Annotated in this window: 46 protein-coding genes (1 of these 46 only partly in view); 16 read left to right on the top strand and 30 right to left on the bottom strand. The window is 66.7% G+C overall.

What is annotated here, in order from left to right:
* From D6M19_RS02240 to D6M19_RS02270, 7 genes are all read right to left on the bottom strand, one after another.
* Positions 1-1,543, bottom strand: partial view of a S9 family peptidase gene (locus D6M19_RS02240; protein WP_123023498.1) — the 5' portion only. 281 nt of this gene lie to the left of the window's left edge; 1,543 of the gene's 1,824 nt are visible here — the first part of the coding sequence; the start codon lies at positions 1,541-1,543; the stop codon falls past the left edge of the window.
* Between the two features lie 42 nt (positions 1,544-1,585).
* Positions 1,586-3,001, bottom strand: a complete 1,416-nt coding sequence (locus tag D6M19_RS02245) for an MDR family MFS transporter (protein ID WP_234834652.1) — start codon at positions 2,999-3,001, stop codon at positions 1,586-1,588.
* A 71-nt stretch (positions 3,002-3,072) separates the two neighbouring features.
* Entirely contained in the window at positions 3,073-5,220 is a 2,148-nt protein-coding gene (locus D6M19_RS02250) for a 3-hydroxyacyl-CoA dehydrogenase NAD-binding domain-containing protein (protein ID WP_123023499.1), read from the bottom strand.
* 4 nt (positions 5,221-5,224) lie between these two features.
* Positions 5,225-6,436, bottom strand: coding sequence for an acetyl-CoA C-acetyltransferase (locus tag D6M19_RS02255; RefSeq protein ID WP_123023500.1), 1,212 nt, complete (start codon positions 6,434-6,436; stop codon positions 5,225-5,227).
* Between the two features lie 183 nt (positions 6,437-6,619).
* Positions 6,620-7,717: an alkene reductase gene (locus tag D6M19_RS02260; RefSeq protein WP_123023501.1), complete on the bottom strand. Its 1,098-nt coding sequence runs from the start codon at positions 7,715-7,717 to the stop codon at positions 6,620-6,622.
* 62 nt (positions 7,718-7,779) lie between these two features.
* Complete coding sequence (locus D6M19_RS02265; RefSeq protein ID WP_123023502.1) at positions 7,780-8,997, bottom strand: dihydrolipoamide acetyltransferase family protein; 1,218 nt, start codon at positions 8,995-8,997, stop codon at positions 7,780-7,782.
* Positions 8,997-11,183: an alpha-ketoacid dehydrogenase subunit alpha/beta gene (locus D6M19_RS02270; RefSeq protein ID WP_123023503.1), complete on the bottom strand. Its 2,187-nt coding sequence runs from the start codon at positions 11,181-11,183 to the stop codon at positions 8,997-8,999. The genes D6M19_RS02265 and D6M19_RS02270 overlap by 1 nt, the downstream gene beginning before the upstream one ends.
* Before the next feature lie 152 nt (positions 11,184-11,335).
* Between D6M19_RS02270 and D6M19_RS02275 the strand changes: the two genes are divergently transcribed.
* From D6M19_RS02275 to D6M19_RS02285, 3 genes are read left to right on the top strand one after another with little or no spacing between them, the layout of a single operon-like run.
* A complete protein-coding gene (locus D6M19_RS02275; RefSeq protein WP_123023504.1) occupies positions 11,336-11,860 on the top strand; it encodes a VOC family protein in 525 nt (174 codons plus the stop codon).
* Positions 11,861-11,874: 14 nt separating this feature from the next.
* Positions 11,875-12,534, top strand: coding sequence for a GntR family transcriptional regulator (locus D6M19_RS02280; protein ID WP_123023505.1), 660 nt, complete (start codon positions 11,875-11,877; stop codon positions 12,532-12,534).
* A gap of 26 nt (positions 12,535-12,560) precedes the next feature.
* Positions 12,561-13,937: an NADP-dependent succinic semialdehyde dehydrogenase gene (locus tag D6M19_RS02285; protein WP_123023506.1), complete on the top strand. Its 1,377-nt coding sequence runs from the start codon at positions 12,561-12,563 to the stop codon at positions 13,935-13,937.
* 90 nt (positions 13,938-14,027) lie between these two features.
* On the opposite strand, the gene D6M19_RS02290 is transcribed toward D6M19_RS02285, so the two are convergent.
* From D6M19_RS02290 to D6M19_RS02315, 6 genes are read right to left on the bottom strand one after another with little or no spacing between them, the layout of a single operon-like run.
* Positions 14,028-15,272: a M24 family metallopeptidase gene (locus D6M19_RS02290; RefSeq protein WP_123023507.1), complete on the bottom strand. Its 1,245-nt coding sequence runs from the start codon at positions 15,270-15,272 to the stop codon at positions 14,028-14,030.
* Entirely contained in the window at positions 15,269-16,210 is a 942-nt protein-coding gene (locus D6M19_RS02295) for an NAD(P)-dependent oxidoreductase (RefSeq protein ID WP_123023508.1), read from the bottom strand. Before D6M19_RS02295 ends, D6M19_RS02290 begins: the two co-directional genes overlap by 4 nt.
* Before the next feature lie 20 nt (positions 16,211-16,230).
* Complete coding sequence (locus tag D6M19_RS02300) at positions 16,231-16,971, bottom strand: ABC transporter ATP-binding protein (protein WP_123023509.1); 741 nt, start codon at positions 16,969-16,971, stop codon at positions 16,231-16,233.
* Complete coding sequence (locus D6M19_RS02305; protein ID WP_123023510.1) at positions 16,968-18,833, bottom strand: branched-chain amino acid ABC transporter ATP-binding protein/permease; 1,866 nt, start codon at positions 18,831-18,833, stop codon at positions 16,968-16,970. The genes D6M19_RS02300 and D6M19_RS02305 overlap by 4 nt, the downstream gene beginning before the upstream one ends.
* A complete protein-coding gene (locus D6M19_RS02310) occupies positions 18,833-19,714 on the bottom strand; it encodes a branched-chain amino acid ABC transporter permease (protein WP_123023511.1) in 882 nt (293 codons plus the stop codon). Before D6M19_RS02310 ends, D6M19_RS02305 begins: the two co-directional genes overlap by 1 nt.
* Before the next feature lie 28 nt (positions 19,715-19,742).
* Positions 19,743-20,954: an amino acid ABC transporter substrate-binding protein gene (locus D6M19_RS02315; RefSeq protein WP_164478292.1), complete on the bottom strand. Its 1,212-nt coding sequence runs from the start codon at positions 20,952-20,954 to the stop codon at positions 19,743-19,745.
* Between the two features lie 275 nt (positions 20,955-21,229).
* Between D6M19_RS02315 and D6M19_RS02320 the strand changes: the two genes are divergently transcribed.
* On the top strand, positions 21,230-22,357 hold the full coding sequence (locus tag D6M19_RS02320) for an MFS transporter (protein WP_164478293.1): 1,128 nt from the start codon (positions 21,230-21,232) through the stop codon (positions 22,355-22,357).
* Position 22,358: 1 nt separating this feature from the next.
* On the opposite strand, the gene D6M19_RS02325 is transcribed toward D6M19_RS02320, so the two are convergent.
* The gene (locus D6M19_RS02325; protein WP_123023513.1) at positions 22,359-23,261 is read right to left on the bottom strand and encodes an ABC transporter substrate-binding protein; all 903 of its coding nucleotides are present in this window, start codon (positions 23,259-23,261) and stop codon (positions 22,359-22,361) included.
* Positions 23,262-23,321: 60 nt separating this feature from the next.
* Between D6M19_RS02325 and D6M19_RS02330 the strand changes: the two genes are divergently transcribed.
* From D6M19_RS02330 to D6M19_RS02345, 4 genes are read left to right on the top strand one after another with little or no spacing between them, the layout of a single operon-like run.
* Entirely contained in the window at positions 23,322-24,254 is a 933-nt protein-coding gene (locus D6M19_RS02330) for an alpha/beta hydrolase family protein (RefSeq protein ID WP_123023514.1), read from the top strand.
* Positions 24,255-24,313: 59 nt separating this feature from the next.
* Positions 24,314-24,958 carry a carboxymuconolactone decarboxylase family protein gene (locus D6M19_RS02335; protein WP_123023515.1) on the top strand — a complete coding sequence of 215 codons (645 nt, stop codon included), beginning with the start codon at positions 24,314-24,316 and terminating at the stop codon, positions 24,956-24,958.
* A gap of 7 nt (positions 24,959-24,965) precedes the next feature.
* Positions 24,966-25,466, top strand: coding sequence for a (2Fe-2S)-binding protein (locus D6M19_RS02340; RefSeq protein WP_234834653.1), 501 nt, complete (start codon positions 24,966-24,968; stop codon positions 25,464-25,466).
* Positions 25,463-27,574 carry a xanthine dehydrogenase family protein molybdopterin-binding subunit gene (locus tag D6M19_RS02345; RefSeq protein WP_123023516.1) on the top strand — a complete coding sequence of 704 codons (2,112 nt, stop codon included), beginning with the start codon at positions 25,463-25,465 and terminating at the stop codon, positions 27,572-27,574. The genes D6M19_RS02340 and D6M19_RS02345 overlap by 4 nt, the downstream gene beginning before the upstream one ends.
* On the opposite strand, the gene D6M19_RS02350 is transcribed toward D6M19_RS02345, so the two are convergent.
* Positions 27,558-28,619, bottom strand: coding sequence for an alpha/beta hydrolase family protein (locus D6M19_RS02350; RefSeq protein WP_206428419.1), 1,062 nt, complete (start codon positions 28,617-28,619; stop codon positions 27,558-27,560). The two genes, D6M19_RS02345 and D6M19_RS02350, sit on opposite strands and share 17 nt — an antisense overlap.
* An 85-nt stretch (positions 28,620-28,704) precedes the next feature.
* Between D6M19_RS02350 and D6M19_RS02355 the strand changes: the two genes are divergently transcribed.
* Positions 28,705-30,258: a phytoene desaturase family protein gene (locus D6M19_RS02355; protein WP_123023517.1), complete on the top strand. Its 1,554-nt coding sequence runs from the start codon at positions 28,705-28,707 to the stop codon at positions 30,256-30,258.
* On the opposite strand, the gene D6M19_RS02360 is transcribed toward D6M19_RS02355, so the two are convergent.
* Genes D6M19_RS02360 through D6M19_RS02380 form a run of 5 tightly spaced genes read right to left on the bottom strand, consistent with a single transcriptional unit; the run spans position 30,255 to position 35,520 of the window.
* The gene (locus D6M19_RS02360; protein ID WP_123023518.1) at positions 30,255-31,463 is read right to left on the bottom strand and encodes an LVIVD repeat-containing protein; all 1,209 of its coding nucleotides are present in this window, start codon (positions 31,461-31,463) and stop codon (positions 30,255-30,257) included. The genes D6M19_RS02355 and D6M19_RS02360 overlap by 4 nt on opposite strands.
* A complete protein-coding gene (locus D6M19_RS02365) occupies positions 31,463-32,647 on the bottom strand; it encodes an LVIVD repeat-containing protein (protein ID WP_164478294.1) in 1,185 nt (394 codons plus the stop codon). The genes D6M19_RS02360 and D6M19_RS02365 overlap by 1 nt, the downstream gene beginning before the upstream one ends.
* Complete coding sequence (locus D6M19_RS02370; RefSeq protein WP_123023520.1) at positions 32,644-33,741, bottom strand: ABC transporter substrate-binding protein; 1,098 nt, start codon at positions 33,739-33,741, stop codon at positions 32,644-32,646. Before D6M19_RS02370 ends, D6M19_RS02365 begins: the two co-directional genes overlap by 4 nt.
* Before the next feature lie 46 nt (positions 33,742-33,787).
* Positions 33,788-34,645: an ABC transporter permease gene (locus D6M19_RS02375; protein WP_123023521.1), complete on the bottom strand. Its 858-nt coding sequence runs from the start codon at positions 34,643-34,645 to the stop codon at positions 33,788-33,790.
* Entirely contained in the window at positions 34,642-35,520 is an 879-nt protein-coding gene (locus tag D6M19_RS02380; RefSeq protein ID WP_123023522.1) for an ABC transporter ATP-binding protein, read from the bottom strand. Before D6M19_RS02380 ends, D6M19_RS02375 begins: the two co-directional genes overlap by 4 nt.
* 289 nt (positions 35,521-35,809) lie before the next feature.
* Here D6M19_RS02380 and D6M19_RS02385 point away from each other — a divergent pair, with 289 nt between their 5' ends.
* Together D6M19_RS02385 and D6M19_RS02390 are read left to right on the top strand one after the other, a co-directional pair.
* Entirely contained in the window at positions 35,810-36,844 is a 1,035-nt protein-coding gene (locus D6M19_RS02385; RefSeq protein WP_123023523.1) for a LacI family DNA-binding transcriptional regulator, read from the top strand.
* Positions 36,845-36,965: 121 nt separating this feature from the next.
* Complete coding sequence (locus D6M19_RS02390) at positions 36,966-38,129, top strand: pyridoxal phosphate-dependent aminotransferase (protein ID WP_123023524.1); 1,164 nt, start codon at positions 36,966-36,968, stop codon at positions 38,127-38,129.
* 11 nt (positions 38,130-38,140) lie between these two features.
* On the opposite strand, the gene D6M19_RS02395 is transcribed toward D6M19_RS02390, so the two are convergent.
* The 3 genes from D6M19_RS02395 to D6M19_RS02405 all read right to left on the bottom strand — a co-directional run bounded on the left by D6M19_RS02395 (position 38,141) and on the right by D6M19_RS02405 (position 41,839).
* Complete coding sequence (locus tag D6M19_RS02395; protein WP_123023525.1) at positions 38,141-39,190, bottom strand: substrate-binding domain-containing protein; 1,050 nt, start codon at positions 39,188-39,190, stop codon at positions 38,141-38,143.
* A gap of 52 nt (positions 39,191-39,242) precedes the next feature.
* Entirely contained in the window at positions 39,243-40,166 is a 924-nt protein-coding gene (locus tag D6M19_RS02400; RefSeq protein WP_123023659.1) for an ABC transporter permease, read from the bottom strand.
* 107 nt (positions 40,167-40,273) lie between these two features.
* Positions 40,274-41,839, bottom strand: coding sequence for a sugar ABC transporter ATP-binding protein (locus D6M19_RS02405; RefSeq protein WP_123023526.1), 1,566 nt, complete (start codon positions 41,837-41,839; stop codon positions 40,274-40,276).
* A gap of 216 nt (positions 41,840-42,055) precedes the next feature.
* Between D6M19_RS02405 and D6M19_RS02410 the strand changes: the two genes are divergently transcribed.
* The 3 genes from D6M19_RS02410 (at position 42,056) to puuE (ending at position 44,744) form a co-directional block, all read left to right on the top strand.
* Positions 42,056-42,781 (top strand): GolD/DthD family dehydrogenase, encoded by a 726-nt coding sequence (locus D6M19_RS02410; protein ID WP_123023660.1) that lies wholly within the window; start codon positions 42,056-42,058, stop codon positions 42,779-42,781.
* A gap of 98 nt (positions 42,782-42,879) precedes the next feature.
* On the top strand, positions 42,880-43,842 hold the full coding sequence (gene alc / locus D6M19_RS02415; RefSeq protein ID WP_123023661.1) for an allantoicase: 963 nt from the start codon (positions 42,880-42,882) through the stop codon (positions 43,840-43,842).
* Positions 43,839-44,744 carry an allantoinase PuuE gene (puuE, locus tag D6M19_RS02420; protein WP_123023527.1) on the top strand — a complete coding sequence of 302 codons (906 nt, stop codon included), beginning with the start codon at positions 43,839-43,841 and terminating at the stop codon, positions 44,742-44,744. The genes alc and puuE overlap by 4 nt, the downstream gene beginning before the upstream one ends.
* Here puuE and D6M19_RS02425 read toward each other — a convergent pair.
* The 6 genes from D6M19_RS02425 to D6M19_RS02450 form a co-directional block, all read right to left on the bottom strand.
* Complete coding sequence (locus tag D6M19_RS02425) at positions 44,726-45,442, bottom strand: aspartate/glutamate racemase family protein (RefSeq protein ID WP_123023528.1); 717 nt, start codon at positions 45,440-45,442, stop codon at positions 44,726-44,728. The genes puuE and D6M19_RS02425 overlap by 19 nt on opposite strands.
* Positions 45,439-46,992, bottom strand: a complete 1,554-nt coding sequence (locus D6M19_RS02430) for an NCS1 family nucleobase:cation symporter-1 (protein WP_123023529.1) — start codon at positions 46,990-46,992, stop codon at positions 45,439-45,441. Before D6M19_RS02430 ends, D6M19_RS02425 begins: the two co-directional genes overlap by 4 nt.
* 53 nt (positions 46,993-47,045) lie before the next feature.
* Positions 47,046-47,771: a GntR family transcriptional regulator gene (locus D6M19_RS02435; protein ID WP_123023530.1), complete on the bottom strand. Its 726-nt coding sequence runs from the start codon at positions 47,769-47,771 to the stop codon at positions 47,046-47,048.
* 37 nt (positions 47,772-47,808) lie between these two features.
* Positions 47,809-48,726: an LLM class F420-dependent oxidoreductase gene (locus D6M19_RS02440; protein ID WP_123023531.1), complete on the bottom strand. Its 918-nt coding sequence runs from the start codon at positions 48,724-48,726 to the stop codon at positions 47,809-47,811.
* Positions 48,727-48,834: 108 nt separating this feature from the next.
* Positions 48,835-49,278 (bottom strand): SRPBCC family protein, encoded by a 444-nt coding sequence (locus D6M19_RS02445; RefSeq protein ID WP_123023532.1) that lies wholly within the window; start codon positions 49,276-49,278, stop codon positions 48,835-48,837.
* 50 nt (positions 49,279-49,328) lie between these two features.
* Positions 49,329-50,408, bottom strand: a complete 1,080-nt coding sequence (locus tag D6M19_RS02450) for a CaiB/BaiF CoA transferase family protein (RefSeq protein WP_123023533.1) — start codon at positions 50,406-50,408, stop codon at positions 49,329-49,331.
* 163 nt (positions 50,409-50,571) lie between these two features.
* Here D6M19_RS02450 and D6M19_RS02455 point away from each other — a divergent pair, with 163 nt between their 5' ends.
* Positions 50,572-53,751 carry an ATP-binding protein gene (locus D6M19_RS02455; RefSeq protein WP_123023534.1) on the top strand — a complete coding sequence of 1,060 codons (3,180 nt, stop codon included), beginning with the start codon at positions 50,572-50,574 and terminating at the stop codon, positions 53,749-53,751.
* Entirely contained in the window at positions 53,748-56,921 is a 3,174-nt protein-coding gene (locus tag D6M19_RS02460) for an AAA family ATPase (RefSeq protein ID WP_123023535.1), read from the top strand. The genes D6M19_RS02455 and D6M19_RS02460 overlap by 4 nt, the downstream gene beginning before the upstream one ends.
* Before the next feature lie 4 nt (positions 56,922-56,925).
* On the opposite strand, the gene D6M19_RS02465 is transcribed toward D6M19_RS02460, so the two are convergent.
* On the bottom strand, positions 56,926-57,627 hold the full coding sequence (locus D6M19_RS02465; protein WP_123023536.1) for an acyltransferase domain-containing protein: 702 nt from the start codon (positions 57,625-57,627) through the stop codon (positions 56,926-56,928).
* Between the last annotated feature and the right edge of the window lie 44 nt (positions 57,628-57,671).

Raw genomic sequence — 57,671 nt, forward strand, 5'->3', positions numbered from 1 at the left:
GCTTGTGCCACGTCACCAGCATCGGCTTCCAGTACTCGGGGAACGACTCCATGAGCGTGTTGAGATTGGACGGGCCGACCATCGAGATCGCGCACTTGAACACGTCGGGGGTGAACGTCGCACCGACGAGGGCGGCGTAGCCACCGTAGGAGCCGCCATAGATCGCCACCCGCTCGCGATCGACAATGCCCTGGGCGACAAGGTGATCGATGGCGTCGAGCAGGTCGTCGTGCATTTTTGCGCCCCACTCGCGATTGCCCGCGTTGAGGAATTCCTTGCCGTACCCGCTCGAGCCCCGGAAGTTCACGTGCACGCAGAGGTAACCGCGGTTGGCCAGCCACTGCGCCTCGGTGTCGAGTCCCCACCCATCGCGGGTCCACGGACCGCCGTGCACCACAAGGACCGCGGGCAGATCGGTGCGTTCGACGTCGGCGGGAAAGGTGAGGTACCCGTGAATCGTCAGCCCGTCGCGCGCGGTGAAGGCGAACGGTTCCATCGGCACCAGCGGGTAGTCGTTGAGTTCGGGCCGGTGGTCGAACAGAAACGTCGCGCTCTTGGCTGCGCGGTTCCACGTGTAGAACTTGACCGGGCCCGAGTCGCTGTCGAACGCGACCAGCCAGGTCGTGTCGTCGTGATCGCGGTCGCTGATCCCCAAATCGCCGTTGTTGAGCTGCTGAAGCGCTTCGATGTCGGCGCGCATCGACTCGTCGAAGATGCGGTACTCCACCCGGTCGCCGTACACCATCACGCCGTCGATCTCGCGGGTGTCGGGGTTCATGATCGCGCCGGTAATGTCGTAGTTCGGGTCCTCGGCGATCACCTCGACGGCGCCGCTCGCGATGTCCATCTTCACCAACCGGCCGGTGTTCGAGTCGATCGAGGTCTGCAGGTACATTCCCGTGCCGTCCTTCGTGAAGCCAAGCGGCCCAGTCGTTTCCGCATCCTCAGGCGGAACCTCGACCAGTGGGCGCCAATCGGACGTCTCGTCATCACGCACGAGTATCAGCATCCCGCCGTCCTCGGTCGGCGTCACCGCACCGCGTACCTTCAAATCGTCGTCGACCACCCAGCCGAGAAATCCTGGATTCTCGACAACCTTCTCCAACGCCCCGCTCGTCAGGTCGAGGTGGTACACGTCGTGCAGTTGCGGGTTGTCCTTGTTCAAGCCGAGCAGCACATCGTTCGGGAACCGCTTGCGGTGCGCGATCAGCCGGCATTGCACACCGTCGAGTGGAGTGAGGTCGCGCTCGGCGCCGGTCTCCAGGTCGACGTCGTACAGGCGGTAGTTTTCGCTGCCGTCCCTGTCGCGCACATACATGATGTGGCGGTTGTCATGCGCCCACGTGTACCCCTCGATGCCGCGACCGGCGTCGTGGGTCACCGGCCGCTCATTGCCCGCACCCACGTCGCCGACGAACACGTTGAGCACCCCGTCGAGCGGCGCCAGGTACGACAGCCGCTTACCGTCTGGCGAGATCTGCGCCGACGCGCGTTCTGGATTGCCGAGCAGCACCTCGAGCGGGATGAGCTTCACATCGGCCATGGCGGGCCTCCCTTGTCGGCGTCGAGGTCAGATCCTAGGTTGCTAGGGATTGTCCGGCGGCGTCGGTGGCATCGCCACCACCGCAAGCGCTGCGACCACCGCAACCGCGAGCACTCCAAGGAAGACTGCAGCGGTACCGGATTGGATGGCGGCGGCACCGATGGTGTGCACATCGCCCTCGCCGAAGAAGGAGTTTGCGACGGCCCCGAACACCGCGACCCCCACCGCGCTGCCGAGCGACCGGGCGAACATGTGCGCGCCGGTGACGACCCCGCGCTCGTCCCAGTCCACGCTCGACTGCGCGGCGATCAGGCTGGGCAGGGCCAAAAGGCCGAGACCGCAACCGGTCACGAAGCACAACGCCGCAACCACCAGGATGTTCGGCCGGTGCGCAACCGTGAGAAGCCCGCAGGCACCGAGCAGCACGAGCGCCGCACCGATGAGTGCCGTCTTCTTGAAGCCGATCCGAAGATAGATCCGGCCGGCCAGACCGGCGGTCAACGGCCAACCGATGGTGAGTGTGGTCAGCGCAAGGCCGGCCTGCACCGGCGATACGCCCAGTGACCCTTCCAGGTAGGTCGGCACATAGGAGGTCAGCCCGATCAGAATGGCCCCGACGCCCAGGCCCACCACGGTGGTCGTCGAGAGCAGCCGCCGCGTCACGACGAAGCCCGGCAGTATCGGCTCGGCTGTTCGTCGAGCGGCGAGGCCGAACGCCGCAAGCAACACCACACCCGCACCGAACGCGCCGACGCTGGCCGCCGAGTCCCATTCCCACGCCTGCCCACCGCCCAGGATGGCCAGCACCAGCAACGTCAGCCCCGCGGTGAGCAGCACCGCCCCGCGATAGTCCACAGACTTCTCGCCGCGCTCCGCGTCCTCGTGAAAGCGCCTTGTCATCATCCACGCGGCCAGCAGGCACAACGGCACGTTCAGCGCGAACACCCAGCGCCAGATCCCGAGCTCGGCGAACAGCCCGCCCAGGGTCGGGCCGATCACCGATGCGACGGCCCACACGCTTGCGAAGTAGCCCTGCACTCGCGCCCGTTCGGCGAGCGAGTAGATATCGCCGACGATGGTCACCGACATCGGTTGCACCGCACCGGCTCCAACGCCCTGCACGACGCGCGCGACGATCAGCGCAGGCATCGACCACGCGAGCGCGCACAGGATCGAGCCGACGAGGAAAAGCCCGATGCCAACGAGGATCACCGGCTTGCGGCCGAACACGTCGGACAGCTTCGCGTACAGCGGCGTCGTGACCGCCTGCGCGAGCAGGTATCCGGAGAACAGCCATGGGAACAGCGCGAAATCGCCCAGTTCGCCGACGATCGTCGGCACCGCGGTGGCCAGCACGGTGGCGTCGAGAGCCACCAGGCTGAGCGAGAGCATGATCGAGACGAGGACCGGGCCCCGCTGCGACCGAAACCCGACTCCGTCGACGGCTTCGGCACTCACTTACACGACGATACGAAAAGCCCCCGACGGCACTATCAGTGCCCCGGGGGCTTTCGCGTCTCCTGGATGGACTAGGAGGTCAGCGACGCGGGCGGGTTGAAGCGGTCGCCGTAGCGGGCGGCCAGTTCCCTGGCCCGCGCGACGAAGGCTTCCTTGCCTCTGCCGCCCGCGCCTTCGTAGCCGACGATGAACTGCGCGCTTCCGCCGGTGTAGGGCGGGAACCCGATGCCCATGATCGAGCCGATGTTGGCGTCGGCGGTCGACGTCAGCACTCCCTCGTCGAGGCACTTCTGGGTCTCAAGCGCCTCGGCGAACAGCATGCGGTCGATCATGTCCTGCAGCGGCGGTTCCGACGCTCCTGACTTGAACGCCTCCCGCAGGCCGGGCCACAGGCCGGTGCGCTTGCCATCGACATATTCGTAGAAGCCCGCGCCCTTCAGCCGCGACGGCCTCTCGAGCTCGATCATCTTCTCGACGACCGCCTCGGCCGGGTGCGGCGTATAGGTGCCGCCCTCGTCCTCGACGCCCTTGCGGGAGGCGACGGCGATCTTGTGCATCAGCTCGAGGTTGAGCTCGTCGGACAGCTGCAGCGGCGGCGCCGGGTAGCCGGCCTGGCTGCCCGCCTGCTCGATCGACGCGGGCGCGACGCCCTCGCCGAGCATGGCCAGCGCCTCGTTGACGAAGGTGCCGATGACGCGGCTGGTGAAGAAGCCGCGGCTGTCGTTGACCACGATCGGGGTCTTGCCGATGGCCAGCGTGTAGTCGAACACCCGGGCAAGCGCTTCGTCAGACGTCTTCTCGCCCTTGATGATCTCGACCAGAGGCATCTTGTCGACCGGCGAGAAGAAGTGGATCCCGATGAAGTCCTCCTGGCGCTTCACGCCGGCCGCAAGACCGGTGATCGGCAGCGTGGAGGTGTTCGAACCCAGCAGCGCGTTCGGCTCGACGATGTCCTCGATCTCCTGAAACACCTTGTGCTTCAGCTCGACCGACTCGAACACGGCCTCGATGACGAAGTCGACGCCCTTGAAATCGGCGGCGTCGGCGGTCGGCGTGATGCGGGCCAGCAGCTTCTCGGATTTCTCCTGCGTGGTCTTGCCCCGCTCGAGCGCCTTGGCTTCCAGCTTCTCCGAGTAGCCCTTGCCCTTGTCGGCGGCTTCCTGGGACACGTCCTTGAGCACGACGTCGTAACCGGCCTTGGCCGAGACGTAGGCGATGCCTGCGCCCATCATGCCCGCACCGAGCACGCCGATCTTCCTGATCTCCTGCTTGGCGATTCCGTCGGGGCGCGATCCGCCGCCGTTGATGTGCTGCAGGTCGAAGAAGAACGCCTGGATCATGTTCTTGGCGACCTGGCCGGTGACGAGATGCGTGAAGTAGCGGCTCTCGATCCGCGACGCGGTGTCGAAGTCCACCTGTGCGCCCTCGACGGCCGCGTCCAGGATGGCGCGCGGCGCGGGCATCGGCGCGCCCTTGAGTTGCTTCTTCAGCAGCGCAGGGAACGAGGGCAGGATGCCTGCCAGCCCGGGGCTGCTCGGTGTGCCGCCAGGCATCTTGTAGCCCTTGACATCCCACGGCTGCGTGTGCGATTCGGGGTTTGCCTTGATCCACGCCTTGGCGGCGGGCACCAACTCGTCGACGGTCGGCACCACCTCGTCGACGAGGCCGATGTCCTTCGCCTTGCCGGGCTTGAATCGGGTGCCCTGGCTGAGCACCTCCATGAACGCCTTCTGGATGCCGAACATCCGGACGCTGCGCGTCACACCGCCGCCACCCGGCAACAGGCCGAGCGTCACCTCGGGGAAGCCGACGACCGAACCAGGTACGTCGGCGATGATCCGGTGGTGACAGGCCAGGGTGATCTCCAGGCCGCCGCCGAGTGCCGCGCCGTTGATGGCGGCGACGACCGGCTTGCCGAGGGTCTCGAGCTTGCGCAGGTCGGCCTTGATGCCCTCGACCGTGCTGAAGAACTCGCCCGCGTCCTCGGGCTGGGCCTTCACCATCGCGGTGAGGTCACCGCCCGCGAAGAACGTCTTCTTCGCGCTGGTGATGACGACGCCAGTGATCGAATCCTTCTCGGCGACAAGGCGTTCTACGGCGTTGTGCATCGACTCCTGGTAGTGCTCGTTCATCACGTTGGCCGAGCCGTTGGGGTCGTCCAGGGTCAGGGTGACGATGCCGTCGGCATCCTTGTCCCACTGAATGGTGTTGTCTGCCATTGCCTTACACCCTCTCGATGATGGTCGCGACACCCATGCCGCCGCCGATGCACAGCGTGATCAGCGCGCGGCGCGCGTTGCGGCGCTCGAGCTCGTCGACCATGGTGCCGGTGATCATGGCGCCGGTGGCGCCCAGCGGGTGGCCCATCGCGATGGCACCACCGTTGACGTTGAGCTTCTCGTCGGGGATGTTGAGGTCCTTCTGGAACTTCAACACCACTGAGGCGAACGCCTCGTTGAGCTCGAACAGGTCGATGTCGTCGACCGTCAGCCCGGCGCGGTCCAGCACCTTCTTGGTGGCGGGCGTCGGGCCGGTGAGCATGATGACGGGGTCGGCGCCGCTGGTGGCGGTGGCGACGATGCGGGCGCGGGGGGTGAGGCCCTGCGACTGGCCTGCCTTCTCCGAGCCGACGAGCACCAGCGCGGCGCCGTCGACGATGCCGGAGCTGTTGCCGCCGGTGTGGACGTGGTTGATCTTCTCCACGTAGTGGTACTTCTGCAGCGCCACATCGTCGAAGCCGCCCATCGCGCCAACACCGTCGAACGCGGTCTTCAGCTTGCCGAGGCCCTCGAGGCTGGTGTCGGCGCGCATGTGCTCGTCGTGGTCGAGGATGACCAGACCGTTCTGGTCCTTGACCGGAACGACGGACTTGGCGAAGTATCCGCCCGACCATGCGGCGGCGGCCTTCTCCTGGCTGCGCAGCGCATAGCGGTCGACGTCCTCGCGGGAGAAGCCCTCGATGGTGGCGATCAGGTCGGCGCCGATGCCCTGCGGGACGAAGCCGATGCGGTAGTTGGTCTCGGGATCGGTGGCCCACGCGCCGCCGTCGGAGCCCATCGGGACGCGGCTCATCGACTCGACGCCGCCTGCCAGCACCAGGTCGTCCCAGCCGGAGCGGACCTTCTGTGCTGCGGTGTTGACCGCTTCGAGGCCCGATGCGCAGAACCGGTTCAGCTGGAAGCCGCCGGTGGTCTCGGGCAGCTTGGCCACAAGAGCGGCGGTGCGGGCGATGTCGCCGCCCTGGTCGCCGACGGGCGACACGACGCCGAGGATGACGTCGCTGATCAGATTCTCGTCGAGGTCGGGAAAGCGGACGCGCAACTCGTCGATCAGGCCGACGACCAGGTTGACCGGCTTGACCTCGTTGAGGGCACCGTTCTTGTTCTTGCCGCGAGGCGTGCGAATGGCCTCGTAGATGAAGGCTTCTTCAGACATGAAGATGTTCCTGTTCAGGTGGGGTTGTTTGGGAGACCTGCCCACATGGGCGGTTGTCCTCTACGCGCCAGCCTAACAGCGTCTCCCAACTCGTTGGTTGGGAGGTTCGTCACCCTCGCGAGCAGACGCAAACTCGCACGAATCCGGGCACAAGGATGCGAGTTTGTGTCTGCTCGCGGAGAACTAAGCGACCTCGAGCTCCATGAGCGTCGGGTAGTCGGTGTAGCCGGCCGGTCCAGACGAATAGAACGTCGCGGCGTCGGGCTCGTTCAGTTCGGCGCCCAGGAGCAGACGGTCGATGAGGTCAGGGTTGGCGAGGTAGGCGCGGCCGACGGCGGCCGCACCGACGACGCCCCACTCCACGAGGTTCTCCAGTTCGCAGAAGTTCGACTCGACGCCGCGCGGGGTGTTGAGCACCAGCGTGCCGTCCCACGCCGAGCGGATGACCGCGAACGCTGGTTGTGTCGGCTCGATGACCAGGTGCAGGTACGCCAGCCCGAGCGGCCCGATCCGATTCAGGAGCGCCTCATAGGCGCCCACCTCGTCGACCTCACGCATGTCACCGGCGCTGTTTCCGGGCGAGATTCGCAGCCCGACCCGTCCAGCCCCGATCTCGTCCGCGACGGCTTCGACGACTTCGGCCGTCAACCGGGCGCGGTTGGCCGGCGAGCCGCCGTAGCCGTCGTCGCGACGGTTGGTCACGTCGGAGAGGAACTCGTGCAGCAGATAGCCGTTGGCCGAATGGATTTCGACGCCGTCCATTCCGGCGTCCACGCCGCGGCGCGCCGCGGCGCGGAAGTCGGCGATGATCGCGGGGATCTCGTCGGTGCGAAGAGGGCGCGGAACAGGTAGCGGTTTCTTACCGGTGGGGGTGTGCGTTGTCATGTCGGCGGCGATGGCCGACGGCGCGACGGTCTCTGCGCCGCTGGTCTCGGGATGGCCCATTCGCCCGACGTGCCACAGCTGGACGAACATCCGGCCGCCTCCGGCGTGCACGGCGTCCGCGATCTCGGCCCACGCCTGCTGGTGCCGGTCGGTGTACATCCCCGGTGTGTTGGGGTAGGCGCCATTGGCCGCCCGCGAGATCGCCGTCGCCTCGCTGACGATCAGGCCCGCCGAGACGCGCTGCGCGTAATAGGTGACGGCCAATTCCGACGGTGTCGCATCAGCCTCCGCGCGCGAGCGCGTCAGCGGGGCCATGAAGAGCCGGTTGGTCGTCGACACGTCGCCGATCTGCAACGGTTTGAGCAAAGCGGAGTCGTCGTCGAGTTCGAACGTCATGTTGTGATGGAGCGCCGCCCCGGCGTCGTTAATTCCCACGCCGGTGTTTGTTCTCCTCGGTATCAGATCAGAATGGTCAACGGATTCTCGATGCGGCGGACGAATGCGGCCATCCATTGCGCGGCGACCGCGCCGTCGATGACGCGATGGTCCGCCGACAGGGCGACGGTCATGACGCTGCCCACCGCGAGTTCTCCGTCGTCCACCACGGGTTTGCGCACCGCTCTCCCGACGGCGAGGATGCCCGACTGCGGCGGGTTGAGGATCGCGGAGAACTCCGTCACCCCGTGCATTCCGAGGTTCGACACCGAGAAGCTGCCACCCTCGAGTTCCTTCTGCTGGATCTTCCCCGCGCGGGCACGGCCGGCCAGGTCGGAGACCTGGGTCGCGATCGCCGAGATCGGCAGCCGGTCCACTCCGCGTAGCACCGGTGTGAGCAACCCGCCGTCGACGGCGATGGCGACGGTGATGTCGGCGGTTTCGAAGCGCCTGATCGAGTCGCCGTTCCAGATCGCGTTCGCTTCCGGCACCTCGATCAGCGCCAGGGCGACGGCCTTGAGCACGAAGTCGTTGACCGAGACCTTGCTGACGCCAGCCTCGTTGACGGTGCGCCGCAGGTCCATCAGGGCGTCGACGCGGCAGTCGGCGGTCAGGTAGAAGTGCGGGACCGTCGTCTTGCTCTCGGTGAGCCGACGCGCGATAGCCTTACGCATACCGGTCAACGGAATGTCGACGTAACCCGTTGCGGGCGAATCCTGTTCGCGCACCGGTTGAGCTGCCTTCGCGGGCGCCGCCTGCGAGGGTGTCGGCAGCCGGTCCACGTCGCGGCGCACGATCCGCCCGCCTGGGCCGGTCCCGCTTACCGACGAGAGGTCGATCCCTCTCTCCTTGGCCAGTTTCCGTACCAGCGGAGTGGCGAACAACCGGCGTCCGTTGGCCTGCGGCTGCGCCGGTGCAGGCGTCTCCACCACCTTCTCGACGACCGGGGCGCCGGATTCGGGGTCGCGCACCTCGGGGGCGACGTCGACCTCGGCGCTCTCCCCCGGCGCTGTCACCAGCGCGATCGGTTCACCAACGGCGATCGTCGCCCCGGGTTCGGCGATCAGCTGCGCCAGGATGCCGTCCACCTCGGCGGCGTATTCGACAACAGCTTTGTCCGTTTCGATCTCGGCGATCGGGTCGCCGACGCTGATCTGCTGCCCGACGGTGACCAGCCAAGTCTGGATGACCGCTTCGCCGGCGTTGGCCAGCACCTCGGGCATGCGCACCACGGTCGCCATCAGAGTTGTCCCATGTTCCGCCGCACGTTCTCCAGACCGGCCACGATCTCCTCGACGCCCGCGATCGCGGCCCGCTCGAGCACCCGGGAGATACTGGGGGCGGCCTCGCCGCCTGAGACCCGCTCCACAGGTTGATCCAGCCAGTCGAAGAGTCGCCGCGCAATCTCGTCGGCCAGCCAACCACCGTAGGAGGTTCCGCGGGCGCCCTGCTCGACGATCAGCACGGCGTTGGTCTTGCGGACGCTGGCCTCGATGGTGTTCCAGTCGACAGACGCCCGGTCGAGCCAGCGGAGGTCGATGAGCTCGGCGTCGATGCCCGTCTGCTCGATGGCCTCCGCGCAGCGTGCCACCATCGACAGATAGCTGATGACGGTCACGTCATCGCCGGATCGCCGGACCGCGGCCCGGCCGGGCGGGATGATGTAGTCGAGATCGCCTTCGGGCACCTCTCCGGCGGTGCCGTAAAGGTCGACGTGTTCGATCACCAGCACCGGATCCTGCAGCGCGAGCGCGGCATTCATCAACCCGACGTAGTCGGCGGCGGTGGACGGCGCCACGATCCGCCAGCCGGGGCTGGTGGCGAAGATCCCGGCGGGGTCCATCAAGTGTTGAGAGCCGTAGCCCGACCCCATCGCCACCTTGGTGCGCAGGACGAAGGGCACCGGGTTGTCGCCGCCGAACATGTGCCGCGCCTTCCCGATCTGGTTGAACACCTGATCGGCGGCCACCCACACGAAGTCGGGATACATGAATTCGACGACGGGCCGGAACCGTCCGTCGAGGGCCAGGCCGCCACCAAGACCGGTGAACGCGTTCTCACTGATCGGTGTGCCAACCAACCGGTTGTCGCCGTACTTGGCCAGGCCCTTGGTCGCGCCGTTGGTGCCACCGTTGAGGCGGTGCACATCCTCTCCCAAAATGACGATGCGCTCATCGGTGGCCATCCTGCGGTCCATCACGCCTGCGACCGCATCGACGAATTTCACCTGCCGCCAAGGCCCCGCGTGCTCGGTGGGCTCGAGTACCTCGAGTGACTGCAGCTCGCTGGCGTCACCGCGGACGCCGACGTTGACGAAGCCAGGGTCGGGCCATAGCGCGGGGCGGATGCGGCGCTTGCCCGGTGATTCCGGATCGGGTTCGAGCAGTTCGGACACCGCCGTGGTCATCGCGTCCTGCACCTGCCTGCGCAACTCGGCGACACCGGACTCGTCGATCAACCCGAGCGCGGTCATCTCCGTGGCCATCCGGTCGAGTGGGTCGCGAGCGCGCCACTGCGCCTCCTCGGCCTTGTCACGGTAGCCGAAGGCGCTTCCGGGGTACGGGCCGTTCTGGTGGAAGAACCGGTACACCTCCGCCTCGATGACCGCAGGACCGTCTCCCCGACGCATCCGTTCGGCGGCCTGTTCGGTGGCCAGGTACACCGCCAGCGGATCCATGCCGTCGACGCGCCACCCGGGGATGCCGAATCCCTGACCCCGTACTGACAGGCGGGGGTCGGCGGTGATCTCGTCCACCCGCGTCGAGACCGCGTACATGTTGTTCTCGATGAAGAAGCAGAACGGCAGCTTCCACGCTGCGGCCAGGTTCATCGACTCCAGCACCGACCCGATCTGACTCGAGCCGTCACCGAAGTAGCTGATGGTGAGATCGGTGGTGCCGCTGTGCTTCTGCGCCCAGGCATTGCCTGCGCCCATGGGCACACCGCCACCGACGATGGCGTTGGTGCCCAGCGCTCCGGCTTCGAACCACTGCAGGTGCATGGATCCGCCGCGCCCGCGGCAGTAGCCCTGCGCCAAGCCGAGGATCTCGGCGAGCGTGCGCTGCAGCACCCGTTGCATTTTCGGGCTGACGGCCGCGGCCGGATCGATCACCCCACCCGACACATGGGTGAGCGCTTTGGCGAGGAACTGGTGGTGTCCTCGATGCGAGCCGTTGACCGCGTCGGTCGACCGCAGGCCGACGATGGATCCCACCGCGCCCCCCTCCTGACCGATGCTCGAGTGCGCGGGACCGTGCACCAGCCCCTCACCGGCCAGTTCGAGGACCGTCTCCTCGAACGCACGAATGAGGTGGAGCTCGGCGAGCATCGTGGAAAGGAGTACCGGGTCAGCCGCCTGCCAGTCCTCGTCGGTGGTCGACAGCTCGATCCACGGTGACGCCGTCTGCAGCTGGGTTTGGATTGGCATAGCCCTCATCTCCATCGACCGGCCATCAGTAGGCACGGGTGTGACGCGGCTCCCACTGTAGCCCGATAGGATCCACTTTGGCGAGAAGCTGTCGCAAATAGGTACTTTTCCGGCTATAATTCGCTCTATTGGATCCACTGGAAGGTAAGCCGATGCCCCTGCCCGGACTGGTCGGCACCGACCACATCGGCTTCACCGTGCCCGACCTCGAACAGGCACACGACTTCTTCGTCCGCGTCCTGGGCTGCACGCACGTCTACACGCTCGGCCCCTTCGCCCATGACGACGACTGGATGCGGGTGCACCTCAACGTCCATCCGCGCACGGTCATGCGTGAACTGCGCTTCTACCGGTGCGGTACCGGCGCCAACTTCGAGGTGTTCTCCTACGAGCCCGCCGACGGTCAGGCCCCGATCCCGCGCAACAGCGACGTCGGGGGGCATCACCTGGCGTTCTACGTCCACGACATGGACGCCGCCGTGGCGTATCTGCGCGCGGAGGGCATCCGCGTTCTCGGCGAACCGACGGCCAGCAGAAACGCTAGCGCCGGCCAGCGCTGGGTGTACTTTCTGAGCCCGTGGGACATGCAGTTCGAGCTGGTCAGTTTCCCCGGCGGGAAAGCCTACGAGGCCGAAGCCGAGGTGCTGCTGTGGAACCCGAATCACCCGGCCGACTGAGATGACAGCATGAAATGACACAGTCTCCGGTTCGTGACGGGGTGGCGGGCGCTCGTGTCGCCGACGAGTTGCGCGACGCGATACTGCACGGGGTATACCCGCCCGGCACCCGCTTGCGCCAGGAGGAGCTCGCCCGCCAGTACGGCGCGAGCCGGGTTCCGGTGCGAGAAGCTCTGCGCTTGCTGCAATCCGAAGGCCTGGTCACCACCGTGGCCAACGCCGGCGCGTGGATCGCGAGGCTCAGCCTCGATGAGTGCGTCGAGCTCTACCAAGTGCGGGAACGCATCGAACCCCTGCTGCTGCGCTATAGCCTGCCAACGCTCGACGACCGCCGCATCGATCACCTGGCCGCGTTGGCCGAGCAGATGCGCGAAACCTCGGACGTGGAAAGGTTTCTCGAGCTCGACCGGGAATTCCACCTGGGGAGCTACGCCGATGCGGGCACCACGTTCCTCGGCCCGGCCGTCGAACGGCTCTGGAACACCACCCAGCACTACCGCCGGGCCTTCACCCGCCTGCTCGACGCCGACAGTCGTCGCATCGTCCACGACGAGCATCACATGCTCGTCGCGGCCATCCGGGACCGCGACTCCGACGAGGCGGAGCGGGTCCTGCTCGGCCACATCAGGCGTACCCGGCGCCAACTCGCCCGTCACGCAGAACTCTTCGGCTGACGACCATCCACAGAACCAGGAGCACCATGGCAATCGCGACCATCAATCCGGCAACCGGCCAGACTATCGAGACATACGAACCGCATGACAGTGCCGAGGTGCAGCGGCGGATCGGACAGGCCTTCGAGGCAGCTCAGACCCTACGCAGCACCGACTACGCCCAACGGGCCGATTGGATGCACGCCGCCGCCGACATCCTCGAGGCCGATGTCGAGCGGGCCGCGCAGATGATCACCCTTGAAATGGGCAAGCCCATCGCTCAGTCGCGCGCCGAGGTGCTCAAGTGCGCCAAGAACATGCGCTTCTACGCCGACAACGCCGAATCGTTCCTGGCCGACGACGAGCTGGCCGACCCGTCTAGAGTGGCGGCGTCGGCCGCAGGCACGGTGTGGCAGCCGCTCGGTGTGGTACTGGCCGTGATGCCGTGGAACTACCCTCTCTGGCAAGTGATCCGGTTCGCGGCACCGGCACTCATGGCGGGCAACAGCGGCCTGCTCAAGCACGCCTCGAACGTTCCCCAGTCCGCGCTGTACCTGGACGAACTGTTCGAGAAGGGCGGCTTCCCCTTCGGATCGTTCCGCACCCTGCTGATCGGTTCACGGGAAGTGGCCGCCGTCATCGAGGACAGTCGGGTCAAGGCCGTCACGCTCACCGGATCAGAGCCGGCGGGCCGTGCGGTGGCGCAGACGGCTGGCCACGAGATCAAGAAGGCCGTGCTGGAGCTCGGCGGGTCGGATCCCTTCATCGTGATGCCCAGTGCCGACATCGAGGCCGCCGCGGCCACCGCGGTGAAGGCACGGGTGTCCAACAACGGCCAATCCTGCATCGCGGGTAAGCGTTTCATTGTGCATGCAGATGTCTACGACGAGTTCGTTCGGCACTTCGTCGACAAGATGAATGCACTGAAGGTCGGCGATCCGATGGACGAGGCCACCGACGTCGGCCCGCTGGCCACCGAGTCCGGTCGTGCCGATGTCGCCGAACTGGTGGACGACGCCGTGACCAAGGGCGCCCTGGTGCTCGCGGGCGGCAGTGTGCCGGACCGGCCGGGCTGGTACTACCCGCCGACGGTGCTGGCCGGGCTGACCGACGACATGCGAATCGTGATGGAAGAGGCGTTCGGCCCGGTGGCGTCGCTGTACCGCGTGGCCGACCGCGAGGAGGCGGTGCGCGTGGCCAATCAGACGACGTTCGGGTTGAGCTCGGCTGTGTGGAGTACCGCTGCGGCCGAACAGGACTGGTTCGTCACCCACCTCGATGCCGGCGCGGTGTTCGTCAACGGCATGACGGTCAGCTACCCCGAGCTGCCCTTCGGCGGCATCAAGGACTCCGGCTACGGGCGGGAGTTGGCCGCCGCAGGCATCCGGGAGTTCTGCAACCTCAAGACGGTGTGGAAGGCCTGAGGCGACGCCGGAACGCGAAAGTGCGGTTCGATACGCGCCTTTCGGCATCTTGCGTATCAAACCGCACTCGCGGCGAGCGAGGGGTCCCGCCTAGTACTCGTTGGCGACGAACAGCTCCTTGGCAGGGAACTTGGTGAGGATAACCGGGCCGTCGTCGGTGACGACGACCTCCTCCTCGATCCGTGCCGCAGAAGTCCCGTCAGACGCCGGGCAGTAGGTCTCCATAGCGAACACCATGCCGGCCTGGATCTCCAGAGGGTTCTCCAGTGAGTTCAGCCGGGAGATGATCGGTCGCTCGTGCAGACCGAGTCCCAGCCCGTGCGCGAACTGCAACCCGAAGGCCGCCATCTCGTTCTCGAAACCGAAATCGGTTGCCTTGGGTAGTAATCGAGCGATCTCATCGGAGCCGACACCGGGCCGGATCGCCCCGATCGACCGGTCCATCCACTCCCGCGCTGTCTTATAGGCGTCGCGCTGGCTCTGCGTGGCAGACCCGACCCCGAAGGTGCGGTAATAGCAGGTGCGGTAGCCGTTGAAAGAATGGATGATGTCGAAGAACGCCTGATCGCCGGGACGGATGATCCGGTCGGTGAAGTTGTGGGGGTGCGGGTTGCACCGCTCCCCGGAGATCGCGTTGACTGCCTCCACCTGATCCGAACCCAGCTCGTAGAGCCGCTTGTTGGCCAGCGCGACGATCTCGTTCTCGCGCACACCGGGTTTGAGTGCGTCGACGATGTCCTGGTACACCCCGTCGACCATGGCAGCCGCCTGGTTGAGCAGCATGATCTCGTCGTTCGACTTGATCACCCGGGCGTCGAGCATGCTCTGCTGGGCGTCCACCACCGTCAGCCCCTGGCGCTGCATCTCGAACAGGAAGGGCGGCTCCACGATGTCCATGCCGACCGGTGCATCGGCCACTCCGGCTTCGGTGAGAATCGCCTTGATCTCGGTCACCGCGTCGCGCATCAGGCCGGCGTCCGGCGCGACCGCTCCGCGGAAGCCCAGGAATCCGGCCCGCCAGTTCTCCTGCGGCAGCCACGGGGAGTACAGCTTGTGATGGCGTACCGCCGAACCGAAGTCCCACAGGATCGGGTCACCGTCGCGGGTCAACAGGCAATACCGGATCATCTTGTCGCCGAGCGCTCCACCGATCCAGGTCTGCGTGGTGTAGCGGATGTTGTAGAAGTCGAACAACAGGAACGCCCCACACCCGCTGACCTCAAGCGCCTTCTTGGCCCGGCTGATCCGGTAGTCGCGCAACCGGGCGAAGTCCACCCGCTCCTCGTAGTCGACCCCCATGTGGCCAGGCGCGCCCAGGGGGCGCACACCTGTCATGAGTGCACCGGGTCCAGACCGTCGTCCACCGCGACGTTCTCCGGCTGCAACTCGACACCCGCACCCCGCGCCACCTCGAGCAGCAGCGTGGCGAAGTCCTCGTCGACACCGACGCCGGCGCCGACGGCCTGCGCGACGATCTGCCGGGTGGCCGACGCGATCGGCATCGGCGACTTGAGCGCATAGGCCGCCTCAAGGCCGAGGTCGAAGTCCTTCTGCAGCAGTGACATCGTGAACGTCGGTGTGAAGTCGAGATTGACGAACGCCGGTGACTTGTACTGTGTGAAGGTCGATCCCATCACCGAGTCGTTCAGGAATGCCAGGAAATCGGCCCGGCTGACGCCGCCCTTCTCGACCAGCACGGTGATCTCAGCCAGGCACTGGGTGACCACACCCAGCATCAGGTTGTGGGCGATCTTCACCAGCCGCGCCACCTCACCCTCACCAACGTAGGTGACGCTGCGGCCGAAGACGTTGAGCACTGGCTCTATGGACTCGAAGACCTCACGCGGACCCGACACCGCCACGGTGAGTTTGCCTGCGGCAATGACTTTCGGGTTGCCGCTGACAGGTGTCGCCAAGAAGTCACACCCGCGGGCGTTGGCCGCCTCCCGGATCTTCAGGCTCGCTTCGGCGGAGACCGTCGAGGCGTCGGCGATGATCCGGGGTGAGTCCGGTCCGGTCAACAGGCCGTTCTCGCCGAGCATCACCTCTTCGAGGTCTTTCGACGACGACACCATGGCGAACACCAGGTGGCGGTCGGCCAGGTCCACGGGCTGGGTGACGACCTTCGCGCCGTTCTCGGCCAGTGCGGCGGCCTTGGACGCGGTGCGGTTGTAGACGGTGACGTCATAGCCGGCGTCCAGGAGCCGGGTGACGAGCTGGGCACCCATCCGGCCGGCGCCGATCCAGCCGATCTTCAAGTCAGAGGCAGACATGTTTTTCCTTTTCTGTTTCGTCAGGCCGTGGGTTGAGCGGCCGATGCATGGACCGCGCCGCCGAAGTAGAGATCGGCGATCTCCGGGTTGTTCAGTACCGAGGTGGCCGGCCCGGTGAGCAGTACGCGGCCGCTCTCCATGACGATGCCGCTCGACGCCATTCGCAGGCCGAACCTGACGTTCTGTTCGACCATCAGCACTGCCTTACCGCTGGCGCGCATGATCGCGACGGCTTCGTCGATGACGGTGAGTGATTTGGGGTCAAGCCCGAGGGAGGGTTCGTCGAGCAGGACCAGTTTGGGGTCGAGCATCAGTGAGCGAGCGAACTCCACCATGCGACGCTGGCCGCCGGACAGGTTGCCGCAGCGGATTCCCGTCTTGTCGGCCACGAGCGGGAACATGCCGAGCACCTCGTCGTAGCGTTGCTTGACCAGCGCACGCTGCCGGCGGATCACGTAGGCGCCCATCAGGATGTTCTCCTTGACGGTCAGCGTCGGGAACAGCCCGTTGCTCTGCGGCACCTGGGTGACACCGCATCCGAGTACCTCGTCGGGCGCCAGGCCGGTGATGTCCTTACCGTCGAGCAGGATGCGGCCGGCACTCGGCTTGAGGATGCCGCTGACCGCGCGCAACACCGTGGACTTGCCCGCACCGTTGGGTCCCACGATGCAGCCGAGCTCACCGGCCCCGACCTCCAGATCGACACCCTGGAGGACGTTGCCGCCGCCGTATCCGGCGACCACCCCTTCGAGCTTGATCATGCTGGGTTCCTCTCCGCCACAGGCACTGTCGAGCCCCTGGAGGGGGCTTCGAGTAGGTAGTCGTCGCCGAGGTAGGCGTCGAGTACCAACGGGTCCTTCTGAATCTGCTCGGGGGTGCCCTGCGCGATCACCGCGCCGCGGGCCAGCACCCGGATCGGGTCGCACAGGCCGACCACGAACGGCATGTTGTGCTCGACCAGCAGGAAGGTCTTGCCGTCGGCGTTGAGCTCACGGATCAGGTCGCCCATCCGCTCGATCAGGGTGGGGTTGATACCGCCTGCGGGTTCGTCGAGCAGGATCAGCTTCGGATCGAGCATCAGCACCTGGGCCAGTTCGACGAGCTTCTGCTGCCCGTAGGACAGCGCACCGGCACGGGCGTCCCGGTAGGCGGCCATGCCGACGAACTCGAGCAGTTCCTCGGCCCGCGCGGCTTCCGAGCCGCTGACGGCGCCGATGCCGAGTTGGCCAACGGAGAAGTTCCGCAGCGGCGCAACGACGTTCTCCAACACCGTCATCTCCCGGAACAGGCGGGTGATCTGGAAGGTGCGGCCCAGGCCCCGGTGCGCCCGCGACCACGGCGAGATGTTGTCGATGCGCTGGCCGTCCAACAGGATCTCGCCCTTGTCGGGGGTCATGGTGCCCGAGATCAGGTTGAACACCGTCGTCTTACCTGATCCGTTCGGACCGATCAGCGCGGTGATCGACCCTTCAGGGACGGTGAAGCTGCAGTCGTCGACCGCGTGGTTGCCGCCGAAACTCTTGTGCAGTCCGCGAACTTCGAGCAGCGTCTTGCCGGTCGGCTCCGGTCTGCGCTGCTCGGCCCGCACCAGCGGGCGGTCCAGGGGGTTGAGCCGGGCACCCGAAAGGCCCACGGTGCCCCTGGCTCTCGCCTTCTCGATGAGCGATGCCAGTGTCGGCAGAATGCCCTTGGGCAACACGATCACCAGCAGCACCAGCAGCCCGCCGAAGAGCACCAGGCGGGCGTTGCCGCCGCCGAAGGCCTGGTTGGCGTAGATGTTGACCGGCTGAATGATGAACGCGCCCAACACCGGACCGAAGATCGTGCCGCGGCCGCCGAGGATCACCGCGAGCACGATCAGTGCGCTGGTGATGATGGAGAACATGCCGATCGGGTCGACGAACGACAGGTAGTAGCCGTACACCGAGCCGGCCATGCCGACGAACAGTGCGCTCAGGCCGAACGCCAGCAGCTTGTAGACGGGAGCGTTGACGCCGATGGTGCCGGCCTTGCCCTCGTCCTCGCGGATGGCGATCAGGCCCATGCCGAACTTGGTTCGCCGGATCCACCAGGTCATCAGCACCGACAGCCCCAGCAGCGCACACAAGGTGAGGTGGAACGGCCAGTTGCCCCACGCTTCCGGCCAGTCGGGCAGCGGAAGCGTCAACCCCGCGGTGCCGTTGGTCACCGGCACCCATTCGATGGCGACGAACTGGATGAGGAACAGGAAGGCGACGGTGATGATGACGAACGCCGGCCCACGGGAACGGTAGGTCACCAGGCCGAGCAGCATGGCGACGACAGCGGCGATGACGCCGGCGATCGGCGCCCACACCAGCGGTTCGATGTCGGGGAACCGGGTGGCGAGGATGGCGCCGACGTACGCCCCGATGCCGATGAACGCGCCCTGGCTCAGCGACAGGTAGCCGGTGAACCCGGTGATGACGTTCAGCCCGCTGGCACCGATCGCCAGCACCAGCGACAGGATCACCACGTTCTGCGCGGAGATGCTCGGCGACAGCGGGAAGAGCAGGATCACCGCGGCCGCGGCGGCGACCACGCCCCGGCTGAGCCAGCGGTGCAGCCCCGGGTCGAGCAATCGTGATTTTCTCTGGCTGGTCATCATGCCACCGCGTCTTCCCGCAGCCGGGTGCCGAGGATGCCCTGCGGCCGCGTGATCAGCACGACGATGATGACGAGGAACGGCACGGCGACCGGCCATGCCGCCCCGACGTAGGCCGTCGCTGCCATCTCGCCCACCCCGATGACCAGTGCGCCGAGGATCGCGCCGGGCAGACTGCCCAGCCCGCCCAGCACGACGATGGCCAGCAGCCGGGCGATCCACTGATAGTGGGTGCCGGGCAGGAACGGGTAGATCGTCGACAGCATCGCCCCGCCTGCACCAAGGGTGGCAACACCGATGGCGAAGGTGAGCGCCGCGATGGTCGCCACGCTCACTCCCACCAGCAGCGCGCCGCTCTCGTTCGACGAGGCAGCGCGGATCGCCCGGCCGGCCCAGGTGTGGTTGAGCAGGAGATACATCGCTCCCATCACGGCCACCGCGATCACCGCTGCGATCAGCATGGCCTGCGGGATGTACAGCGGCCCGAGAGCCACCGAGGCGTCGGTGTAGGACACCACCACCGTCGACGAGGTATTGCCCCAGATGAACCCCATGATCCCCTCGAGCATCAGCGCGATTCCGAAGGTGGCCAGCACCGTCATCGATACGTGCGAGTTACGGACGTGCCGGATGACCAGGACATACACCAACCAGCCGAACGCGAACATCACCGCCATGACGATCGGGATGGAGAGCAACGGGTCGAGACCGAGGTTCCGCCACAACGTCAACGTGAGGAAGGCGGCCAGCACCGCGAACGCGCCGTGCGCGAGGTTGATCACCCGCATGACCCCGAAGATCAGAGTCAGGCCCGAGGCCATCAGCGCGTACAGTGCGCCGACGAGCAACCCGAGGACGAGCGTCTGGACGAGGGAGGTCATGATCAGCTCCTACTGGTCTTGCCGGGGCTCATAACTCGCCGCCGTGCCAGCGCATGATCTTCTGCGACGTCGCGACCTCGGGGGGGAGCACGACTTGCGAAACCCCGCCCTGCCACTGGCCCACCAGGAATTCCCCCTTGGGGCTGCCGTCGGCGTTCCAGCTCAACGGGCCGAGCAGGGTCTCAACGCTGTTGGCGTGCAACCAATCCGCCAGCTTGGCCTGGTCGTCGATGGATCCGACGGCGTTGACAGCGGCCGCCAGCACTTGCCCCGCGGCGAAGCCGTCCGCGGCATCTTCCGGCGGGTCCTGGTTGAACTTCTCCTTGAACCGCTTGACGAACTCGGTGTTGTCCTTGGTCTCGGCGCGCGGGCTGTAGCTCGACGAGAAGAACACGCCCTCGGCGTTCTGCGGGCCGACCGCGTCGAGGTACTGCTGGCCGTATGTGGGTGAGCTGCTCTGGTAGAGGATCGACGGCTGGTAGTTCGCCCGGTTCATCGAGCGGACCATGTTGACGCCGTCCTCGAACTGGGCTCCCTGTACCACCATCTCAGCGCCGGCGTCGCGCATGGCGTTGACCACGGAGTCGAAGTTCTTCGTGCTGGCGGGGTACTGGTCCTTGTACACGGTGCGGATGCCCGCGGCCGAGAGGATCTTCTCGGCGCCCTCGACGACGGGACCGGCGAACGGATCGTCCAGTGAGGGATATGCCGCGGTCTTGGGACGCTGCTCCGGGGGCAGCTTCGCAATCCACTCGGCGAATACCTTCGCCTGGTCGGTGGCGATGGCCTGCTGCGCGAAGAAGATGTAGGAGAACCCGCGACTGAACATGTCCGGCGACCCGCACGACGGGCACACGAACAGCATCTTGTTCTTCTCGGCGATTGCCGAGGCCGGGATGTTGAGCAGCGACGACTGGCTGCCCAGCAGCAGGTTCACCTTGTCCTGCGAGATGAGGTTGTTGTAGTTGCTGACGGCGGTCTCCTGCTGGGTGGCGTCGTCCTTGATGACGATCTCCACCTTCTTGCCCAGCAGCCCACCGGCCTCGTTGGTCATCTCGACCCACGTCTCGTAGCCGTGCTGGGTGTCCAGACCACCCTGGCTGAACTCGCCGGTCAGTGGCAGGGATGCGCCGATTTTGAAAGTGTCGCTGTCACCGCCGCCGTCGGCGGTACACCCGGTCGCCGCCAGCGCGACGATGGCTGCCGCGGCGACCGCACGAAATGCAGTGCTGATTCGCATGTCCAACCTCTCTGTCAGACCGATTGCCCGGGCGTGCCAACATGTTGCGTAGGTCACATGCAATCGATTGCAGTGCATCGTCACACAGCGCTCGGCGGGTGTCAACCGCTTCGTCGCCGGACGGCGCCGTCGCAAGATCCGGGGGACTACCGGCGTCCCAGCGCACGGTCTACAGTCGAGCCGCAAACGATTGCAGATTGGCGGGTTGGTGGCGCACACCTGGTTCGGACGGGGGTTCCGGCCCGGCGCTGGGCTGCTGCGGTGCGGCCGCTGACATGATTCTGCTCCTCGCCGCGTTCGTCTCGATGATCGACCGGTCGGTGATGCCGCCACTGGTCCCCGTGATCGCGGACGACCTGGGCGTCGACCTCGAAGCGATCGGTCTGTCGCTGACGGTTTACGCCGTGTCGTATGCGGCGTTTCAGCTGGCCTGGAGCACGCTGGCGGCCCGATTCGGGCGGGTGCGCATTCTGGTGCTGTCGACCGCGCTTGGCGGGGTGGCAAACCTGGCCACCGCGGCCGCCAGCGACCCCCTGACCTACAGCGTCGCCCGCGGTGTCTCGGGCGCGATGTTCGCAGCGACCATCACCACCGTCCTCATCTACTACGGCGACACCCTGGCGATTACCAAGCGCGCCGTGGCCAACGCGAACCTCGCCGCGGCGATCTCGATCGGACTAGCGACCGGGACTGTCGGGGCCGGCGCCATCGCCCAATGGTTCGGCTGGCGTTGGGTTTACGTCGTGATCGCGGCGTTCTCTTTCGCGCTCGTCACGGTGCTGCCCCGGTTGTCGGACGCCGCAGGCACCACCGGGGAGCGTCTGATGCCCTCGCTGCGCAGGCTCGCGGCCAATCGGTGGGCGGTGAGCATCCTGGTGTTCACCGTCGTCGAAGGCGCGCTCCTGGTCGGGGTCTTCAACTATCTCGCAGTGGCACTGCAGGCCACCGGTGCCAATGTGCTTGTCGCCGGGGCGGCGACGTCGGGATTCGGTGCCGCCGTGGTGATCGTCAGCCAGTTGATGAGACTGATCCTCGGACACTGGCCGGCCTGGGTGCTCATGCTGGTGTCCGGTATCGCGATCGTCTGCGCGTACCTCCTGATGGCCGTCGTCACGTCGCTGGCCACCGTCCTCGCTGCGGCCATTCTCCTCGGCCTCGCCTGGGCCGCAGGGCATACCACCATGCAGACCTGGATGACCGACGCCGCGACCGACAGCCGGGCCATCGGCATGTCCTTCTTCTCGATCGCGCTGTTCGTCGGGGCGTCGATCGGCGCGGCGGTCGGCAACGTCGCCGCGGGTGCGCACCGCTTCGGGGTCCTGTTCACCGTCGCGACCGTGGTGGCCGTCGGCTATGCGGTGGTGACCAGCGTCGCCCGCGCCCGCTACGTGGTCCGCGAGTAGCTCAACCCGTCAGCACAGCAGGGCGCACTACCTCGTCGAATCGCGCTGGTATGCCGGATAATTCGGGGGCGGGCAGGAAACGGCCCCGCAGGTCCACCAGCGTCCGCAGGGCCGCCGCGTCGACGCTGCCGTCTCCGATGAGGCCCCGCGCCGGGTCACGCAACACCGCGACGTGCTTCGCCGCTCCAGCGTCGTCGAGCGACAGCAGCCGGGCCGCGGAGCCGGTCGCTTCGGCATCCAGGTCGCCAGCGACGATGCTGCGCGCCGTGTCCGCCAGCGCGTTCACCAACCGGTCGACGACCGCCGCGCCTGGCGCTTCCCGCAAGCGCGCGATCACCGTTCCCAGGTACGGGCCGAGCCGGGTGACGTCGGCGAGCAGCGCGCATCCGCGCATCTGGGCCACCAGTTCGTTGCCGGCGTTGAGCACGGTCGCGTCGCAGCCACCGGTGTGCAGAGCCGCGACCCGCTTGGGCGTCGACCCGAGCGCGACGATTTCGAGCGCGGAGTGCGACAGTCCGAGCTCTTCGAGCAGTGCGTAACCCACGAACGCGAACCCCGACGTGGGAACGTCGACTCCGAAGCGTCCCCCGGACAACTCCGCCGGCGCGGTGACGCCGGGGCGCGCGCCCAGACACAGCCCGAGACCGCGGTCCACCCCGGCGACGATCTCGACATCGAACAACTGCCCCAACGGATTCGCCGGTAGGAAGCGGTAGGCCAGTACATTGTCGGGGCTGGTGAAAACCGCGTCGTACTCGCCGTCGTGCAACGACCTGAACTGCGCGGGCGAGGACGGCACCGCCACGTCACGGACGTCGAGGCCGGCCGCCGCGAGCCGACCGGTCTGGCGCGCGACGTCGAGAAGCACCGAAGGGCTGAATACGCCGAGTTTCAGTTGGTCCACGAATATCTGCAATCGATTGTAGGTACGGTGAGCGAAGCCTATCGAGTGAGAGGGGTTCACGTGGGCGCACCGGACTTTTCAGCCATTCACGAGGACGTGCCGGGGTCGGATCGGCCGGTGAGCTACCATCTGGCCGAGACCTGGGACGGCCTCTACGTCCCGTACGCCCTCCGGGTGCCCTCGCCGGACGGAACCGGCTTTCCGTTCGTGTTCCTCGCCTACGGCAACGGCGGCGGTGGTCTTGAGTGGCTGCGCCGACGGGTGGCGACGCACGGCTACATCATGGAGCGACTTCTCGACGCCGGGTACGCCTGCGCCTGGGGCCGGTACCGCACCGAGGTCGAGCTCGGATTCCATCGCGGCGGCCGGCTCGTGGCCGACCGCAGGCAGGGGATGGACCTGCTGAGCCGCTCGCCGCTGGAGTTCGAGGACGAGCTGGCCATTCTCGGGCACGTGGCCGGTCATCCGCAGATCGACGGCGACCGGCTCGGTCACGTCGGGGTCAGCCATGCCGGCGAGATGCTGTTCAAGATCGCGTCGCAGTACGACGGCCCGCTGCGGGCCGGGGTCGCCTGCGAGCCCGCCAACCACGAGTTCCTCGATCTCACGCCCGACGATTCCGCCTTCACGAACCCGGACACCCAGCTGCGCAACATCGAGGAAATGCAGATGCGCGATCCGTCATACGTCCGGTCGCGGATCAACGAACCACTGGCGCTCGAGCGGATCGCGCCCATCACCCTGCCCATGCTGGTGATGGGCCGCGACGACGACCACCTCCAGGGCGTCTTCCGGCTGAGCTACGACCTGCTGGCAGGCACCGGCAAGGAAGCCTCATGGGTCTCGTGGGACCACCCGCTGCACGGCTACATCTTCCCGGTCGCGGGCACCGACGGGAGATACGAGGTCGACGCCGTACAGGACCGCGCAATCGACGGAGTCATCGCCTTCCTCGACCAGCACCTCGCCGCCGGGTCGTCCCGCCCGGACTGACCCTTGACCCCGCACACCGCCGCGCACATACTGACAGCAATCGATTGCAAGGGAGTGACATGGCCACCGCGAACATTCCACGCATCACCTACGTACCGCTCGAGCAGATGGACGAGCGCATGCAGGCGGAGATGAAACGGTGCGCAGAGCACGGGACTCCGCGGCCGGAAAGCTCCGCCGTCCGTGCGCACTCACCGGAGGCATTCTGGGCCTTCGCCGACAGCTGGAAATCCGTGTTCCACGGTGGCGTGCTCGATCACGCGATCAAGGATCTGTGCCGGGTCTACATCTCCAGAACGGTGAAGTGCGAGTTCTGCGGTAATCAGCGGTCCGAGAAGGCCACCGCGGCGGGCCTGCAGGAGCAGCAGTACGACCAGCTGCTGAACTTCGAGACGTCCGACCTCTACGACGACCGCCACAAGGCCGCGCTCGCCTACGCCGAGGCCATCGCCTGGGGCAGCCAGGATCTCGACGGGCTCTGGGAGCGCCTGCACGCGCACTTCTCGGAGCAGGAGCTCGTCGAGCTCGGTTGTTTCATCGCGCTCACCTTCGGCCAGCAGAGCTGGATCCGACTGCTCGGCATCGACCACCACCAGTACATGGCCGGCACCGGCGCGTCGATGGCCCCGGGTTTCGAGACCGCCGAGAAGCTCGCTGCCAGCAAGGCCGACGGCGGCTACTGGGCAGCGCCCAGCCACGCCTGAGTCGCCAGTGCCGCCCATCTCGACAGACGACGCCACTGCCCCGTTCCGGCTGAGCGTCAACGGTCGTGACTACGACGTCGACGTTCCGGTCGGCACCTCGCTGCTCGAGGTGCTGCGCAACGACATCGGCGACAAGTCACCGAAATTCGGCTGTGGACTTGGCCAGTGCGGGGCATGCTTCGTCCTGATCGACGGCCACCCGACGCCCGCCTGCGACACCCCGGTCGAGTATGTCCACGGCGACGTGCGCACTCTTGCCGGCCTCGGACGTCCCGGCGCGCCGCACCCCGTGCAGTCGGCATTCCTCGAGCTGCAGGCCGGGCAGTGCGGCTACTGCGTCGCCGGCATCATCGTGAGCGCGGCCGCGCTTCTGCGCGACAATCCCCGGCCCACCCGCGAGCAGGTGTCGGAAGCGTTGGAGCGCAACCTCTGCCGCTGCGGAACACATGTGCGGTTCGTCGACGCAGTGCTGGCGGCCGCGGGGTCGACACCGGGCTCCGAGAGGTGAGCTCCGAGCTGCCCGCCTCGCTGGTCGCCAATCCGTGGATCTCCACCTGGCTGACCGTCGCCGACGACGGTGCCATCACACTGCGCGTCGGCAAGGTCGAGCTCGGGCAGGGGATCCTGACGGCGCTGACCCAGATCGCCGCCCACGAACTGGACGTCCCGCCCGAGGCGGTCAGGACCGCCGCGACCAACACGTCGTCGTCACCTGACGAGGGGCTCACCGCGGGCAGCCTGTCGATCATGTCCTCCGGCGCGGCGGTCCGGCGGGTATGCGCCGAGACCAGGGAGCTGTTCCGCTGCGCAGCGGCGCACCGGTCGGGACTCGACACCGCGCAGATCCGGCTGGTCTCCGGCGCGTTCGTGGCGCCAGACGGTGCCCGCATCGGGTCGTACGCCGACCTGTCCGGTGTCGTGGACCTGCACGTCCGCGTCGGCGACGCGGCCCTGCAGGTCGAGTTCGCCCCTGCCACGTCCAAGGACCTCGCTCGCATCGACCTACCCGACAAGGTCCTCGGCCGCCCGCGCTTCATCCACGACCTCGACTTCGACGGCATGCTGCACGGCAGGGTCGTGCGTCCCCCAGGCCCGGGCGCGCACCTCGAAGAGGTTGCGCTCGAAGAGGTTTCGACCATGCCCGGCGTCGACCGGGTGGTGTGCGACGGTGACTTCCTTGCCGTCGTGGCCCGCCGGGAGGGGCAGGCCACCCGCGCCGCCGACGCGTTGGCTGCGGCGGCCTCCTGGTCTGCCGGTGTCGAGCTGCCCGACACAGATGACCTGCAGAGCTGGTTGCGCACCGCCGAGACCGAAACCCGTCGCATCCGCAACGACGGTGCCCGGTACGACGACGCCTCCGTGGTCGTCGCCGCGACGTTCTCCCGCCCTTTCCTCGCGCACGCCTCGATCGGCCCCAGCTGCGCCATCGCGCATTTCGACAACGGACGGCTCGAAGTGTGGAGCCACAGCCAAGGGGTGTTCACCCTCGGTCGCGCCATTGCGGCCGCCCTCGAGCTGAGTCCGGAAGCGGTCGTGGTGCAGCACGTCGAAGGCCCGGGCAGCTACGGGCACAACGCCGCCGATGACGTCGCCATGGACGCCGCCCTGCTGGCCACCGCGATCCCGGGCAGGCACGTGCGGGTGCAGTGGAGCCGGGGCGACGAATTCGCTTGGGAGCCTTTCGGTCCGGCAATGGTCGGTGATGTCACCGCCAGCGCTGACGGCAACGGCACGATCACCGACCTGTCCTATGAGCTGTGGACGAACGGTCACACCGCCCGCCCCGGGTACGCGCCACGCCACAGCCTCTTGGCCGACGCGCACCGAGCCGGCGTCGCACTGCTCCCCGCCGCCGTCGACCCGCCTGCCGAGCGCGGTCACGGTTCGGCACGCAACGCCGAGCCCTACTACGACATCGCCAGGGTCGATGTCACCGTCCACCGGCTGCTCACGATGCCGATCCGCACGTCCTCACTGCGTTCCCTTGGCAGCCACCTCAACACGTTCGCACTGGAATCCGTCATGGACGAGTTGGCTCGGGCGGCCGGACGCGATCCGTTGCAGATGCGGCTCGACCACCTGTCCGATCCGCGGGCTCGGGCCGTGTTGCGCACCGCGGCCGCCGCCGCGGACTGGGGGGCTCCCCTGCCGGATGGTCACGGACGCGGAATCGCGTTCTGTCGCTACAAGAATCGCGGCTCGTACTGCGCGGTCGTCGCCGACGTCGAGGCGACCGACCGGCTGCACGTCACGCGGCTGACGATCGCCGTCGACGTCGGGCGCGTCGTGAACGCCAACGGGGTGCGCAACCAGATCGAAGGCGGCGCAATCCAGGCGACCAGCTGGGCGCTGTTCGAACAGGTGCGCTTCGACCGGCACTCGATCACCAGCACCGACTGGGAGACCTACCCGATCGCGCGGTTCAGCGACGTCCCCGCGCTCGAAGTGCATCTGCTCGACCGTGCCGACGAACCCCCGCTCGGCGCCGGGGAGGCCACCCAGGGACCGGCGACGGCCGCGATCGGCAATGCGCTCGCCAACGCCCTCGGTGTCCGGGTCAACACGCTGCCGTTCACCCGCGAGCACATCGTGGCGGCGATCAACGCCGTCCCGTGAGCCGGTCGGCCATCCAGTCCGCCGTGCGGTACCGGTGTGCGGCAAGCACATTGGCACAGCCGTGGTTGCCGTCCTCGAGCAGCAGGAACTCACTTCCGTCCACCTCACGGTGCAGCCGCTCGGCCTGCTGCCACGGAATCAACCGGTCCTTCTTGCCCGCGACGACCAGCGTCGGGCACCGCAGGGTCGAGGTGCGCCCCGCCATGGTGAGCGTCATCGCCATGGCCCTGGCGTCGTTCGCACTCGTCGAGCGCGACCGGACCGTGAACGTCTCGCGGGTCAACGCCGGGAGCATGTCCCAGTTCTGCCCGAACGTGTAGGGACCGCACAGGCTCACACACGCCCTGATCCGCTCGTCGCCGCTGGCGAACCGTGGTGCGTAATAGCCGCCGAGGCTCACACCCCACACACCGAGGCGATCGGCGTCGATGTCGTCGCGCGCGACCAACGCGTCGACGAGTGCCCGGCCTGGTACCTCCCAGTCCGCGCGGATCGGGAGCTCGTACTCGGCTTCCCCCTGCCCTGGGCCGTCGACGCTGAACGTGGCAAGGCCGCGGGCGAGGAAGAGGTCCTCGGTCGCCCGCAACTCCTCCTTGGTGGAATCCAGACCCGGCACCATGATCACCGCCGGATGGGGTGACCGCCCCGCCGGCTTCCGCAGGATTCCGTAGATCGTCGAGCCTTCGAACGGCATCTCGATTCGTTCGCCGGGTGGGTCGAGATGTGGCAGTGCGGCATTCAGGCAGCGCACGGCCGCGTCATGGGCGGCACGCATCTGATCGAGATCCCGGACGTAGACGAACTTCGCGAAGTGGTAGACCACCGCCGCGGTGCTCAGATGCGCCCCTGCGGAACGGACCCGACCCTGGTCGAGCGCCTCGATTCCGAGGTCTTCGTGCACACGAGCCGCCGCCGACCAGGCGTCGCACCAGTCATCCCAGGACTCCAGGGAGCTCATCACGCGGTCGAAATCGGCGGGCGGGACACCGTTGGCGGTGAACCGGGGGCCCCAGTGCGACCGGGCCGAGGCGACATACTCGTCCACTGTCGAATACCCTCGTTTCCGTCATTGCAATCGATTGCGGTGGGTTCTACCGTAGCAAGGGGACCGCATCGACGGAAGGACGAAAATGCCCTCTGCTCCTCCAGATTCGGCCGTGCACGAGGCCAGTGACGTGGTCGTGGTGGGTGGCGGGCACAACGCCCTGGTGTGCGCCGCATACCTGGCAGAGGCCGGGCTGTCGGTCACCGTGCTCGAGGGCCGCGACGTCATCGGTGGCAACACCGTGACAGAGGAGCTCACTCTCCCGGGCTGGCAGCACGACTCCTGCTCCACGGCACACGTTGTGTTGCAGTCCAATCCGCTGATCCGTGACGACGAGCTCGGGCTTGCCGCACGGTACGGGCTCGAGTACATCGTCACCGACCCGGCGGTCGTCTTCCCGCTCGCCGACGGCGACCTGCTGACGGTGCACCCGGATCTGGCGGAGACGGCCGCCGAGTTCGCCCGCTATTCCGCCGCCGACGCGGACGCCCTCGTATCCATGATCGACACCTGGAACGCCGGTCAGCGAATCGCCCACGCCCACATGTCCGCCGGTCTGCCATTGCCCGACCAGCCGTGGTCGCACAGCTACGAAGCGCTGCGGCGCCGCAGCGCGTGGGAGGTGATCGCCTCGACGTTCGGCCATCCCGTCACACGCCAGGTGATGGCCTGGATGGCGTTCGCCACGATCCAGCCACCCGAGCGGCCCGGCACCGGCGCGCTGCCTGCCGCGATCATGGCCGGTCGGCTGGCCTACGGCTGGGCTACGCCGGTCGGGGGGTCGGGGGCCCTGCCCAACGCCCTTGCCGCACACATCACCGACCACGGGGGCACCGTCGAGACCTCCGCGTGGGTGCAGTCCTTCACCGTCGAGCACGGCCGCTGCGTCGGGGTGCGCACCGACGACGGGCGCGAGTTCCGGGCAGCCCGCGCGGTGGTGGCGGGCAGTCACCTTCGCGAGCTGAGCGAGATGCTGGAGGGCAAGTCGACTGCGGCCGATGCCGCCGCACGATGCTGGCGGCCCGGTATTCCGCTGTTCGCCGTTCACTTCGCGCTTCGAGCCGACGCCAGTTATCGAGGAACCCGCGGGCCGGTCACGTCGGCCGCAGGCGGCCTCGGCAGCCCGAAGGGCTTGCTCCGTCAGGTCGCGGGCGTGGCTGCCGGACACCTGGAGACCGAGGACCCGTGGCTTTTGATGATGTCGTCGACGGCGGTCGATCCCGGGCGCGCGCCGGGCGGCACCTTCAAATTCCTCACGACGGCGCCGATGCTGCGCGACGGCAGGCCGTGGTCGCAGGACGATGCCTCGGCATACGCACAGGTGCTGCTGGACATCGCGCGCCGCCACGTCGACGGCCTCGATGACGCCGACATCCTGGCCATCAGGCCCGAATCGCCCACCTCGCTCGCTGCGCACAATCGCGCGAACATCGGGGGCTCCTGCCATGGCGGCGAATTTGTGCTCGACGACGGCACGGTTATCCCCGGCTGGCTCGATTACCGAACCGACGTCCCCGGGCTGTATCTGACCGGATCGACCTCACACCCTGGCGGTTCGGTGTCGGGACGGCCTGGCCGCAACACGGCCCGCACCGTCCTGGCCGATCTCGGGGTGACACCGACGATGTCGGTCCCCTAGTCGGTCAGCCGGACGACATGCAGGCCGTGGTTCTTGTCCGAGAAGAAGATGTTGCCCCGCGCATCGACCAGCACATCCTCCGATTGGGTCACCAACGTCTTGGGTAGCAGGCCGCGGCGCTCGGTGGGATCGTCGGGGAGGTACCAGGCGATCTCGCGCGGCAGGTAGGCGTCGCTGATGTCATAGACCCGCAGCCCCGCGTTGAACCACGTCATGAACATCAGGTTGTCGTCGGCGAAGAGCTCGGACCCCTGTGGATGGTGCTGATTGTGCGGCCCGAACCGCCCGCCCCGCGTGCTGAAGTTCGGATAGGGCGCCCCCACTGCGGGCTTCGGTATCGGCAGCAGGGACATGATCCGTGGGTGCAACTCGTCGGTGACGTCGACGATGCCGGCGAAGTTGTACGCTTCCTGCTGACGTTCGGCGATCGCTTCGGTGTTGACCAGCAGCAGGTTTCGCGAGCGCAGCGAAATCACGGTGTGCATTCCGATCATGCTGGAGAACGCGGCGCCGATGTCCAGCCGGGAGACCAGTGTCGGCCGCTCGATGTCCGAGATGTCGAGGATGACGACACCGGCAGTCCCGTAGCTGAGGTATGCGCGGTCGCCGAGAACATAGGGCGGCCCATGCAGAGAAATCCGCCGGGAGGGGGCGCTTCCCGAGGCGGCGAACTGCTCCGGGAGGAACCACATCGCCACTTCGGTGGGGTGAGCTGGGTCGGTGATGTCGAGGATGACGTAGATGTTGCCCTCGAAACCGCGGCGACTGGCCGTGACGTGAACGTAGCGGCCGCCGGTGTAATGGTTGCGGTGCACGCCGTGGTCGCCGGTTCGCCACTGGCCCAGCAGCTTCGGCGCGAGGGGATTGCGGACGTCGAAGAAACGGATGCCCTCGTCGGAGGTGTCGGCCGGATCGCCGCCCCACGCCGGAGGTCGGCGCTCCATGCCCTGCACCAGCAGTCCGTCGGCGACCTGGACCTGCCAGGTCGCGGCCTCATCGGGTCCTTCGATCGCACCGACCAGGTGCGGGTCGGTCGGGTCGGTCACGTCGAAGATCGACAACCGCGCTTCCCAGAAGTGCGTCGCATAGAGATACCAACGGTTCTCGACCACCTGCATGGCCAGCTTGAACACCGGCTTTCCGCCGACATCGTGATATCCGATGAGATCGACACCGTCGGCGGTGAACTCGGGTGCACCCCCCATTACGAAGCGGCCTCGGCCATGAGATCGGCAAGGTCCGGCAACGGCTCTAGACAGAAGACGCCGCCGGTGCCGCGGTCGGTCACCCAGATCAGACAGTGCTCGTCGACGAAGAGGTCGTTGGCCTGCGGGACGGCCGACCCGGCCGGCGCCTCGCTGACCCAGTGCGCGACCTCCCGCGGTTGCTGCGGGTCCGACAGGTCGTAGACGCGCAGACCGGCGCTGAAGTAGGTCGCGAACACCAGCCGATTGCTGCGATAGGAGTGCGCCCGGTTCTCGTGCAGGTTGTGCGGACCGTACCGCTGGGGCAGGTCGTCGAACGGGCCGGTAGGCGCGGGCAGCGTCCGCAGGTAGCGCGGAGCCGAGGGGTCTGCGATGTCGATCAGGTGAATGCGCCGCTCTTCGCCGTGCGGGCCGTCATGCTGTTGCTCGTCGGTGACCACCAGCAGCCCCCGATCGGTCAGGGGCAGGCATGTGTGCGTCGCCCCACCTTCCCACCGCAGCCGCGACACCTCGCGCGGCCGGGTCGGCTCGGAGGTGTCGAGCACGACGAGGTTGGCGTCGTCGTAGCCGAGGTAGGTGTACGCCCCCTCGGTAAGACCGTGGTGCGCCGCGACCCGGTGGCCGTCAGGCCAGTCGACGGTCTCGCCGCCGGCGGTCCACTGACCGGGCCACCACCAGCTCGCGGCGAGGACGGGCCGTTCGGGATCGGCGAGGTCCACGGTCATCCAGATGCGGTCGGTGAAACCCTCTGGCACACCGGACATGTGGGCGTAGCGACCGCCCTCCCACACGATGCGATGAACGCCCTTGCCGCCGGAGGACCAGAAGCCGATCTGCCTTAGGTGGAAGGGGTCGTCGACGCGGTAGATCGCGACACCGGCCGAATGCGGGCCGAGCGGCTTCTTGGGCCGGTACGGGAACCGCTCGTGGTTGACCAGAAGCAGCCCGTCGGCGATCTGCACCTTGTGGGTGTGGGTGTTGGCAGGCGCGTCCCACTGCGCGACCAGCTGGGGACGGTCCGGAGCGGACACGTCGAGGATGGACGTACCCGCTCCGGTCGAACCGGCGTGCCCGACGTACAACGCGTCGCCGTGCCGCATCACCTGCATGCCGTCGCCGCGCCCGGCCAGGTCATGCTGGCCGACGAGTCGAACCCCCTGAGACGAAGCGGTTTCGGTCGTCACTGAGCCATTGCCGCGGGCGTGGGCCGCAGCGGCAGGCCGAGCGCCTTCTGCGCGCGCCACAGCGGAACCAGATCGACGTACTCACGCCAGTTGGTTCCCGGCGGGATCACCTTCAACTCGATCTGCTCGTTGATGAACCGGTCCATGTCGGCGACGTCGAAGCCGCCGTCGGCGGTGTGATAATCGGGACTCTGCTCGGCGGCATACGCATCGCGGTAGGGCTGCGGAAGATCGAAGTCCTTCGATGCCATGAGGTCGAGCACTTCATCCTTGTTCTTGTCGTCGGTGATGAACTGGCGCGCCTTGAGCGTCGCTGTCAGAAAGGCCGCCGCGGTCTCGGGGCTCTCGGTGAGAATCTTGTTGGCCGACCAGCCGTTCTGCGGCGCCCTTCCCAGCTCCTGGAAGAGGAACTTCCCGCCCTCGGCCTCCAGCAGCGAGCGGTGCCGCAGCTGGAGGCTGGCACCGTCGACCGTGCCGGCGATCACCGACTGCAGCCGCTCGTTGGACTGGCCACCCGTGCTCACCAGATTGACGTCGGTGTCGGGGTTGATGCCGTTATCGGTGAGCAGCTTTCGGATGAGGAAGTCGTTGCGGCTACCGAACTGGCCACCGGTGATGGTCTTGCCCTTGAGGTCCTCGGCCGAGTTGATGCCCTTGCGCACGCCGAGGATGTTCGCTTCCCCCCCGAGATAGACCGACAGGTAACGCAGATCGGAGTTCGACTTCTTCGCCGCCGCGATCGTCGTGTCGGTGTCGTACAGGGCGAAGTCCACGGAGCCGCCGATCAAAGCCGGCAGCGGGTCCTCGACGGTCACGATCTCGACGTTGTCGATGCCCACCTCCTTGAAGTAGCCCTTGTCCTGCGCCACCAGGACGTCGTGGTGGAACAGGTAGTACGGGTTGTCCACGGCCACGACGATCGACTTCTTCACCTTCGCCGGGTCGATCGTCGCGTTGATGTCGGCCTCGCTGGTCGGAGACGCGGCGGAAGTGCCGCCGCCACCGGAGGATTCGCCGCCGCCGCAGGCCGTGAGCATCGTGGCTAGCGCTGCTCCCACACCCAGGAACGCCAGCAATCGTTTGCTTCGCCTCATGCACTTCTCCTTGTCTGATTCACTGGTCGTGCTATCGATTGATTGGCTACGCGACCGCGAAGTTCCGCCAGGGCGCTGCCCGGCGTTCGGCCCAGCGCGTTCCCTGCACGAGCCCCACGGAGATGACGGCGAGCAACAGCAACGTCGCGTACATCATCGGTGCGTCGAACTGGTCGCCCGCCCGGTCGAGCAGGAACCCGAGTCCCTTTCCTCCGCCGCCCAGCAGTTCCCCGATGAGCATCCCGACGAGTCCCCTGGCGATGCCCTGATTGATGCCGCTGATGACGAACGGCAGCGTGAACGGCAGGATCACCTTGACGTACAGCTGGGCCTGGTTCGCGCCGAAGATGCGTCCCGCCCGAACGAGCGAGGGGTCGACGGTCTTCACCCCCTCCATGCAGTTGACCATCATCGGGAACACCGCCGAGAGAACGATGATGGTGAGCTGCATGGAATTACCGAAGCCGAGGATGAGGATCAGCAGGGGGATGAGCGCGACGCGAGGCAGCGCCGTCATCGCCCACACATACGGACTCAGGATGAGGTCGACGATCCGTACGCCGCCCATCAGCAGTCCGAGAGGGATGCCGATCGCCCCGGCGATGAGCAGGCCGACGGTGAAGTTGCGCACGCTGTGCACCAGCTGCGGCCAGATGACCCCGTCGGCGAAGCCGTAATACATCGCCGCGAACATGTCGGTGGCCTTTGGGAAGAACAACGGGTTGATGACCTCGGAGAGGGCGAGCAGCTGCCAGGCGGCAAAGAACAGCGTCAGATTGACCACCGTGATGATCAGGCTGCGGAATCGCGACCAGTTGCTGCGCGTGATCGTCTCGGTGACGGCGCCCGTATCGGTGCCCCCCTGCGGCGTGGTGACGTCCGTGGGCAACGTGGGTGAACTCATCGCCCTCCCCCGGCCTTGGCGCCCAGCGCCTCGGTCTGGAGCTCGTTCCAGATGTATTCGCGCAGTTCGCCGAACCGCTCACTGCGCTTGACACCCTCGTCGAAACGGGATCTGGGCAGGTCGACGTCGATGATTTCCTTGACCCGGCCCGGCCGGTGGGACACCAGAACCACCCGGTCCGCGAGCGTGAGCGCCTCGTCGATGGAGTGGGTGATGAAGACGACGGTCTGACCCGTCTCGGCGATGATCTTCTCGAACTCGGCCTGCATGGCCTCGCGCGTCATCGCGTCGACCGCACCGAACGGTTCGTCCATCAGCAGGATCTCGGGATCGGACACCAAAGCCCTTGCGATGCCCACTCGTTGGCGCATTCCGCCCGAGAGTTCGTAGGGGTAGGCCTTCTCGAAGCCGGTGAGATTGACCAGCTCGAGGGCGCGAGCAATCCGCTCCTGCATCACGGCCTTCGAGGGGCGCGGATGCCTGTTCTCGAGCGCGAACTTGATGTTGCCGTAGACCGTGCGCCACGGCAGTACCGCGTAGTCCTGGAACACCATGGTGCGATCGGGACCGGGTCCCGTGACGACCTTGCCCTCGACGCGGATCGTCCCGTCCAGCGGCTTCATGAAGCCGGCGATCATGTTGATCAGCGTCGTCTTGCCGCACCCCGAGGGGCCGACGATGGCGAGGAACTCCCCACGGTGCACGTCCAAGAACACGTCCCGTAGGGCGATGAGCCGGGTTTTCGACCGCGTGTTCTCGTATCCGGCGGACACGCCGCGAATTTCGATCAGCGGTGCCGAGGTTTCCCCCGGCTTCTGCGCGTCGTCGGTATCCGGCCGTGGATCACGGGTGACCGAGGAAATTGCCTGCCTCATGTGCTGTGGAGCCGCCTTCGCCTCGGGACACCGTTGGACCGAAAGTGCAATCGATTGCTATCCTGCGATGTGACGTGGATCATGTCAATGGCGTGGCCGAGAAATCTTGGCTGGCGCGGTGAACCGCCAGTAGGTGACGTATCCCGTCCCAGCGTTTCCACACAATCGGTGGCCCACACTTCCGAGACGTCGCGCCGAAGCGTCGAATCGCGGGTTCAATTGCACGCGGACGGGGGAGGACCCCATCATGGAAGGGCTGCATCCGTTTGCAGCGGAGGGGAAACGTTCAATGCAACGGGCCACGCTGCGCGAGGTGGCGGTGATGGCGGGAGTGCATCCGGCCACCGCATCGCGCGCCTTGAACGAGCAGACCGAAGGCCTGGTGAACGCCGTCACCGCAGCGCGGATAAAGAAGATCGCCGCGGAGATGGGCTATTCGCCGAACCCGATCGCCCGCAGCCTCAAGACGGCCCGGTCGGAAAGCATCGGGCTAGTGATCCCGGATCTGACCAATCCGCTGTTCCCGCCGATCGTGCGCGGGGTCGAAGATGTGCTGCGCGCCGTCGGTTACAGCGCCTGGATCGTCAACACCGACAACCGGCCGGATGTGGAGAAGGCGGCGGTGCAGTCGTTCCGGCGGCGCAACGTCGAGGGGTTTGTGTTCGCGACCGCCCACCTCAAACACCCACTGCTCGACGAACTCGCCGCCGCGTCCACGCCGATGGTGCTGGTCAACCGACGTAGCGCCAACCCCGACATCCCGTCGGTGACGTCCGACGACGCGGCAGGCGTCGCCATGGCGATGCAGCACCTCGTCGAACTGGGACACACCAAGATCGTGCACCTCGCGGGTCCGCAGGATCTGTCGACGGGACTGAACCGGCGCCGCGCGTTCACCTCCTGCCTCGAAGATCTCCGCCTCCCCGCCGAGAAGGAACGGACGGTCATCTGTGAGGCGTGGAGCGAGCAGGCCGGCGCGAAGGCCATGGGGACACTCCTGGATTCCGGACCGGAGTTCACCGCGGTCCTCGCCGGCAACGATCTGCTCGCCCTCGGTGTCTACGACGCCTTGTCCGCCCGGGGCCTGCGGTGCCCGGATGACATGAGCGTGGTCGGGTTCAACGACATGCCGTTCATGGACAAGGTGTCACCGCCCATGACGACGGTGCGTATTCCGCATTACGAAATCGGCGCCGAGGCCGCGCGACTGCTCCTCGAGGTGCTCAACGATCCCAGCCGTCATCCGCGTTCGCTCCTGCTCCCTCTCACGCTGACTGTCCGGTCCTCCACCGGGCCCGCTCCGCAGAATCCCGCCACCAACTGACTGCGGGCGCACGCGACGCCGGTTCGCGCAGTACCCCCGGTGTTGTGCAACCGATTGCAATTCCCATGCAAAGCGGTGACGACCGTGCTCCCGCCGATGCTGTGCACCTACGCTCGCAGGTGTGACGGTTTCTCGGCTGCAGCCCTATGCGGTGACGATCTTCGCCGAGATGTCGGCGCTCGCGGCGCGCATCGGTGCGGTGAACCTGGGTCAGGGCTTTCCCGACGAGGACGGCCCGCCCGCGATGCTCAAGACCGCCGAGAACGCGATCGCCGACGGCGTCAACCAGTACCCGCCGGGGCTTGGCATCGCGCCGCTGCGCGAGGCGATCGCCTCGCAGCGCAAGCGGCACTTCGGCACCGAGTACGACCCGGAGACCGAGGTGCTGGTCACCGTCGGCGCCACCGAGGCCATCGCCGCGGCGGTCCTCGGCCTGGTCGAGCCGGGTTCGGAGGTGCTGTTGATCGAGCCGTTCTACGACTCGTACTCCCCTGTCATCGCGATGGCGGGTTGTGAGCGCCGCGCCGTGCCGATGGTGCCCGACGAGCGCGGCTTCGCCATCGACGTCGACGGGCTGCGCAGTGCGGTGACGCCGAAGACCAAGGCGTTGATCGTCAACTCGCCACACAACCCGACCGGGATGGTGGCCTCCGACGCCGAGCTGGCGGGGCTCGCCAAGCTCGCCGTCGACGCCGATCTGCTGGTGATCAGCGACGAGGTCTACGAGCATCTGGTGTTCGACGGCCACCGCCATCTTCCGCTGGCCAACTATCCCGGCATGGCAGGCAGGACCATCACCATCTCGAGTGCGGCCAAGATGTTCAACGTCACCGGCTGGAAGATCGGATGGGCTTGCGGCGCAGCGGATCTCATCAACGGTGTGCGAGCGGCCAAGCAGTATCTGACCTACGTCGGCGGCGCCCCGTTTCAACCCGCGGTGGCCCACGCACTCGACACCGAAGAGGCGTGGGTGGCCGCGCTGCGGAAGTCGTTGCAGGCCAAGCGCGACCGGCTGGGCAGCGCGCTCGACGGCCTCGGCTTCGACGTGCACGACAGCTTCGGCACGTACTTCCTGTGCGCCGATCCCCGGCCTCTCGGCTACGACGACAGCACCGCGTTCTGCGCCGAGCTGCCGGAGAAGGCAGGCGTTGCCGCGATTCCGATGTCGGCGTTCTGCGAGTCGACCGACAATCAGTGGAATCATCTGGTGCGCTTCGCGTTCTGCAAGCGCGACGACACGCTCGACGAAGCCATCCGCAGACTGGGTGTGCTGCGAGGGCGTTGACGGACGCAGGGTCAGGGCTGCTTCTGGCCAGGGATGCCCTCGTAGGCGATGTCGCCGGTCTGCAGATTCTTGTCGGTGAGTTCGACAAGGCCGTCGAGGAACTTCTGCCGTTCTGTCACCACGTGCTGGATGGCGACGTCGACGTTGTCCTTCGTGATCGCGGGCATCACGTACACCGGTTCGGCGTTGACCTGCTCGCCCTTGGCCAGCTTGTTGGCGACGGCAAGACCGGAGGCAAGTTCGACAGTGCCGTTCTGCAGCGACGTGCCGATGAACTCTCCGCTCTTGACCGCGTTTAGGCCGTCCTCGATGCCGTCGATACCGACGACCGGCACATCGTTGCGGCCAACCTCCTTGAGCGCCTGCAGCGCGCCGAGGCCCATGTCGTCGTTCTGCGCGACCACACCGTTGATCTGGGGACCGAACCCGGAGATCCAGTTCTTCATCTTGTTGACGGCCTCGTCACGCTTCCAGTTCGCGGTGTCCTTGGCCAGCACCTTGATGTCCGGGTACTTCGCCAGCACCTGCTCGATCCCCTTGCTGCGGTCGAGTTCGCCGGACTGGCCCAACGGCCCCTGCAGGACCACGATGTTGCCCCGGCCGCCCAGCCGGTCGGCCATCATCTGCATTTCCTGCGCCCCGGCGGCGACGTCGTCCGGCTGCACGTTGCCAGCGATGTCCTTGCTCTCCAACGCCGCATTGACCGGCACCAACGGGATGCCCTTGGCTTTGGCCGCCGCCACCTGCGGGCCGAGCGAATCCGCTTGCACCGGAACGACGATGATGGCGTCGACGCCCTGGTTGATCATCGAGTCGACCTGGCTGGCCTGGGTGGACACGTCGAGGTTGGCCGAATTCCACACCAGCTCGATGTTGTTGGCCTTGGCATAGGTGTCCATGCCTTCCTTGCCTGCGGTGATGAACGAGCTCATGTCATACACCGAGACGCCGACTCTGGTTGCGCCACTCTTTGATTCGGTATCGCCCGCGCCGCAGGCGGTCAGACCCATGGCGAGCACTGCGGCCGAGCCGGCCGCAGTGATCTTCGTTGCCAGTCTCATCTCTTTCTCACTTCTGTTGTGGGGTGATCGGATTCGGTTGACCGCCAGGCGATCATGCCTGTCTTCGGGTTGACCACACGTCGACCGCCACCGCCGCGACGATGAGGACGCCCTTGATCACGTCCTGCCAGTAGGCGGGCACGACCAGGATGTCCAGGCCGTTGTTCAGCGTCTGGATGATGAACAGGCCAAGCACCGTTCCCCAGATCGTGCCGCGCCCACCCATCAGGCTGGCCCCGCCGATGACCACCGCGGCGATGGCGTCGAGTTCGTAGCCCTGGCCCAGGTTGGGCGGTCCCGAGATGACCCTCGAGGCCAGCATGACGCCGGATATGCCGGCCAGCAGGCCCGACAGGGCGTAGACGCTGAACAGAATGTTCTTGGCGTTGATACCGGCGATCTCGGCGGCGCTGCGGTTACCGCCAACGGCGTAGATGCGCATCCCGTATGTAGTGCGGCGCATCACCGCCCCGAGCACGATGATGCCGACGATCATCACCAGCACCGGAATCTGGAGTCCGAGAATCTTGGTGTTGGCGATGGAGCCGAACTCCGCGGGAAGACCATTGATCGGCGCCCCGCCGCCGATGACATAGGCCAGCCCTGAGCCGGCCGTCAGCGTACCCAGGGTTGCGATGAACGGCGGAACATTGATGCGCGACACCAGGATTCCGTTGACGGAGCCGACCGCCAGACCGACGACCATCGCCACCAGCACGGTCAGCCAGACTTGCCCGGGATTGGCCTTGGCCGTTGCCGCGGCGGCCATTGCCGACACCGCGATCACACTGCCGACCGACAGATCGATGCCGCCGGTCAGCACGACAAGCGTCTGGCCAAGCGCGATGAGCGCGAACGGCGCCGCCGCGACCAGGATGGTGACCAGGTTGTCGACCGTGCTGAAACGCGCACTGCGATAACTGAAGTACGCGATGACCAGAAGGATGATGATGACCATCGAGTAGCGCATGGCCATACCCGCGAACCACTCGCGCGAGAACAACCGAACGGCTTCGCCGGTGGTGGGCGAAGCGACGACCCGCCCGGAGGATTCTGCGGCGTCGTCGGTCTCCGTTTGCACTGTCACGATGCTGCCTCCGATGATTCGGGCGGGTCTTCGGTGATGGATGCGTCCGGTGCACGGGTGGCTTCGGTGAGCGAAGTCGCCATCCGGAACACGGATTCCTGGACGGCGGGATGGTCGAGCGCGTCACGATCGAGTTCGCCGACGAACGCGCCGCCGCGCATGACGAACGCCCGATGCGACAGGCCGATGATCTCGGGCATGTCCGATGAGGCCATCACGACGGCCATTCCTGCTGCCGCGAACTCGGCGATGACGCGGTAGATCTCGCTGCGCGCGCCGACGTCGACTCCCCGGGTGGGTTCGTCGAGCAGCAGGACGTTGACCTCGCCGGTCAGCCACCTGGCCAGCACCACCTTCTGCTGGTTTCCGCCCGACAGCGTTCCCACGAGTTGACTCATCCCGCTACTGCGCAACCGCACCGACTTCATGACGTCGGTGACGGCGGTGGTCCGTGCCTTGTCACGCAGCCAGCCGGCGATGCTGAACGACGACAGCCGGGGCAGCGACCCGTTGTCGAGCACGCTCATCGACAACACCACGCCCGAGGTCTTGCGATCCTCCGGCACCATCGCCATGCCCGCCGTGATAGCGGCAGCGGGCGCGTTTCGCTTGACGTGGCGGCCCCGCACCGCGATCTCGCCCGCGGTGGTGTGTCTGGCGCCGAAGATGGCCTCCAGCAACTCGGTTCGTCCGGCGCCGACCAAACCGGCGAGCCCGACGACCTCCCCGGCGTGCACCGTGAGCGACACCGGCGCGGCGGCACCGTCGACGTGCAGGTCGCGCACCTCTAACACGGGTTCGGTGGTCGGTTCGACGCGATCGGGAAACAGCGCGTCCAGTTCGCGACCGATCATCGCGGTGACGATGTCGTCCTCGGACACGTCGGCCACCGACTCGTCCATGATCAACGCCCCGTCCCGCAGCACCACCACCCGATCCGCAATCGCTTGGATCTCGGCCATCTTGTGGGTCGTGTAAACCATCGCGACCCCGTGCTCGCGGAGTCGGCGCACGATCGCGTAGAGCCCCTCGACCTCGCGCTCGGAGATGGCCGACGTGGGCTCGTCGAGCATGACGACCTGAGCACCCGTGCGGGCGGCCTTCACGATTTCCACGATCTGCCGCAGCCCGACCGGCAGGCTGCCCATTCGTGCGGTGGGCGAGATCGCCACGTCGAACGCCGACAACGTTTCGCGGGCCTGCTGAATCATCGCCCGGCGGTTGACGAACGGGCCCCGGCGCAGTTCCCGGCCGACGAAGAGGTTCTCGTAGACCGTCATGTCCTCGATCGATGCCAGTTCCTGCGGCACGATGGCCACCCCGTGCCGCACCGCATCGCGGGTGTTGCCGGGGGCCAGCCGGTTACCTTGCACCGATACGCTTCCCTCGTCGGCGACGTATTGGCCGCTGACGATTTTCATCAGCGTGGACTTGCCCGCGCCGTTCTCCCCCGCCAGGGCCGTCACGGTGCCGGGTTCGAGGTGCAGGTTGATTCCGTTCAATACGGGAACGCCGCCGAAGCTCTTTTTGATGTCCGCGCATTCGAGCAGGGCCTGCGCCATCGAGACCTCCCTTGGTCGACGCCCCCGCGGACAGACCTATGGTTCCCACTCCCGCCGCTGTGTAACCATCGTCACAGCGGGTAATCGGACCGGTGATGAATGAGACGAGGTCAGCCGCGATGACCGGGGTCGAATTGGCCGCCGCGTTGTCCGCGAAATGGGCACGACGTGCATGCCGATCCGCCGCCGCCCCGACCTGAATCCGAGAGGCACACCATGTCCGAGCACGCAGTGGATCTCGACTTCCGCCTGGACGACAGGGTTGCCCTCGTCACCGGCGGCGCGTCGGGAATCGGCGCCGCCATCGGTGAAGCGCTGGCTGCCAAAGGCGCAAGGATCGCGGTCGCGGATCTCGCCGAAGGCAGCGAATTCCCCTGCAACGTCGGCGATCCCGACTCCGTCAGCCGAACGGTCGGTGCGGTCGTTGAAGCGCACGGTCGGATCGACATCCTGGTCAACAGCGCGGGCATCGTGCGCCTCGGCGCCGCCGAGGAGCTGTCGGTCAGCGACTGGGAGGCCACCATCGCGGTGAACCTCACGGGCACGTTTTTGATGTGCCAGGCGGTCGGCGCACACATGCTCGCCGCTGGTCGCGGTGTCATCATCAACATGGCATCCCAGGCCGGCACCGTCGCGCTCGACGCGCACGTGGCGTATTGCGCCTCGAAGTTCGGTGTGGTCGGCGTCTCGAAGGTACTGGCCGCCGAATGGGCGGGCCGGGGCGTGCGGGTCAACAGCATCTCCCCGACAGTGGTCCTCACCGAGCTCGGCCACCAGGCATGGGACGGGCCAAAGGGGGACGCACTCAAGAAGCTCATCCCGACGGGCCGGTTCGCCTACCCCGACGAGATCGCCGCGGCCGCGGTCTATCTGGCCTCCGACGCGGCGGGCATGGTCAACGGTGCCGACCTGATCATCGATGGCGGCTACACGATCAAGTAGGTGTGCGGGCGGGCGCCGGCTCGCAGTACCACGGAGCCCGCAGCAGGGTTGTCCCCACTCGGCGCGCTCCGATCGCGCGCATCTGTGACGATGGTCGGATGGCGGAATCGGAACCGGACTTCACCTGGCTGCCCGACCTCGCCCTTCGCCCACTCGGCGGCGCGGTGATCTGGGCCAACGATGAGACATTCGCGGAGAAAGAGAACCTGATCAACCAGGGTCCCGCGACGTATCAGCCCGCGTCGTTCGGCCACAAGGGCCAGATTTATGACGGATGGGAGACCCGCCGCAGACGGGAACCGGGTCACGATGAGGCGATCGTGCGACTTGGCGTGCCGGGCGTGATCCGCGGCGTCGTCGTCGACACCGCGTTCTTCAAGGGCAACTATCCGCCCGAGGTTTCGGTGGAAGCTATCGAAGTCGACGGCTATCCGCGCCCCGAGCACCTCGCCCGTGACTCGGGTTGGCAGACCATCATCGAGCGAGCCAAGGTCTACGGCGATACCCGCAACCCGTTCGAGGTGACATCCGAAAAGCGTTGGACGCATGTGCGACTGAGCATCTATCCCGACGGTGGGGTGGCCCGGTTCCGCGTACACGGCGAGGGCCGTCCCGACCGCAGGTTCGCCGAGGTGCCGGGACTGGACCTGGCGGCCCTCGAGAACGGCGGCCTCGTCCTGGACTGCTCGAACCGCTTCTACAGTTCCCCGCAGAACCTCATCTTCCCCGGCGTCGCCAACGTGATGGGCGACGGTTGGGAGACCGCTCGGCGCCGCGACGACGGCAACGACTGGGTGCACATCAAGCTGGCCGGGCCCGGCAAGGTGCAGATGGCCGAGCTCGACACGTCCTACTTCATCGGCAACAGCCCAGGCGCGGCGCGGCTGACAGGGCGGACCGTCGACGGCGAGTGGGTCGAGCTGCTGGCGCGCACCGAGTTGCTCGCCGACACCCGGCACCGGTTCGCCGTCGAGACCGATGCGGTGATCTCCGAGGCACGACTGGACATCTACCCCGACGGCGGAATGGCTCGGCTCCGGCTGTTCGGCGAATTGGCATGACGTATCCCCGCGACATGGTCGGCTACGGCCGCACCCCGCCGGACGCGAAGTGGCCGAACGGCGCCGCGATCGCCGTGCAGTTCGTCCTGAACTACGAAGAGGGCGCCGAGAACACGGTGCTCGACGGGGATCCCGCCTCCGAGGCATTTCTGTCGGAGATCACACCAGCAGAAGCCTTCCCGAACCGGCACATGAGTATGGAGTCGTTGTACGAGTACGGCTCGCGTGCCGGATTATGGCGAGTGCTAAGGGTTTTCGAACGACGTCAGATCCCACTCACGATCTTCGCGGTGGCCCGCGCCATGCAGCGCAACCCGGAGGCGGTCGCCGCGTTCGGCGAGCTCGGCCACGAGATCGCCTGTCACGGCCTGCGGTGGAAGTCCTACCAGCTGATCGGCCGTGACACCGAGCGCATGCACATGGCCGAGGCAGTTGCGATCCTGTGCGACCTCACCGGCCAGGCGCCGCTGGGCTGGTACACCGGACGCGACTCGCCGAACACCCGCGAGCTGGTCGTCGAGCACGGCGGCTTCGTCTATGACTCGGACTCCTATGCCGACGACCTGCCATACTGGGTGCGCGTTCACGATTCCGACCACCTGGTCGTGCCCTACACGCTCGACACCAACGACATGCGGTTCTCCTCTCCCGCAGGCTTTTCCAACGGCGACGAGTTCTTTGCCCATCTGCGCGACGCCTTCGATGTCCTCTACGCCGAAGGCCGCGACGGCAGTCCGAAGATGCTGTCGGTCGGTCTGCACTGCCGGCTCGCAGGCAGGCCGGCCCGGACAAGGGGGCTCGAGCGGTTCCTCGACCACGTGCAGTCCCACGACTCGGTGTGGCTGGCCCGACGGATCGAGATCGCCGAGCATTGGCGCCGCGTTCACCCGCCCGGCGGGTAGTCCTTCTCCGGCGGCGGAGCGAACTCACCGCGCTTTGACGTGCCAAGCCCCATCGTCACCAGCGACTGCACGGTCAGCGTCGCCGCGGTCACCCCGTCGACCACAGGCACACCCAACTCCGTCGAGATCGGCGCGCACATATCGGCCATGCCTGCACAGCCCAGCACCAGCACATCGGATCCGTCGGCCTCCACCGCTTCCCGACATGCCTCGGTGACGACCTTGCGGGCGTCGGGGTTGGCCTCCAGATCGAGCACCGGGATCTCACAGGCATGGACGCCGCGGCAGAACCGTTGCATGCCATAGCGTTCGGCGAGCTCTTCTGCGCGTCCGATGGTGCGCGCCAACGTCGTCACCACGCTGAAACCACGGCCAAGATGACTGGCGGTCTGCATCGCGGCCTCGGCGATGCCGATCACCGGGCCGCGCGCCACCTCGCGGGCGGCGTCGAGGCCGGGGTCGCCGAAGCAGGCGATGACGTACCCGTCGACGCCCTCATCCTCGCCCTTGCGGATTGCGGCAAGCAGTCCCGGCACACTCATCGCCTCGTCGTAGTGGCTCTCGATGGACGGCGGCCCGCTCTTGGGCGTGATGCCGGTGACCGAGGTGCCGGGGGCGACGACCGCCAGAGCGCAGCGCTCGATTGTGGCGGTCATCGCCTCGGTGGTGTTCGGGTTGATGACCCAGATCCTCGTCACGGGATCGGCGCCACCGCCATCTTGCCGCGGGTGGCGAGCAGATAGTAGAGCCCGAAGCCGATGCCGCATCCGATGAACCAGCTGTATTGGGCGGCCGTGTGCATGCCGACGACGTAGCCGCCCAGCAGCACCGGAATCACCGCGACCACCGCCGCGACGATCGTCGTGATCACCGCCGCCGGGTTGTAACCCTTTTTGTAATAGTAGGTTCCGTTCTCATCGAGGGTGAACATGTCGTCGATGATCACCTTCTGCTTGTGCACCAGGTAGTAGTGGGCGATGAGCACACCGAACAGCGGACCGATGAAGGCGCCGAGGGTCTCCAGGGTGTAGTGGATCACCTCGGGGTTGTTGTACAGGTTCCACGGCGTGATCAGCACCGAGCCGACGGCGGCGATCATGCCGCCCGCGCGCCAGCTGATCCGCTGAGGGCTGACGTTGGAGAAGTCGAATGCGGGCGAGATGAAGTTGGCGACGATGTTGATGCCGATGGTGGCGATGGTGAACGTCAAGGCGCCCAACACGATCGCGAACGTCGAGTCGATGCGTGCCACCGTCTGAACCGGATCGGTGATGAGTTCGCCGAATACCGGCACGGTCAGTGACGCGGTGACGACCACCAGCAAGGAGAACACCAGGAAGTTCACCGGCAGACCCAGGAAGTTGCCCCGCTTCACCGCGTCGAACGACTTGCCGTAGCGAGAGAAGTCACCGAAGTTCAGCATCGGGCCGGAGAAATACGACACCACGAGCGCGATGGCGCCCAGCATGACGGGGACGGACTCGAAGCCGGTGTAGGTGACCTCGCCGAGGTTGAGATCGATTGCGCCCCAGCCGGCTTTCCAGATCAGATAGCCACAGAGGATGAACATCACCACATACACCGCGGGGCCGCAGAAGTCGATGAACCTGCGGATCGCCTCCATGCCGCGCCAGAACACGCAGGCCTGCAGGATCCACAGCACGATGAAGCTGCCCCAGCCCAGCAGCGGCAGACCGAGGAATCCGTACTGATTCACATCGGCGTACGGCGCCAGTCCGGGAAACAGCTTGAGCAGCACCACATCCAGGGCCGCCGACGCCAGGTAGGTCTGAATGCCGTACCAGGCCACGGCGATCAGGCCGCGGATGATGGCCGGAATGTTGGCGCCAAGCACGCCGAAGACGCTGCGACAGATCACGGGATATGGCACCCCGGTCGCCTGGCTCGGTTTGGCCACCAGATTGCAGAAGAAGTTGACGATGACGATCCCGATCAGCAGCGCGACGAGCACCTGCCAGCTGGCCAGCCCGAGGGCGAACAGGCTGCCCGCCGTCACGTAGCCGCCGACGCTGTGCACGTCGGACATCCAGAACGCGAAGATGTTGTAGGAGGTCCAGGTTTGCTTGGCCAGCGGGGCCAGGTCCTCGTTGGTCAGCCGCGGGTCGTAGCCCGCCTTGATGAGGCCGCCGCCGACCGGGTGGCCGGAGGCTTCGGCCACGTCGCCTGCACCGACGACGGCGCCTGGCGGAAGATCCCTTGTGGTCTGCGGTGTGTCGATGTCCGTCATGCGCGGAAGTTATCGACGGCGTATTGCGCCGCTGTTTCCTGCGAAATTCCTGCCTATTGCGCCGAAGATATATCTCCCGACACCAGCAGGCCGGTGTCGGTTGGCAGCGTCGCGATGACGGCGTTGAGCCGTTGAGCATGGACTTCGGCCGCCGTGAGCAACTGTTCGACGTCGCCACCGACGAACGCGTCGAGCATCAAACAGTGGTCGGCGTGCAACTCGGCGCGGTCGGCAGGCCTGACGTGCACCATCGACTGCACCGGTTCGGTGACATTCCACGCCGACTCGAGCATGTGCAGCAGCCGGTGCATCCGCGATGGTCGGGTCAGCGCGAGATGGAAGTTTCGGCTCTGCCGGTGGAAGGTCACCGGATCGTCATCGCGGATCGCCTGCGCAAGGACGTCGTTGGCGGCAAGGACGGCCGCACGGTCCTCGTCGTTCGCATTCGCGATCGCGGCGGCCAGCGACGCCGCCTCCAAAGTCTCACGGACGATGTACATTTCGCGCAGTTCCTGCGGGGTGAGCTGCGCGACGGTATAGCCGGCGTTGCTGCGGTGTGAGACCAGGCCCTCCCCGATCAACGTCTTGAGCGACTCGCGTACCGGAATCTGGCTTACGCCGAACAGATCGGCGACGTCGGCCAACGGGATGGCGGTGCCCGGCGGCACCGCCCCATCGAGGATGACCCGGCGCAGCTCGTCGAGGATCGCGTGCTGCGGCCGGCCGGGCTGGTCAACGACCAGCTTCTCGACCAGCGCCGAGCGTCGTCGGGACGGCATCCCGACACGGTAAGCAGCGTTTGTTTCGCCCGTGTTGCTACAGCGAAGCGGCGACCGCCCACAGCGATTCGCGCTCGGCGTCGTCCGAGCGATCCAGCGGGCTGAGCACGACATCGGTCGCGCCGGCGTCCAGGTAGCTCTTGAGCTTGCGGACAACTGACTCGGCAGGCCCGACCGCCGCGAGCTCGGCGGCGCTCTGCACACCTTCTCGGGCGAGTACCCGTTGATACGACGGGATGCTCTCGTAGAAACCCAATTGCTCGGCGGCGAAGTTTCGCCCTTCGTCGGCGTCGTCGGTCACCAACGCCGGAACCCCGGCGATGGTGCGCGGGCTCGGCCTGCCCGCATCGGCCGCCGCCTTTGCGATCGTCGGTTCGATGAACTCCGCGATCGTCCGGGGCCCCGCGAGGTAAGGCAGTGTGCCGTCGGCCAATTCGCCGGTGACGCGCAGCGCCTTGGGGCCCATCGCCGCCACATAGATCGGGATCGGCCTTCCGCCGGGAACCGCCACCGGCCAGGCGGGGCTCGCCGTCAGTTCGTCGCCGTGAAAATCCACGGCCCCCTCGTCGAAGATCGACCGCAGCACGGTCAAATGCTCGCGCAGGCGCCCGATCGTGTTGGGCCACGCGGTGCCGAACGCCTGGCGTTCTGGTTCGTGGGCGCCCAGCCCAAGGCCGAGGCTGAAGTTGCCGTGCGATGCGGCCTGAGCTGTCTGCGCAAGGGACGCGACGACGAGCGGATGCCGCGGGTTGATCGGCACCACAAAGGTGCCCACACCCAACCCCGGCACGGCCGCACCGACCCGCCCTGCCAGTGCCAGCGCGTCGTGGTCGAATCGCTGGGCCAGCCACACCTGTCTGACCCCGACCTCATGGGCGCGGCGCGCTTGGTCGACGAAATCATCGACAACATTGGGACTGTTCGTGCGTTCGGCGAGCATTACTCCGGTCGGCATACTTCGAGCAACCGGCCGCTGTCGGCAACAATTCCTCGGTCGGGCGATCGAATCGCACGGATCTCAATGCTTGCCGATCTCGCCGTCGGGCCGGACTGTCACAACCGTTTAGGGCGATCCGTTTGCCATGACGCGATCGCGCAGTGCTTCGGTCGCGACGTCGAGGACCATCTTCTTGGCCCGCTTGACGAGGAAATGGGGCACGGGCGCGCCCAGTTCCAGGATGATGTCGAAACGCACCCGCGTCGTGTCCTCACCCTCCGGCGTGAGGTTGTATTCGCCGTGCAGCCCGCGCTGTTGAAACGTCTGCGAGGAGTCCCACACCATCCAGCGGTCGCCCCAGTGGTATTCCAGGATCTCCTTGTCGGTGATCCCCATGATCTTCAGCGTCGCCTTGACGTGATGTGGGCGCCCGTCGGGATGACGGTCGAGGATCTCGGCGCTCTTGTGCAGCGCCGACCACGTGGGGACGGCTTCGATGTCGGCGAGCACGTCGAGGATCGCCTCGGGAGGGGCGGCGACGACGACTTCGCGCGATGCTCGAACAGCCACATTGGCAAATCTAATCCTGTTACCGAGATGGCGACGGCCAACGCGGTAAGTCACCACCCGATTTCGTCGAGAGCGGTGGTGCCCTTCGGTGGTGTGCCGACGGGGCCGGCCGGTGTCCTCGAGAACCGCGGCGCCGGTGCGGCCTGCTCGACGCCGTCGTTGTCCACAACGGTGGAACGTGCCCTGAGGTGCTCGTTTAACGCAGCCTCCGTCCAGGTCAGGACCGGCGTCACACATGCGTCGCTGCCCGCGAAGATCTCGGACCACTCGTCGCGCGTCTTTCCCGCGAACCGCTCTGTGAAGATCTTCTGCATCTGCGGATAGCCGGCGATTTCCAGTTGACCCGGCACATCGTCAGGCGACAATTCGAGCCCGGTCAGCAATTGCGCGAAGAACTGCGGCTCGATCGCGCCGACGGCCATGTACTTGCCGTCGGAGCACTCATAGCTGCGGTAGAACGGTGCACCGCCGTCGAGCAGGAACGATTCCCTCTCGTCGCGCAGGCTGCCGGTCGCCTTCATCGTCCACATCATCTGAGACAGGATGCTGACGCCGTCGACCATCGCCGCGTCGATCACCTGGCCGGTGCCGGACCGCTCCCGTTCGTATAGCGCGGCGACGATTCCCAGCAGCACGAACATCGAGCCGCCGCCGAAGTCGGCGACCAGGTTCAGCGGGGCGACCGGCGGCCGGTCGCGGTAGCCGATCGCCGACAGCGCACCGGTCTGCGACAGATAGTTGATGTCATGGCCCGCCGTCATCGCCAGCGGCCCGTCCTGGCCCCACCCGGTGATCCGGGCGAAGATCAGCCGTGGGTTGACCGCGGCGCAGTCGTCGGGCCCGATGCCGAGCCGCTCGCAGGTGCCCGGCCGGAAGCAGTCCAGCAGCACGTCGGCCTTGGCCGCGAGGTCAAGCAGCAGCTGCGGCTGGTTCTTGACGTCCAGGTCGACGATGCGCTTGCCGCGGTGCAGCAGGTCGACGTCCTCTGCGGGCATCGTCAGCCCGCCTGGCCTGCGCACGCGAACCACGTCCGCGCCGAGGTCGGCGAGCATCATCGCCGCATGCGGGCCAGGCCCGATGCCGCCGAGTTCGATCACTCTCACCCCTGCGAGGGGTCCCGTGCTGGTCACGCGATGTGAGACTACTAGCGGACGTTGCTGTTCAAAGGCGCCTTCAAACGCTCCCTAGTAACGTGCGCGTCAGTATGGTCACTTCAGCCCAGTGGCGTGCGCGGGAACCGTACGCTCGTCCGATAACGCAGGCAGCGATGCGGCAGATTCGGCGGGGGTTGCAGTGACGGCAACAGCAGCGGTGTGCCGGTCGTGCGGAGCCCAACCACGTACCGGCGCAAGATTCTGCGACAACTGCGGGTCACAGCTCGTTGGACCAGTCGATGCTGCCGAGTACAAGCAGGTGACGGCGCTGTTCGCCGACGTGGTGCGCTCGATGGACATCGCGGCCGCTCTCGATATCGAGCGGCTGCGCGAAATCATGACCGAGCTCGTGGAACGGGCGGCCGGCGTGGCGCGTCGTTACGGCGGCACCGTGGAGTACAACGGCGACGGAATAATGGCCTTGTTCGGCGCGCCGGTCGCCTTGGAGGATCACGCGTTCCGCGCGTGCGCGGCCGCGCTCGCGATCCAGGAGGATCTGGCGCAGCTGGCCGACGAGGTCGAGCGCAGCGACCGCTTCGTGCTTGCGGTGCGGGTGGGTTTGAATTCGGGTCGGGTCATCGCAGGCGAAATCGGCTCGGGGTCGCTCGGCTACGCCGCGACCGGGAAGACGGTCGGCTTTGCCCAGCGGATGGAACAGGTGGCACCCCCCGGCGGGGCGATGCTGTCGGAGTCGACCGCGCGTCTGGTCAAGCATGCCGTGACGCTGAGCGATCCGGAGTGGGTGCAGATCAGGGGCGCAGACGAACCTGTTCTCGCGTACCGATTGGTGGCGACCAACCCACGAGACGGGCTGGTCGGGCGCGCGCAGATGAGCCTCGTCGGCCGGCGGTGGGAGATGGCGGCGCTGGACGCCATCGTGGATCGCGCGATCGCAGGCCGCGGCGTAGTGGTGAACGTGATGGGACCGCCGGGTATCGGCAAGAGTCGGGTGGCCCGCGAAGCCGCGGCACTCGCGTCAGGCCGAGGAGTAGAGGTGTTCTGGGCCTTCTGTGAATCGCATGCTCGGGACGTCCCGTTCTATGCGGTATCGCGGCTGCTGCGAGCGGTAACCGGCGTTGCCGACCTCGACGGCGAAGTTGCGCGAGCGCGATTGCGATCCACGATGCCGCCGAATGCCGCCCCAGAGGACCTGCTGCTGCTCGCAGACCTAGTCGGCGTCGCCGACCCCGATGTGCCCCTGCCCCAGGTCGATCCAGGTGCACGGCGACGGCGGTTGACCGCGCTGATCAACACCACTTCGCTTGCGCGAACGGAACCCGCGCTGTTCGTCATCGAGGATGTGCACTGGATCGACGCCGTCAGCGAATCGATGCTGTCCGACTTTCTCACCGTCGTGCCGCGCACGCCGGCCATGGTGCTCATCACGTCTCGACCCGAATACCAGGGAGCGCTGGTTCGGCTGCGCGGCGCCCAGGCTATCGCCCTTGCGCCCCTGGGTGATTCGGATACCGCGGCGCTGATCGGCGAGTTGGTTGGTTGCGACCCGTCGGTCAGCGAGATTTCGGCGGTGATCGCTGACCGCGCCTCCGGAAATCCGTTCTTCGCCGAGGAGATGGTGCGCGAATTGGCGCAGCGCGGTGTGCTGGCCGGCGAGATCGGTGGCTACACGTGTGGCGCCGATGTCGCTGAGGTCAGTGTGCCCAGCACAGTGGAGGCCGCCATCGCATCGCGCATCGACCGGCTCAGCGGTCCGGCCAAGCGGACGTTGAACGCAGCCTCGGTCCTCGGGCTCCGCTTCGAGGCCGAACCTCTTGCCGCACTGGATATCAACCCGGTATTCGATGAGCTGCTCGCCGCCGAGCTCATCGATCAGGTGCGTTTCACGCCCACCGCCGAGTACGCGTTCCATCACCCGCTGATCCGCGCCGTGGCCTACGAATCACAGCTGAGATCCGATCGGGCCGAATGGCATCGTCGCCTCGCCTGCGCGATTCAAGGGCGTGAGCCCGATGCGCTGGAAGAGAATGCCGCATTGATCGCAGAGCATCTGTGGGCGGGCGGAGAATTACACGGGGCGTACGGATGGCACATGCGCGCTGCCGCATGGTCAACCGACCGCGACACCCACGCTGCCCGAGTCAATTGGGATCGGGCACGTCGAATCGCCGACGCTCTGCCTGCCGACGATCCCGGCCAACTGTCGATGCGCATCGCGCCCACGACCATGCTGTGCGTCACCGACTGGCAAGCCCGGGCTGACACGGTAAGGGAGGGGCGCTTTGCGGATCTGCGCGAGCTGTGCAGCGCGGCCGGCGACAAGGTCTCGCTGGCCATCGGCATGACCGGCGCGGCAATCGATCTGCTCTACTCCGGGCGCGCGCAGGGTTCGCGACTGTCCTCTGAGCAGATGGCACTGCTCGAGACCATCGGCGATCCCACCCTGACCGTAGGGCTGGCGCCCGCAGCGTTCGCCAACTGGTTCAGCGCAGGCGAATTTGGTGAGCTCCTACGTTGGTCGCAAACCGTGATCGACCTCGCCGCCGGTGACCCCGGCATAGGCGCCGGCTTCGGCATTGGATCACCGCTCGCCGCCGCGTTGGCGTGGCGCGGTGTAGCTCGGTCATGGCTGGGCCGCCACGGATGGCGGCAGGATAACCACGACGCGCTCGCGATGGCCCGGAACAGCAACGCGGCGACCCTCGCCGGTGTCGTCGCCTGGACCTACGGGCTGGGGATTCAGTACGGGGTGCTGCGGGCGGATGAATCCGCACTTCGCGCGAGCGAGCAGGCGGTGCACGCCGCGTCGGGATTCAGCAACAATCTCGCACTGACCTTGGCCGAGTACGCACTTGGCGTCGCGCTACTGAATCGAGATGCTGAAGCCGGCCGGCGCAGAGGGTTGGAGTTGATGGAGCAATCCCGCGCCGTATGTCTGCGTGAGCGTGTCCTATTCCTTGTCCCTGTCACCGAGCTGTGGATCACCCGGGAGAAGGCGAGGCTCGGCGATAGCGACGCTGCCATACCAGTGACCCGCAAGGCCATCGGAGAGCTGAGCCAGGCAGGAGGGGTCGCGTATGGCTTGTGGGGCACCGGCATTCACGTGGAAACCCTGCTGGAACGTGGAACCGAGCGCGACCTGACAGAAGCTCAAGAGGCAATCGACCGGTTGTCCAGCCTGTCGGACAACGGTACGGCGATGCGCGAGATCACCCTGCTGCGGCTGCGCACGATGCTGGCGCGGGCACGCGGCGATGCCGGTGCCCATGCACACCTACGGGATCAGTACCGCCAAACGGCGGAGGCGCTTGGCTTCGAAGGACATACGGACTGGGCCGAGACGATGCGCGAGGGCGCATGACGGCGGCAGCCGCGTGCGGGTCGTGCGGCACCGGCCTGCGGGAGAACGCCAAGTACTGCGACGAGTGCGGTGTCCCGACAGCGCGTTCCGCCGAATCGGCCGAATACAAGCAGGTGACGGTGTTGTTCGCCGACGTGGTGCGTTCCATGGACATCGCGGCCGCCGTCGATATCGAGCGGCTGCGCGAGATCATCACCGAACTGGTGGAGCGCATGGCGGTCGTGGTACGCCGCTTCGGCGGAGTTCTGGAACGCACCGGCGACGGGGTGATGGCCCTGTTCGGAGCACCGATCGCGTTGGAAGACCACGCCTTTCGCGCATGTCTTGCCGCACTGGCCGTCCAGGAGGAAACGCAGCGGCTGGCGGCCGAGGTGGAGCGTCGAGACGGCGTCATGCTGCAGGTGCGGGTGGGTCTGAACTCGGGCCAGGTGATTGCGGGTGAGATCGGCTCTGGATCGTTGGGCTACGCCGCGACCGGCACGCACGTCGGGATGGCCCAGCGGATGGAGTCGGTGGCACCGCCCGGCGGGGTGCTGATGTCGGACTCGACGGCACGGCTGGTCGAGCACCTGGCCGTGTTGGCAGAGCCGGAATTGGTGCTCGTCAAGGGCTCCGACGAACCGGTGCGGGTGCGAAAGTTGTTGGCAGCCGGTCCGCGCAACGGCCCGGTCGGTCGCGCCGAGACAACCCTGATCGGTCGGCGATGGGAGATGGCGGCCATCGACGCCATCGTGGAGCGGGCCATCGGTGGCCATGGCGGGGTCGTGAATGTCGTCGGCCCGCCGGGCATTGGCAAGAGCCGCGTGGCACGAGAGGCCGCAGCTTCCGCTGCCGCCCGCGGCGTCGACGTGCACTGGACGTTTTGCGAGTCGCACGCCAGCGACATCCCCTTCCAAGTGGTGGCACGGTTATTGCGCTCGGGCACCGGCCTTCTCGAACTCGACGACGATTCCGCCCGCGCGCGGGTGCGCGAGCAACTCGCCGATGCCGACCCGGAGGATCTGCTGCTGCTTGATGATCTGCTCGGCATCGCCGACCCCGATATACCGTCGCCGCAGATCGATCCAGACGCGCGGCGGCGGCGACTGTCCGCCCTGATCAAAACCGCGGAAATGGCGCGCTCCGATCCGGCCCTTTTCATCATCGAGGACGCGCATTGGGTCGACGCGGTCAGCGAGTCAATGCTCGCCGAGTTCTTGACGGTGGTCCCACGCACCGCATCGGCGGTGCTGATCACGTCTCGCCCCGAGTACAGCGGAGCGCTGAGCAGGGTGCGCGGCGCGCAGACGATCGCGCTTGCCCCACTGAGTGATTCGGCCATCGGGGAACTTCTTTACGAGCTACTCGGTTCGGACCGTTCGATCACCGAGTTGGCGGCTGTCATCGCCGACCGGGCAGCGGGCAACCCGTTCTTCGCCGAGGAGATGGTGCGCGAGTTGGTGCAGCGCGAGGTGCTCATCGGAGAGCGCGGCGGCTACGTCTGTCGGACGGACGTCGCCGATGTCGACGTGCCTGCAACGGTGCAGGCGGCCATCGAGGCGCGCATCGACCGGCTGACCGCTCCAGCCAAGCAGACGTTGACCGCCGCGTCGGTAATCGGCGCCCATTTCGGAGTCGACCTGCTCACCGCGCTGGGGATCGACCCTGTATTCGACGAGCTGTTGGACGCCGAGTTGATCGATCAGGAACGGTTCGGCCCCAACGCCGAGTATGCGTTTCACCATCCGCTTGTTCGAGCGGTGGCCTACGAATCGCAGCTGAAGTCCAATCGCGCCGAATGGCACCGACGCCTTGCCGTGGTGATCCAGGAGCGAGATCCAGCCTCGGTCGAGGAAAACGCGGCGCTGGTTGCCGAGCACCTGGAGTCCGCGGGTGATCTGCATGCGGCGTACGGGTGGCACATGCGTGCAGCCGGTTGGTCGGCCATCCGGAACGTCGGCGCCGCGCGGGTCAGCTGGGAGCGGGCATGCCGCATCGCCGACTCGCTCCCGGCCGACGACCCCGCCCAATTGGTACTGCGCACAGCTCCCCGAACAATGCTGTGCGCCACAGATTTTCAAGCACAAGACTTTCAGCCTGACCGAGGTCGCTTCGAGGAGCTGCGCGAGTTGTGCAGGGCGTCAGGCGACAAGGTCTCGTTGGCCATTGGCATGACTGGAAAGGCCAGCGAGCTCAACTACAGCGGGCGAATGCTCGAAGCTTCACGGCTGGCATCCGAACAGATGGCGCTGCTGGAGTCGATCGGTGATCCGAACCTGACCGTCGGGTTGATGTTCGTGCCGTTCATCAACTGGTACGACGCAGGCGAGTTCGGTGAGCTCCTGCGGTGGTCGCAGACCGTCATCGAACTCACCGACGGCGACCCTGCCAAAGGTGCGGGCTTCGGTATCGGGTCTCCCCTTGCACTCGCGCTGGCGTTCCGCGGCGTTGCCCACTGGTGGCTGGGCCGTCCCGGGTGGAGGCGAGACTTCGGCGAAGCTCTCGCGATGGCGCGAACGAGCGACGCGACAACTCGGGCGTTGGTCACCGGCTGGTGCTATGGGGGGATCTTCTTCGGCGTACTCCGAGCCGACGACTCAGCGCTGCAAGCGTGCGAAGAGGTCCTGCAGAGTGCGCAAGCGGAAAGCGGTGATATGGCACTGCTTTTCGCGCAGTATGAGTTGGGCGCCATACTGTTGAATCGAGACAACGTCGCGGACCGTTCTCGCGGATATGAGCTGTTGCTGGAGGCGTGCACGTGGCAGCGCGAGCGTGTTCCTTCACTGGTCCCGATCACCGAGGTGTGGGCGGCCCAAGAGACGTTCAGACGTGGCGACCGAGATGCGGCCATCACGGTCATCCGCAAAGCCGTGCACGATCTGCCGCTGTCGGAGCGTCCTGGATACGGCGTTTACGCGATGGCCGTTCTGGCGGAGGCGCTGTTGGAACGCGGCGACCAAGGCGACATCACCCAGGCCCAGGACGCCATAGACGAGTTGGCGCGCGTGCGCGCCGGTGACCGCTGGGCGATTCGCGACGTCACACTGCTCCGGTTGCGCGCGCTTATGGCCCGTGCTCTCGGCGACGATGTCGCTTACCGCGAGTTGGTGACTCGCTATCGCGCCATGGCGGAATCGCTTGGCTATGAAGGGCACATCGATTGGGCGGAGTCGATGGCCGGCGGGCTCTGACGGGTCAACGGGCGCCGCAGCCTGCCAGCGATTCGCGGATGTCCGCGGTCAACACCGGATGGGGGCTGGCTTCGATGAACGTGCGATAGCCCTTCTCGTACGCCCACCGGATGGCCTGTTCGAACAGCACGGGTTGGCGCAGGGTGGCATACCAGTAGTCGCAGTCGAGGATCGACGTGTCCAGCCCGGCGCCGGTGACTCCGGAGATGAATTCGATAGCACTCTTGCGCGGTTCGAGCCCGGCGAGATTCGCCCGCATGCTTTCCAGAACCGGGTCTACGGGTGAAGAGATCGACACCATGGCACCGGTTCCTGCGATCGCGTTGATTGCCGTGCTGCTCACCGTGACCACCTTCGCCGCGTCCGGTAGCGAGAGGGCACCCGCAACATACGCTGCCGCGATCTCGCCCCGTGAATGGCCGATGACGGCGTCGGGGTGGATGCCGAGCGCGCGTTGATGGGCGACCAGCGAGACCGTCACGGCGAACAGCACCGGCCGCATCACATCGACCCGATCGAGCCCTACCGAAGCGGCCCCGCCGTGCGCGGCCTCGAGAACTGACCAGTCCATGAACTCGGCGAAGGCGGCATCACAGCGCCGCATCTCCTCGGCGAACGCAGGCGCCGAACCCGCCGGTTCGATCGCTGGGGGCGTCGACTGCGGCCCCTGTCCGGGGAACACGAACACCGTTCCACCATCAGGCATGGGAGAGATCGTCCTCCGACAGCTCTGAGATGTGAGCAGTAGCC

The organism is Mycolicibacterium stellerae (assembly GCF_003719305.1).
Lineage (GTDB): Bacteria > Actinomycetota > Actinomycetes > Mycobacteriales > Mycobacteriaceae > Mycobacterium > Mycobacterium stellerae.

Coding starts and splice junctions, on each gene's coding strand:
- D6M19_RS02360 (WP_123023518.1), bottom strand. CDS start 31,463: ATGGGGGGTGCACCCGAGTTCACCGCCGACGGTGTCGATCTCATCGGA.
- D6M19_RS02315 (WP_164478292.1), bottom strand. CDS start 20,954: ATGCGAATCAGCACTGCATTTCGTGCGGTCGCCGCGGCAGCCATCGTC.
- D6M19_RS02295 (WP_123023508.1), bottom strand. CDS start 16,210: ATGTCTGCCTCTGACTTGAAGATCGGCTGGATCGGCGCCGGCCGGATG.
- D6M19_RS02410 (WP_123023660.1), top strand. CDS start 42,056: ATGTCCGAGCACGCAGTGGATCTCGACTTCCGCCTGGACGACAGGGTT.
- D6M19_RS02255 (WP_123023500.1), bottom strand. CDS start 6,436: ATGTCTGAAGAAGCCTTCATCTACGAGGCCATTCGCACGCCTCGCGGC.
- D6M19_RS02355 (WP_123023517.1), top strand. CDS start 28,705: ATGCCCTCTGCTCCTCCAGATTCGGCCGTGCACGAGGCCAGTGACGTG.
- D6M19_RS02290 (WP_123023507.1), bottom strand. CDS start 15,272: ATGACAGGTGTGCGCCCCCTGGGCGCGCCTGGCCACATGGGGGTCGAC.
- alc (WP_123023661.1), top strand. CDS start 42,880: ATGGCGGAATCGGAACCGGACTTCACCTGGCTGCCCGACCTCGCCCTT.
- D6M19_RS02280 (WP_123023505.1), top strand. CDS start 11,875: ATGACACAGTCTCCGGTTCGTGACGGGGTGGCGGGCGCTCGTGTCGCC.
- D6M19_RS02375 (WP_123023521.1), bottom strand. CDS start 34,645: ATGAGTTCACCCACGTTGCCCACGGACGTCACCACGCCGCAGGGGGGC.
- D6M19_RS02260 (WP_123023501.1), bottom strand. CDS start 7,717: ATGACGTTCGAACTCGACGACGACTCCGCTTTGCTCAAACCGTTGCAG.
- D6M19_RS02440 (WP_123023531.1), bottom strand. CDS start 48,726: ATGCCGACCGGAGTAATGCTCGCCGAACGCACGAACAGTCCCAATGTT.
- D6M19_RS02310 (WP_123023511.1), bottom strand. CDS start 19,714: ATGACCTCCCTCGTCCAGACGCTCGTCCTCGGGTTGCTCGTCGGCGCA.
- D6M19_RS02430 (WP_123023529.1), bottom strand. CDS start 46,992: ATGACGGACATCGACACACCGCAGACCACAAGGGATCTTCCGCCAGGC.
- D6M19_RS02385 (WP_123023523.1), top strand. CDS start 35,810: ATGCAACGGGCCACGCTGCGCGAGGTGGCGGTGATGGCGGGAGTGCAT.
- D6M19_RS02270 (WP_123023503.1), bottom strand. CDS start 11,183: ATGCCAATCCAAACCCAGCTGCAGACGGCGTCACCGTGGATCGAGCTG.
- D6M19_RS02460 (WP_123023535.1), top strand. CDS start 53,748: ATGACGGCGGCAGCCGCGTGCGGGTCGTGCGGCACCGGCCTGCGGGAG.
- D6M19_RS02465 (WP_123023536.1), bottom strand. CDS start 57,627: ATGCCTGATGGTGGAACGGTGTTCGTGTTCCCCGGACAGGGGCCGCAG.
- puuE (WP_123023527.1), top strand. CDS start 43,839: ATGACGTATCCCCGCGACATGGTCGGCTACGGCCGCACCCCGCCGGAC.
- D6M19_RS02335 (WP_123023515.1), top strand. CDS start 24,314: ATGGCCACCGCGAACATTCCACGCATCACCTACGTACCGCTCGAGCAG.
- D6M19_RS02435 (WP_123023530.1), bottom strand. CDS start 47,771: ATGCCGTCCCGACGACGCTCGGCGCTGGTCGAGAAGCTGGTCGTTGAC.
- D6M19_RS02400 (WP_123023659.1), bottom strand. CDS start 40,166: ATGGCCATGCGCTACTCGATGGTCATCATCATCCTTCTGGTCATCGCG.
- D6M19_RS02395 (WP_123023525.1), bottom strand. CDS start 39,190: ATGAGACTGGCAACGAAGATCACTGCGGCCGGCTCGGCCGCAGTGCTC.
- D6M19_RS02380 (WP_123023522.1), bottom strand. CDS start 35,520: ATGAGGCAGGCAATTTCCTCGGTCACCCGTGATCCACGGCCGGATACC.
- D6M19_RS02305 (WP_123023510.1), bottom strand. CDS start 18,833: ATGACCAGCCAGAGAAAATCACGATTGCTCGACCCGGGGCTGCACCGC.
- D6M19_RS02370 (WP_123023520.1), bottom strand. CDS start 33,741: ATGAGGCGAAGCAAACGATTGCTGGCGTTCCTGGGTGTGGGAGCAGCG.
- D6M19_RS02320 (WP_164478293.1), top strand. CDS start 21,230: ATGATTCTGCTCCTCGCCGCGTTCGTCTCGATGATCGACCGGTCGGTG.
- D6M19_RS02250 (WP_123023499.1), bottom strand. CDS start 5,220: ATGGCAGACAACACCATTCAGTGGGACAAGGATGCCGACGGCATCGTC.
- D6M19_RS02275 (WP_123023504.1), top strand. CDS start 11,336: ATGCCCCTGCCCGGACTGGTCGGCACCGACCACATCGGCTTCACCGTG.
- D6M19_RS02285 (WP_123023506.1), top strand. CDS start 12,561: ATGGCAATCGCGACCATCAATCCGGCAACCGGCCAGACTATCGAGACA.
- D6M19_RS02265 (WP_123023502.1), bottom strand. CDS start 8,997: ATGGCGACCGTGGTGCGCATGCCCGAGGTGCTGGCCAACGCCGGCGAA.
- D6M19_RS02300 (WP_123023509.1), bottom strand. CDS start 16,971: ATGATCAAGCTCGAAGGGGTGGTCGCCGGATACGGCGGCGGCAACGTC.
- D6M19_RS02405 (WP_123023526.1), bottom strand. CDS start 41,839: ATGGCGCAGGCCCTGCTCGAATGCGCGGACATCAAAAAGAGCTTCGGC.